51 protein-coding genes (1 of these 51 running past the window's edge) are annotated in these 56,846 nt (G+C 62.7%); 28 read left to right on the top strand and 23 right to left on the bottom strand.

Annotated elements, in window-relative coordinates; translation table 11 throughout:
* Nucleotides 1-787: the 3' portion of a sugar phosphate isomerase/epimerase gene (locus tag M2400_RS08065; protein WP_259195759.1), read on the top strand. 137 nt of this gene lie to the left of the window's left edge; the window shows 787 of its 924 coding nt (coding positions 138-924); its start codon lies beyond the left edge, outside the window; the stop codon is at nucleotides 785-787.
* 20 nt (nucleotides 788-807) lie between these two features.
* Nucleotides 808-1,977 (top strand): Gfo/Idh/MocA family protein, encoded by a 1,170-nt coding sequence (locus M2400_RS08060; protein WP_259195761.1) that lies wholly within the window; start codon nucleotides 808-810, stop codon nucleotides 1,975-1,977.
* 67 nt (nucleotides 1,978-2,044) lie between these two features.
* Here the strand turns inward: M2400_RS08060 and M2400_RS08055 are convergent, their stop codons facing one another.
* Both M2400_RS08055 and M2400_RS08050 read right to left on the bottom strand, forming a co-directional pair.
* Nucleotides 2,045-2,914, bottom strand: a complete 870-nt coding sequence (locus M2400_RS08055) for an NmrA/HSCARG family protein (RefSeq protein WP_259195762.1) — start codon at nucleotides 2,912-2,914, stop codon at nucleotides 2,045-2,047.
* A gap of 34 nt (nucleotides 2,915-2,948) precedes the next feature.
* The gene (locus M2400_RS08050) at nucleotides 2,949-3,884 is read right to left on the bottom strand and encodes an NADP-dependent oxidoreductase (protein WP_259195763.1); all 936 of its coding nucleotides are present in this window, start codon (nucleotides 3,882-3,884) and stop codon (nucleotides 2,949-2,951) included.
* Between the two features lie 102 nt (nucleotides 3,885-3,986).
* On the opposite strand from M2400_RS08050, the gene M2400_RS08045 reads away from it, so the two are divergent.
* The 14 genes from M2400_RS08045 (at nucleotide 3,987) to M2400_RS07980 (ending at nucleotide 19,590) form a co-directional block, all read left to right on the top strand.
* Nucleotides 3,987-4,862, top strand: coding sequence for a LysR family transcriptional regulator (locus tag M2400_RS08045; RefSeq protein WP_177045317.1), 876 nt, complete (start codon nucleotides 3,987-3,989; stop codon nucleotides 4,860-4,862).
* Nucleotides 4,863-5,141: 279 nt separating this feature from the next.
* Complete coding sequence (locus M2400_RS08040) at nucleotides 5,142-5,933, top strand: hypothetical protein (RefSeq protein ID WP_177077587.1); 792 nt, start codon at nucleotides 5,142-5,144, stop codon at nucleotides 5,931-5,933.
* 40 nt (nucleotides 5,934-5,973) lie between these two features.
* Entirely contained in the window at nucleotides 5,974-6,879 is a 906-nt protein-coding gene (locus M2400_RS08035; RefSeq protein ID WP_177045321.1) for a transporter, read from the top strand.
* A 32-nt stretch (nucleotides 6,880-6,911) separates the two neighbouring features.
* A complete protein-coding gene (locus M2400_RS08030) occupies nucleotides 6,912-7,661 on the top strand; it encodes a DUF2092 domain-containing protein (protein ID WP_177114978.1) in 750 nt (249 codons plus the stop codon).
* Nucleotides 7,658-8,209 carry a hypothetical protein gene (locus M2400_RS08025; protein WP_259195764.1) on the top strand — a complete coding sequence of 184 codons (552 nt, stop codon included), beginning with the start codon at nucleotides 7,658-7,660 and terminating at the stop codon, nucleotides 8,207-8,209. The genes M2400_RS08030 and M2400_RS08025 overlap by 4 nt, the downstream gene beginning before the upstream one ends.
* 24 nt (nucleotides 8,210-8,233) lie before the next feature.
* Nucleotides 8,234-9,208: a MoxR family ATPase gene (locus M2400_RS08020; protein ID WP_259195765.1), complete on the top strand. Its 975-nt coding sequence runs from the start codon at nucleotides 8,234-8,236 to the stop codon at nucleotides 9,206-9,208.
* Entirely contained in the window at nucleotides 9,205-10,128 is a 924-nt protein-coding gene (locus tag M2400_RS08015) for a DUF58 domain-containing protein (protein WP_259195766.1), read from the top strand. Before M2400_RS08020 ends, M2400_RS08015 begins: the two co-directional genes overlap by 4 nt.
* Nucleotides 10,125-10,592, top strand: coding sequence for a DUF4381 domain-containing protein (locus M2400_RS08010; RefSeq protein ID WP_259195767.1), 468 nt, complete (start codon nucleotides 10,125-10,127; stop codon nucleotides 10,590-10,592). The genes M2400_RS08015 and M2400_RS08010 overlap by 4 nt, the downstream gene beginning before the upstream one ends.
* Nucleotides 10,579-11,586, top strand: a complete 1,008-nt coding sequence (locus M2400_RS08005) for a VWA domain-containing protein (protein ID WP_259195769.1) — start codon at nucleotides 10,579-10,581, stop codon at nucleotides 11,584-11,586. The genes M2400_RS08010 and M2400_RS08005 overlap by 14 nt, the downstream gene beginning before the upstream one ends.
* The gene (locus M2400_RS08000) at nucleotides 11,567-13,066 is read left to right on the top strand and encodes a VWA domain-containing protein (protein WP_259195771.1); all 1,500 of its coding nucleotides are present in this window, start codon (nucleotides 11,567-11,569) and stop codon (nucleotides 13,064-13,066) included. Before M2400_RS08005 ends, M2400_RS08000 begins: the two co-directional genes overlap by 20 nt.
* On the top strand, nucleotides 13,063-14,112 hold the full coding sequence (locus tag M2400_RS07995) for a BatD family protein (RefSeq protein ID WP_259195772.1): 1,050 nt from the start codon (nucleotides 13,063-13,065) through the stop codon (nucleotides 14,110-14,112). The genes M2400_RS08000 and M2400_RS07995 overlap by 4 nt, the downstream gene beginning before the upstream one ends.
* Nucleotides 14,109-15,110, top strand: a complete 1,002-nt coding sequence (locus M2400_RS07990) for an HAD family phosphatase (protein WP_259195774.1) — start codon at nucleotides 14,109-14,111, stop codon at nucleotides 15,108-15,110. Before M2400_RS07995 ends, M2400_RS07990 begins: the two co-directional genes overlap by 4 nt.
* A 76-nt stretch (nucleotides 15,111-15,186) precedes the next feature.
* Nucleotides 15,187-16,773 carry an arylsulfatase gene (locus M2400_RS07985; protein ID WP_177045340.1) on the top strand — a complete coding sequence of 529 codons (1,587 nt, stop codon included), beginning with the start codon at nucleotides 15,187-15,189 and terminating at the stop codon, nucleotides 16,771-16,773.
* 324 nt (nucleotides 16,774-17,097) lie between these two features.
* On the top strand, nucleotides 17,098-19,590 hold the full coding sequence (locus tag M2400_RS07980; protein ID WP_259195776.1) for a fused MFS/spermidine synthase: 2,493 nt from the start codon (nucleotides 17,098-17,100) through the stop codon (nucleotides 19,588-19,590).
* A 32-nt stretch (nucleotides 19,591-19,622) separates the two neighbouring features.
* Here the strand turns inward: M2400_RS07980 and M2400_RS07975 are convergent, their stop codons facing one another.
* Nucleotides 19,623-20,291: a DUF3313 domain-containing protein gene (locus M2400_RS07975; RefSeq protein ID WP_177045345.1), complete on the bottom strand. Its 669-nt coding sequence runs from the start codon at nucleotides 20,289-20,291 to the stop codon at nucleotides 19,623-19,625.
* A gap of 196 nt (nucleotides 20,292-20,487) precedes the next feature.
* On the opposite strand from M2400_RS07975, the gene M2400_RS07970 reads away from it, so the two are divergent.
* On the top strand, nucleotides 20,488-22,740 hold the full coding sequence (locus tag M2400_RS07970; RefSeq protein WP_259195777.1) for a tetratricopeptide repeat protein: 2,253 nt from the start codon (nucleotides 20,488-20,490) through the stop codon (nucleotides 22,738-22,740).
* A 23-nt stretch (nucleotides 22,741-22,763) separates the two neighbouring features.
* Here M2400_RS07970 and M2400_RS07965 read toward each other — a convergent pair whose 3' ends face one another.
* The 4 genes from M2400_RS07965 to M2400_RS07950 all read right to left on the bottom strand — a co-directional run bounded on the left by M2400_RS07965 (nucleotide 22,764) and on the right by M2400_RS07950 (nucleotide 26,787).
* Nucleotides 22,764-23,597 carry an oxidoreductase gene (locus tag M2400_RS07965; RefSeq protein WP_177077567.1) on the bottom strand — a complete coding sequence of 278 codons (834 nt, stop codon included), beginning with the start codon at nucleotides 23,595-23,597 and terminating at the stop codon, nucleotides 22,764-22,766.
* A 118-nt stretch (nucleotides 23,598-23,715) separates the two neighbouring features.
* The gene (locus M2400_RS07960; RefSeq protein ID WP_259195798.1) at nucleotides 23,716-25,578 is read right to left on the bottom strand and encodes an FUSC family protein; all 1,863 of its coding nucleotides are present in this window, start codon (nucleotides 25,576-25,578) and stop codon (nucleotides 23,716-23,718) included.
* Nucleotides 25,578-26,486, bottom strand: a complete 909-nt coding sequence (locus M2400_RS07955) for an HlyD family secretion protein (RefSeq protein ID WP_177133410.1) — start codon at nucleotides 26,484-26,486, stop codon at nucleotides 25,578-25,580. Before M2400_RS07955 ends, M2400_RS07960 begins: the two co-directional genes overlap by 1 nt.
* 10 nt (nucleotides 26,487-26,496) lie before the next feature.
* Nucleotides 26,497-26,787, bottom strand: coding sequence for a DUF1656 domain-containing protein (locus M2400_RS07950; RefSeq protein WP_259195778.1), 291 nt, complete (start codon nucleotides 26,785-26,787; stop codon nucleotides 26,497-26,499).
* 25 nt (nucleotides 26,788-26,812) lie between these two features.
* Here M2400_RS07950 and M2400_RS07945 point away from each other — a divergent pair, with 25 nt between their 5' ends.
* Nucleotides 26,813-27,607: a helix-turn-helix domain-containing protein gene (locus tag M2400_RS07945; protein ID WP_259195779.1), complete on the top strand. Its 795-nt coding sequence runs from the start codon at nucleotides 26,813-26,815 to the stop codon at nucleotides 27,605-27,607.
* Between the two features lie 23 nt (nucleotides 27,608-27,630).
* Here M2400_RS07945 and M2400_RS07940 read toward each other — a convergent pair whose 3' ends face one another.
* The 8 genes from M2400_RS07940 to M2400_RS07905 form a co-directional block, all read right to left on the bottom strand.
* Complete coding sequence (locus M2400_RS07940) at nucleotides 27,631-28,878, bottom strand: OprD family porin (protein ID WP_259195780.1); 1,248 nt, start codon at nucleotides 28,876-28,878, stop codon at nucleotides 27,631-27,633.
* 39 nt (nucleotides 28,879-28,917) lie between these two features.
* A complete protein-coding gene (locus M2400_RS07935) occupies nucleotides 28,918-30,252 on the bottom strand; it encodes an MFS transporter (RefSeq protein WP_259195782.1) in 1,335 nt (444 codons plus the stop codon).
* A gap of 55 nt (nucleotides 30,253-30,307) precedes the next feature.
* Nucleotides 30,308-31,069, bottom strand: coding sequence for a 1,6-dihydroxycyclohexa-2,4-diene-1-carboxylate dehydrogenase (locus M2400_RS07930; RefSeq protein WP_177045363.1), 762 nt, complete (start codon nucleotides 31,067-31,069; stop codon nucleotides 30,308-30,310).
* Between the two features lie 10 nt (nucleotides 31,070-31,079).
* Nucleotides 31,080-32,102 (bottom strand): benzoate 1,2-dioxygenase electron transfer component BenC, encoded by a 1,023-nt coding sequence (benC, locus tag M2400_RS07925; protein ID WP_259195783.1) that lies wholly within the window; start codon nucleotides 32,100-32,102, stop codon nucleotides 31,080-31,082.
* Between the two features lie 10 nt (nucleotides 32,103-32,112).
* On the bottom strand, nucleotides 32,113-32,601 hold the full coding sequence (gene benB / locus M2400_RS07920; protein WP_008433833.1) for a benzoate 1,2-dioxygenase small subunit: 489 nt from the start codon (nucleotides 32,599-32,601) through the stop codon (nucleotides 32,113-32,115).
* Nucleotides 32,598-33,974 carry a Rieske 2Fe-2S domain-containing protein gene (locus M2400_RS07915; protein ID WP_259195784.1) on the bottom strand — a complete coding sequence of 459 codons (1,377 nt, stop codon included), beginning with the start codon at nucleotides 33,972-33,974 and terminating at the stop codon, nucleotides 32,598-32,600. The genes benB and M2400_RS07915 overlap by 4 nt, the downstream gene beginning before the upstream one ends.
* 85 nt (nucleotides 33,975-34,059) lie before the next feature.
* Nucleotides 34,060-35,019, bottom strand: coding sequence for an AraC family transcriptional regulator (locus M2400_RS07910; RefSeq protein WP_259195785.1), 960 nt, complete (start codon nucleotides 35,017-35,019; stop codon nucleotides 34,060-34,062).
* Between the two features lie 120 nt (nucleotides 35,020-35,139).
* Nucleotides 35,140-36,540: a DHA2 family efflux MFS transporter permease subunit gene (locus tag M2400_RS07905; protein ID WP_259195786.1), complete on the bottom strand. Its 1,401-nt coding sequence runs from the start codon at nucleotides 36,538-36,540 to the stop codon at nucleotides 35,140-35,142.
* A 264-nt stretch (nucleotides 36,541-36,804) separates the two neighbouring features.
* Here M2400_RS07905 and M2400_RS07900 point away from each other — a divergent pair, with 264 nt between their 5' ends.
* The 4 genes from M2400_RS07900 to M2400_RS07880 are packed head-to-tail and all read left to right on the top strand — an operon-like array spanning nucleotide 36,805 to nucleotide 40,724.
* The gene (locus M2400_RS07900) at nucleotides 36,805-37,650 is read left to right on the top strand and encodes an ABC transporter substrate-binding protein (RefSeq protein ID WP_259195787.1); all 846 of its coding nucleotides are present in this window, start codon (nucleotides 36,805-36,807) and stop codon (nucleotides 37,648-37,650) included.
* A gap of 16 nt (nucleotides 37,651-37,666) precedes the next feature.
* Nucleotides 37,667-39,175 carry an amino acid ABC transporter permease/ATP-binding protein gene (locus M2400_RS33385; protein ID WP_177045382.1) on the top strand — a complete coding sequence of 503 codons (1,509 nt, stop codon included), beginning with the start codon at nucleotides 37,667-37,669 and terminating at the stop codon, nucleotides 39,173-39,175.
* Nucleotides 39,176-39,192: 17 nt separating this feature from the next.
* On the top strand, nucleotides 39,193-39,858 hold the full coding sequence (locus M2400_RS07885) for a GntR family transcriptional regulator (RefSeq protein WP_177045384.1): 666 nt from the start codon (nucleotides 39,193-39,195) through the stop codon (nucleotides 39,856-39,858).
* A gap of 14 nt (nucleotides 39,859-39,872) precedes the next feature.
* Entirely contained in the window at nucleotides 39,873-40,724 is an 852-nt protein-coding gene (locus tag M2400_RS07880; protein ID WP_003210853.1) for a DUF1989 domain-containing protein, read from the top strand.
* 30 nt (nucleotides 40,725-40,754) lie between these two features.
* Here M2400_RS07880 and M2400_RS07875 read toward each other — a convergent pair whose 3' ends face one another.
* The 8 genes from M2400_RS07875 to M2400_RS07840 form a co-directional block, all read right to left on the bottom strand.
* The gene (locus tag M2400_RS07875; protein WP_177045388.1) at nucleotides 40,755-41,726 is read right to left on the bottom strand and encodes an ABC transporter permease; all 972 of its coding nucleotides are present in this window, start codon (nucleotides 41,724-41,726) and stop codon (nucleotides 40,755-40,757) included.
* Entirely contained in the window at nucleotides 41,723-42,715 is a 993-nt protein-coding gene (locus tag M2400_RS07870) for an ABC transporter permease (RefSeq protein ID WP_259195788.1), read from the bottom strand. Before M2400_RS07870 ends, M2400_RS07875 begins: the two co-directional genes overlap by 4 nt.
* Nucleotides 42,702-44,237 (bottom strand): sugar ABC transporter ATP-binding protein, encoded by a 1,536-nt coding sequence (locus M2400_RS07865; protein WP_259195790.1) that lies wholly within the window; start codon nucleotides 44,235-44,237, stop codon nucleotides 42,702-42,704. Before M2400_RS07865 ends, M2400_RS07870 begins: the two co-directional genes overlap by 14 nt.
* Nucleotides 44,237-45,223, bottom strand: coding sequence for a sugar ABC transporter substrate-binding protein (locus M2400_RS07860; RefSeq protein WP_169388312.1), 987 nt, complete (start codon nucleotides 45,221-45,223; stop codon nucleotides 44,237-44,239). The genes M2400_RS07865 and M2400_RS07860 overlap by 1 nt, the downstream gene beginning before the upstream one ends.
* 179 nt (nucleotides 45,224-45,402) lie before the next feature.
* Nucleotides 45,403-45,813, bottom strand: coding sequence for a VOC family protein (locus M2400_RS07855; RefSeq protein WP_177045396.1), 411 nt, complete (start codon nucleotides 45,811-45,813; stop codon nucleotides 45,403-45,405).
* Nucleotides 45,814-45,829: 16 nt separating this feature from the next.
* Nucleotides 45,830-46,360 (bottom strand): ester cyclase, encoded by a 531-nt coding sequence (locus M2400_RS07850; RefSeq protein WP_259195791.1) that lies wholly within the window; start codon nucleotides 46,358-46,360, stop codon nucleotides 45,830-45,832.
* A gap of 34 nt (nucleotides 46,361-46,394) precedes the next feature.
* Complete coding sequence (locus M2400_RS07845) at nucleotides 46,395-47,411, bottom strand: polysaccharide deacetylase family protein (protein ID WP_259195792.1); 1,017 nt, start codon at nucleotides 47,409-47,411, stop codon at nucleotides 46,395-46,397.
* A 30-nt stretch (nucleotides 47,412-47,441) separates the two neighbouring features.
* A complete protein-coding gene (locus M2400_RS07840) occupies nucleotides 47,442-48,626 on the bottom strand; it encodes an MFS transporter (protein WP_177045402.1) in 1,185 nt (394 codons plus the stop codon).
* A 101-nt stretch (nucleotides 48,627-48,727) separates the two neighbouring features.
* Here M2400_RS07840 and M2400_RS07835 point away from each other — a divergent pair, with 101 nt between their 5' ends.
* The 6 genes from M2400_RS07835 to M2400_RS07810 all read left to right on the top strand — a co-directional run bounded on the left by M2400_RS07835 (nucleotide 48,728) and on the right by M2400_RS07810 (nucleotide 56,623).
* On the top strand, nucleotides 48,728-49,651 hold the full coding sequence (locus M2400_RS07835; protein WP_177045404.1) for a LysR family transcriptional regulator: 924 nt from the start codon (nucleotides 48,728-48,730) through the stop codon (nucleotides 49,649-49,651).
* Between the two features lie 32 nt (nucleotides 49,652-49,683).
* Complete coding sequence (locus M2400_RS07830; protein WP_177045405.1) at nucleotides 49,684-50,070, top strand: cupin domain-containing protein; 387 nt, start codon at nucleotides 49,684-49,686, stop codon at nucleotides 50,068-50,070.
* 68 nt (nucleotides 50,071-50,138) lie between these two features.
* Nucleotides 50,139-50,549, top strand: a complete 411-nt coding sequence (locus M2400_RS07825; RefSeq protein ID WP_259195793.1) for a DUF3757 domain-containing protein — start codon at nucleotides 50,139-50,141, stop codon at nucleotides 50,547-50,549.
* Nucleotides 50,550-50,774: 225 nt separating this feature from the next.
* A complete protein-coding gene (gene mexE / locus M2400_RS07820) occupies nucleotides 50,775-52,016 on the top strand; it encodes a multidrug efflux RND transporter periplasmic adaptor subunit MexE (RefSeq protein ID WP_177045409.1) in 1,242 nt (413 codons plus the stop codon).
* A 15-nt stretch (nucleotides 52,017-52,031) separates the two neighbouring features.
* Nucleotides 52,032-55,211, top strand: coding sequence for an efflux RND transporter permease subunit (locus M2400_RS07815; protein ID WP_177045411.1), 3,180 nt, complete (start codon nucleotides 52,032-52,034; stop codon nucleotides 55,209-55,211).
* Nucleotides 55,208-56,623, top strand: coding sequence for an efflux transporter outer membrane subunit (locus M2400_RS07810; protein ID WP_177077526.1), 1,416 nt, complete (start codon nucleotides 55,208-55,210; stop codon nucleotides 56,621-56,623). The genes M2400_RS07815 and M2400_RS07810 overlap by 4 nt, the downstream gene beginning before the upstream one ends.
* The last annotated feature ends 223 nt before the right edge of the window (nucleotides 56,624-56,846 follow it).

Below are 56,846 nucleotides of genomic sequence, written 5' to 3'. Positions count from 1 at the left end.
TTACTTGCCGCTTGACGCAACGGTGGTGGCAACAGCCCTTGGCGAAAACCGCCTGCATGTGGTGGCCGGGACGATTTTCGATGATCTGGTAAACCCCGCGAACCTGCCGTCGCTGCTCAGGCAAACCCGCGATATCTGCGAATTGCTCAAACAACTGCCGCCCATCGACAAGGAGCCCGGCCAGCGCTTTGCCGGCCCTTACCTGGTGATCATCGATTGGGGCCATGAGGACCGTGACTACGCTGCCGGCCATTCAGAGCTGGCTGAACGCCTGGATGATGGCGCATGGCAAACCATGGTGGAGCACATCCGGGCCATCTGTCAGATCGCCTGGCATGACTACGGCATTCGCCCGGTCATTCACCCGCACGCCGGCGGTTACATCGAGTTTGCCGACGAATTGGCGCGGCTGGTCGAGGACATTCCCGACGACGTCGCCGGGCTCTGCCTGGATACCGGGCACCTCTACTACGCGGGCATGGACCCGGCGGCGGCCTTGCGCGCTTACGCCGTCCGGCTGGATTACATCCATTTCAAAGACATTGACCAAGGCGTTTTTGACGACGTGATGAAGCAGCGCATCAAGTTCTTCGACGCCTGTGCCAGGGGCGTTATGTGCCCCATCGGTCGCGGCGTTATCGATTACCCGGACCTCTATCGCCTTATCCAAACCCTGGGCTACGAGGGCTACATCACGGTCGAGCAGGAACGCGACCCTCGAAACGCCAATGGCAGCCTGGAAGATGTCCGATCCAGCCGCACCTACCTGGCAACCGTCGGTTTCTGACCCCACACGAGGCACACCCCATGATCAACGGCAGCAAACGAATCCCCCAACCCATCCGCTGGGCCATGGTCGGCGGCGGCAGCCAGAGCCAGATCGGCTACATCCACCGCTGCGCCGCACTGCGTGACAACACCTTCGCACTGGTGGCGGGCGCATTCGATATCGATGCGGCGCGTGGCCGCGAATTCGGCGAGCAACTGGGGGTCGAGCCCGAACGCTGTTACGCCGATTACCTGAGCCTGTTCGAACAGGAAGCCCGACGGCCAGACGGCATTCAAGCGGTGTCGATCGCCACCCCCAATGGCACGCACTACGCCATCACCAAGGCAGCGCTGGAAGCCGGGCTGCACGTGGTGTGTGAAAAACCCCTGTGTTTTACCGTCGAGCAGGCCGAAACCCTGCGCGAACTGTCGCATAAGCAAAACCGCATCGTCGGCGTGACCTACGGGTATGCCGGCCATCAACTGATCGAGCAAGCCCGGCAAATGATCGCCGCCGGTGAACTGGGCGACGTGCGCATGGTGCACATGCAGTTCGCCCACGGTTTCCATAGCGCGCCGGTAGAGGCCCAGAGCCAGGCGACGCAATGGCGTGTCGATCCGCGTCAGGCGGGCCCGAGCTACGTGCTGGGTGACGTCGGGACGCACCCGCTGTACCTGTCGGAAGTGATGCTGCCTGACCTGAAAATCAAACGCCTGATGTGCAGTCGGCAAAGTTTCGTCGCCAGCCGCGCGCCCCTGGAAGACAACGCCTACACCTTGATGGAATACGAAGGCGGCGCGATGGGCATGGTCTGGTCGAGCGCGGTGAATGCCGGCTCCATGCACGGCCAGAAAATCCGCGTCATCGGCTCTCGCGCCAGTCTCGAATGGTGGGATGAACGCCCTAACCAATTGAGCTTCGAGGTCCAAGGGCAGCCCGCACAAATACTCGAGCGCGGCATGGGTTACCTGCACCCCGATGCACTGATCGACGATCGCATTGGCGGCGGGCATCCGGAAGGTCTGTTCGAAGCCTGGGCCAATCTCTATTACCGCTTTGCCCTGGCCATGGATGCGACTGACCGCGCCGATACCCAGGCCATCAGCGCGGTGCGTTACCCGGGCATCGACGCTGGCGTCGAAGGCGTGCGGTGGGTCGAGCGCTGCGTGCTGTCGGCCGACAACGACTCCGCCTGGGTCGTCTACTAAGGCGGTATGGACCGAGTACGGGGCGGACATGTTCACCAAAACATGATTCGCCCCCCGCCCCGACCGTTTATGCCTGGGCAATCGCCTCGCGAACGAAGTCTTCATAGGTGCGCAATGGGTGCCCAATGATGGCCTCCAATCGCTCCACTGTTCCGTCAGCGGCTTGCATGCCGAACACCTGGATACCCGCCATCATCAGGCGCATGTCATACGCCAGCCAGGCCGGACCGTACGAAGCCAACTGCCCCTCGAAAGCGGCTACATCATCACCGCCATAGGCAACCTCACGCCCCAGGGCTGCGCTCCAGGTCTTTGCCACGTAGGCGCCAGTCAGTGCTTTCGGCCCGACCAACTCCAGCGTTACACGATCGAGAGCAGAAGATGCGTTGTCGCGTCTCAGCAGTTCTGCCACGGCGACATCGGCAATATCGCGCGCATCGATCATCGAGACGCCGGCCGAGCCGATTGGCATCGGGTACACCGAGTAGTTCTGGATCGTCTGCCGGACCATGAGGTCGTTTTGCATAAAGTAAGCGGGACGCAGAATAGTCGCGGGAATGTCGAGGCTTTCGATCATGCGCTCAACGGTATGCTTGCCGGTAAAGTGCGGAACATTGGTGAACTTGTCGGCATGAATCACCGACAGGTAGACAATGCGTTCGATGCCAGCTTCCTGGGCGAGGTTCAGCGTGATCAGGGCTTGCGTCACCTCATCGGGCGTCACGGCGTTGAGCAGGAACAGCGTGCGCACCGACGACAGCGCGACGCGCATCGACGCGACATCGGTGAGGTCTGCAACCACCTCAGTGACGCCGGCCGGAAATTCGCGTTTACCGGGTTGGCGCACCAGGGCTTTGACCTCGGCCCCCGCGTTGGCAAGCCCCTGAGTGATGAGTGAACCAATGGTGCCCGTGGCGCCGATAACAAGAATGCTCATGTTTGAATCTCCTGCGATGGATAGTTAGGGTGAGTCAGCGAGAGAAGTCGGCCACGACCTTGCCGGTTCCTGAGGCGCTGCGATTGCGTTCGATGGCTTGCGGGATGTCACTGAAACCGACGACCTCGCCAATCCGGGACTGCAGCGTGCCGCTGGCGATTTCCTGGGCCAGCGTCTCCAGCAATGCCGGATCTGGCTTGTTCATGAACCAGAGGCCTCGGCGATTCGCCGGTGTGCGCGCCAGAATGTCGGGGGATGAGGTGCCAACAATCACGCCGTTTTCCGCCAACACTTGCCACGAGCGATCCAGTACCTCTCCCCCGACGTAGTCGAGCACCAGGTCGATGCCCTGGATGACGTCCTCGAAACGCTGGGATCGATAGTCAATGACGTGGTCCGCGCCCAGGTGGTGCACATACTCCAGGTCAGCCGTACCGGCCGTTGCGAAGACTTCAGCGGCGGCGCGCTTGGCGTATTGCACGGCATAGGCACCCAGTGCGCCCGCCGCGCCGTGGATGAGAATTCGCTGGCCGGGGTGAATCGGCCCGACGTGATGAAGACTCTTCCAGGCGGCGACGGCGGCGACGGGAATCGCCGCAGCCTGGACGTCGTCCAGGGTTTCAGGCGTCAAGGAAAGACTCGCTTCGCTGACGGTCACGAATTCGGCGTACGCGCCCAGCCCACCCATCGCGCCCATGACTCGGTCGCCAACACGAAAGCGCGTGACACCGGCACCGACCACCTCGACGACGCCCGCCATTTCGGCGCCGAGGACGATGGGCAGTGGCAGCGTAAAGGCACTTCGCACCAGGCCTTCACGGACCTTCCAATCGATGCCGTTCACGCCGGCGGCTCGAACGCGAACCAGCACCTGGCCTTGTGCTGGTTCAGGCTTTTCGATCTCGGCCACTTGGGCGGCGTCAGCGCCGCCGTAGGCTCGGATCAATACAGCGCGTTGCAGTGTGTTCATTGCAATTTCTCGTCTTGCGTTGCGATGACGAGAAGATAGGCTGTTGCACAGATAAAGCCGAGACACCAAAATGCAGACACTTCGTTTCAAAAATGGAACACCATGAACCTGAACGCGCTGATCGATTTCATGCTCGTCGCAACGAATGAGGGGCTGGGGAAGGCAAGCCGTGCGAGCGGTATCTCGAAAGCCACCTTGTCGCGACGAATCGCCGACCTGGAAGAGCAACTGGGCGTGAGGCTGATCGAGCGCAGCGCTCGCGGCTTGAAGCTCACCGAAGCCGGCGAAAGCCTGATGGCCCGCACAGAAGGCCCGTTGGGCGAGGTGGCCGAAGCGATGAAGGCTGCCCGTGAGGGCTTATCGATACCTCGCGGACGCCTGCGTGTGGCCTCCCCGGTGCTGTTCTCCCAGCTTGCGATGGGCCGTATCGGCGTCGAATTCTGTAGCGCCTACCCAGAGGTCGAAATCGAAGTCGTGGCAGAGGATCGCCTGGTCGACCTGGTCGAGGAACACTATGACGTCGCGATTCGGGTCAACCCGAGCCCGGACAGCCGTTTGGTCGGCCGCTGCTTCGCCAAGGACCGGCTGGTGGTTGTGGCGGCGCCTGAAGTGCCCAAGCCTATGCCCGGCGCAATCAGGCCCGTGCCCTGCGTCGTAATGTCGAGTTTTCAGCCCACCCACTGGAGTCTCGATGGTGGGCAGTTGATCCTGGATCCGATCCCCAAGCTGCGGTTCTCTTCGTTACTGATGGTTCGCGATGCGGCTATCGCGGGCGGTGGCGCAGCGTTGATCCCCCAGTCCATCGCCTGGAACCAGCTTGCCCGTGGCGAGTTGGTGCAGTGGGGCACGGTCTCGGGTGAAGAGCCGGCACTCTGGGTATTGCATACATCCAGGCGCCTTGCTGCGCCGAAAGTTCGCGCTTTCGTCGACTTCATGTGTGCGAAATATCCGGACATGTCGTTGGTTCTGAAGGGTTAGAGGGCCGGAACTCGGTAGATGGGCTCCATATTTGCGAAACTCTTGGAATGTCCGCTTTTGGCCAAGCGCTGTAAGTACGTCTGCTCGATCTCGCTGTAATCCTCAAAGAGCCCGTGATAACTCCCGAACAAACCAACTAATTCTTTCGGTTAACTAGCGAGTCTGGATTTTGCTGCTAGCTTAAAACGACATGTCCTACAAACAAGTTCGAATAGGGGCAGCCCCTTAGCCTTCATCAATGCGCTATCGGGTTTATTTCCAGGGAATTGGGGAGCCGCCATGCTCAGGTCACCGTCTGTCCCGGCAATTTTGCTGGCGGCTTCAGTGTTGCCCGCGTCCTGGGCGTGGGCCGATAACGCCGACACGGCCAACAAGAGCAATAACCCGCTGAACCTCGCGCCGGGTGCGAATCTGCAGGATTACTACAGCCCCAGGCTCTTCGACACCAATGCCCACACCAATGACCTGTTACTGCGTGGCACATTGCCTATAGCGCCGTCGGATGTCCTGGGCGTACCCCAACTGTTGCGCGCGACCCTGCCCGTCAGCACCCGGCCCGATCCCCACAGCGGCTACAGCACCGGGATTGGCGACCTGAACCTGTTCGATATCTTCCTGCTCAAGACTGAAGGCGTGCAACTGGGCATCGGCCCGCAAATCACCGCGCCCACCGCCGAGCACGACGAACTGGGCACCGGCAAATGGCAGGCCGGCCTGGCCGCCGTCGCCATCGATGCTTCCCCAAGAGGACTGCTCGGTGCGCTGGTGCAGTACCAAAGTTCGTTCGCCGGCGACCGCGGCCGGCCCCATGTCGAAAGCGCCACGTTCCAGCCGTTCATCATGCATAACCTGCCCAAGGGCTGGTACCTGCGCTCCACCGGCACCTGGACCTTCGACCTGAAAAACGACACTCACTACATTCCCATCGGTTTCGGTGCCGGCAAGGCCTGGAAAGCCGGCGGCAATATCTTCAACGCGTTTTTAGAACCGCAATGGACCGTCGCCCGCAAGGGTGATGACTTGCCCCAATTCACGCTGTTCGCCGGGATCAACGTGACGTTTGGAAAATAAGGACTGTTTAAGCGTGCTGGTATTTAGAAGGAGTAGAGCCATGGCTTCACGTAGTCAACTGAGTGCGTTAACGGCCGCCACGCTGGCACTGTTGCCAGGGATAGGGTTTGCCGACAATGCCAGGGATTGGCAGAACACCCCGACGGACCTGAACATGGTGTTCGGCTACTACAACCGGATCGACACCAACACCCCGATCGACACCACGCTGCCGATCACCGGCCTGTCGTTGAATGCCGACCTTTACCTGTTCCGTTTCGCCCGTTCGTTCGGCATCGACGGGCGCAGCAGCGCCATCCAGTTTGTCCAGCCCTATGCCGACGTGTCCGCGTCCTTCGACAATGCGCAGTACTTCAGCGGTACCAAGCGCAACGGCGGCATGGGCGACACGCAGATCGTGTTCGCCCATAACATCTTCGGCGGCCCGGCGCTGACGGCCCAGGAGTTCGCCAGCTGGAAACCCGAGACGTTCCTCACCGGCGCGCTGTGGATGACCATGCCCACCGGTGACTACGATAAAGACCGTGTCATCAACATCGGTTCCAACCGTTGGGTGTTCAAACCGGAGCTGGGCTTCGGCACGCCCATCGGCCCGACCTGGCTTGAAATCAACACCTACGTCTCGCTGTTCGGCGACAACAAGGACTACCACGGCGACAGCAAGCTGGAACAAAAACCGCTGTACGCCATCGAGGGTCACTACAGCTACACCATCAACCGCGCGCTCTGGGTCTCGCTGGACGCCACCTACAACCGGGGCGGCGAAAGCCGGATCGACGGCGACTGGCAAGACAACAAACAGGAAAACGGCCTGCTGGGCGCCAGCCTGGGGTTCATGCTGTCACCGCAATTTGGCGGCCTGATTGCCTATAACGATACGGTTTCGGAGCGCACCGGGTCGCCGGATGTGAACACCTGGACGTTCCGCCTGCAGTACGTCTGGTGAGAGCCACTTTCATGGAATGAACGGAGTGCGCCATGTCCCGTATGCATCTCGCGCGTTTATTGCTGACAGGCCTGCTGGTGAACGCCCACACCGTCTGGGCCGACGAACTGGAACCCAAGGCCCTCACCGCCCTGGAGCAGATGGGCGGCTACCTGCGCAGCCTGCAGCAGTTTCGCATCGACGCCCACAGCCACACCGACCAGGTGCTGGATAACGGCCAGACCATCGAATTCAGTCACCAGACCCGCCTCGCGGCGATGCAGCCGGACAAGCTGCAAGTCTCTGTGGAAAGCGACGGTGAACGCCGCAGCCTGTTCTACAACGGCAAACGCTTCACCCTGTACGACAGCCGTAGCGGCTACTTCGCCAACCAGGCCGCGCCGGCGAACATCGGCGGTCTGCTCGACCAGTTGAGCGAACGTTATGGCATCGAGTTGCCCCTGGCCGACCTGTTCCGCTGGAACCCCGGCACCGCCAAGGAAGTGGGCATCAGCAACGCCGTGTTGATCGGCAGCGAAACCATCGACGGCCAGACCTGCACCCATTACGCCTACCGCCAGCCGGACATCGACTGGCAATTGTGGATCCGCCAGGGCGCGCAACCCTTGCCGTGCCGGCTGGTGATCAGTCGCCGCGACACCGCCGAACATCCCCGGCACAGCGTCAATTACCTGTGGCAACTCAACAGCCCACCCGCGCCCAAGGATTTTGAGTTCACTCCCCCGGCCGGCGCCCGCGCGGTGCCCTTGCAGCAGTTGGAGCCCCACGGAGAGCAGCCATGAAAAGCACTTCGGCGCTACTGACCGCGAGTTTGCTGCTGATGCTGTTCGACCCGCTGGCTGCCCAGGCCTGGCAAGTGCGTGGAGGTGGTGGTGCACGCACGTTCGTGGTGCCCCATGGCGGCGGTGGCGGTTACCGCCCGCCGATGCCTGCGCCGCACCCGATGCCCGCACCCCGGCCGATGCCGCCAATTCCTGCGCCGCACCCGCAGCCCCATCCTCAACCAGGGCCGCATCCCGAGCCTGGCCCGCATCCATATCCAGGGCCACAACCCGGGCCGCATCCGATGCCACCGCCACCGCCACCGCCGCCACCTCCTCCTCCGCCACCCCACGGAGATGACTGGTACCACCCATGGGCCGCCGCTGCCGTCGTCGGCGCAACCACGGCGACCATCCTCGCCATCGGCACCCGGGTCACCACGGTGCCGGTGGATTGCGTCTCGGTGGTCGCCAATGGCGTGGCCTACCAGCACTGCGGGCCCACCTGGTACCAGCCGCAATACGTCGGCAGTTCCGTGCAGTACATCGTGGTCGCCGCGCCCTGGTGACCCACCGTTTCAAGGAAGACTGTGATGACAGCGCTCAATGATTTAACCGCCCTGCAAGCCAGCATCGCCGAGAGCGTGCTGGGCCAGGACCAGGTGATCCGCCAGATCCTGATCGGCCTGCTGGCCAACGGTCACCTGCTGCTGGAAAGCCTCCCGGGGCTGGCCAAGACCCGCACGGTCAAGGCCCTGGCCCGGCACCTGGATGCGAAGATGAGCCGTATCCAGTTCACCCCCGACCTGCTGCCCTCGGACATCACCGGCGCCGAGGTGCTGCACCAGGTGGACGGCCAGAACCAGATCCGCTTCCAGCCAGGCCCGCTGTTCGGCAACCTGATCCTCGCCGATGAAATCAACCGCGCCCCGGCCAAGGTCCAGGCGGCTTTGCTCGAAGCCATGGAAGAACGCCAGATCACCGTGGCCGGCGCCAGCCACCCGCTGCCCGACTTGTTTATCGTGGTCGCGACTCAAAACCCCATCGAACAGGAAGGCACCTACCCGCTGCCGGAAGCGCAGATGGATCGTTTCCTGATGAAGGTCCTGCTGGACTACCCCACCGCCGAAAACGAAAGCCAGGTGCTGCGCCTGTTGCGCGAAGAAGAGCAGCACGCCGCGAGCGCGACGACCCAAGGCTTCACCCTGGCGCCCGAGGTGATCTTCGCCGCCCGCCAGGAAGTCAGCGCGATCCAGGTGTCCCCCGCCATCGACCGCTACCTGATCGACCTGATCAACGCCACCCGCCATCCCGCCGACTACGACGCCGACCTGGCGCGCTGGATCAGCCTTGGTGCCAGTCCCCGTGGCGGCATCGGCCTGGACCGCGCCGCCCGCGCCGATGCCTGGTTGCAAGGCCAGGCCTTCGTCACCCCGCAAAACGTGCAGGCCGTGGCGCACCCGGTGCTGCGTCACCGCCTGCAATTGAGCTACGACGCCGTAGCCGATGGCGTCACGGCTGACCAGGTGCTGGACCGCCTGCTGGGCAACGTGGCGATCCCGGCATGAACGCCGACGGCCTGGTCTACGTGTCCCTGGGGCAGTTGATGGCTCTGCAGTTCCAGGCCCGTGGCCTGAGCTTTGTGGCGCGCCAGCCCCAGGGCAGCATCCTCGCCGGCAACCACGCCTCGCGGCTGCGCGGGCGCGGCTTGAACTTCGATGAGCTGCGGCGCTACCAACCCGGCGATGACCTGCGCCACCTGGACTGGCGTGCCTCGCTGCGTACCGGCAAGCCGGTGGTCCGTACCTTTATCGAGGAGCGCGATCGCCCGGCGCTGATCGTGGTCGACCAGCGCATGTCGATGTTTTTCGGGTCGGTGCGCAGCTTCAAATCCGCCGTCGCCGCCGAGTTGGCGGCATTGGCGGCATGGATGGTGTTCAACGCAGGCGACCGGGTCGGCGGCCTGGTATTCAACGATGAGCGTATCGACAGCGTGGCGCCGCTGCGCAGCCGCAAGCGCGTCGAAACCCTGTGCAGCCGGATCGTCCAGCAGAACACCGCGCTGAGCGCCGGCAATCCGGACCATGAGGCCGACGGCCAGCTCGACAAGGTGCTGCAACAATGCCTGGCACTGGCCGGGCATGATCATTTGATCTGCATCGTCAGTGACTTTGCCGGTGCTGGCGAGCGCACCCTGCAATTGATGCGGCAACTGTCGGCCCACAACGATGTGATCGCCCTGCAAGTCTACGACCCACTGGCGATGAACGTGCCCGACACCGGGCACCTGATGGTCACCCAGGGTCAATTGCAGGTCGAGCTGGCGGTACAGAAACGCCAGGTGCGCCAGCCCCTGGGGGACTTTCTCGGCGGCCGCCTCAAGGACGTCGCCAGCCTGTTGCGCCGCAGCCAGGTACCGCTGCTGATGATCAGCACCGCGCGGCCTGCGGTTGACCAACTGCGCGACGAATTGGGCAGGCGCCGTTGAACGCCAACATCCCCAGCATTGAACAGCTCAAGGAGTTGGGCCTGCCCGCGCCGGTCAGTTACTGGCCGCAGACATGGGGCTGGTGGGTGCTGCTTGGGGTACTCGCCATTGTGCTGCTGGCGCTGGGTATCCGGGCCTGGCTGCACTGGCGGCGCAATGCCTATCGCCGCGAAGCCTTGGCGCGCCTTGATGCGATCGAAGACCTGCGGGAGTTGCCGGCACTGCTCAAACGCGTGGCCCTGTCGATGCCCCTTGCGCCTGAAGAACACCAACGCGTGCCAACCTTGAGCGGCACCGCCTGGCAGGCCTTCCTGCTGCGCCATGCCCGCACGCCGCTGCCGGAGGATTTCAGCCGTCAACTGGCGAGCCTGGCGTATGGATCGGCCGAGATTTCCAGCGCACAACGCGACCAGCTGTTGGCCCAGTGCAAAGCCTGGGTGGAGCATCATCATGTGGCAGCTTGATTACCCCTGGCTGTTACTTGGGCTGCCGCTGCCGTGGCTGGCCTACCGATACCTGCCGGAATACCGCGAAGCCCGCAGCGCCGTGCGCGTGCCGTTTTTTGCCAGCCTCAGCCGGGCGGTGGGACAGACGCCGGCGGCCAGCGGCATCCGCACCAACCGTCTGCAACTGCTGCTGAATCTGCTGATATGGGCGCTGCTGGTAGTGGCCATTGCCCGCCCGGTGTGGATCGAAAAACCCATCGAACGCCAACAGCCGGTGCGCGACCTGATGCTGGCCATCGACATCTCGCAGTCCATGGAAACCCAGGACTTTACCGACGCCAACGGCCAGAAGATCAACCGCCTGGCGGCGGTAAAACAGGTGGTGCACGGGTTTATCCAGCGCCGCCAGGACGACCGTATCGGCCTGATCCTGTTTGGCAGTGGCGCCTATCCCCAGGCGCCGTTGACCCTGGACCACGCCAGCCTGTCGCTGCTGCTGGATGACAGCGGCATCGGCATGGCCGGGCCCAATACGGCGATTGGCGATGCCATCGGCCTGAGCCTGAAACTGCTGGACCAGGCCCACGAGCAGGAAAAGGTGCTGATCCTGCTCACCGACGGCAACGACACCAGCAGCGCGATCCCGCCCGACCACGCGGCATCGATGGCGGCGGCCAAGGGCGTGGTGGTTCATACCATCGGCATTGGCGACCCTGGCGCCTCGGGTGAGGCCAAGGTCAACCTCAGCGCCCTGCAACAGATTGCCGAGGCCACCGGCGGGCGGTATTTCCGGGCCGAAAACCGCGACACCCTGGACCAGGTCTACGCCACCCTCGACCAGATCACCCCGCACCAGGTGAAGACCCTGAGCCACCAACCCAAGCGCGACCTGTTCTGGATGCCCCTGGCGGCGGCGATCAGTGTGTTGGCGCTGTATCACCTGGTCGCCGCGTTGTGGCCGCACCTGAGACGGCAACGGCGGGAGGTCCGCGATGGAACTCAACCTCAGTGACTTCCACTTCCTGCGTCCGGCCTGGCTGTTGCTGGCGGTGCCTGGCTTGTTGCTGCCGTTGCTGTGGCGGCGCAGCAAGGACCTGCAACGCCGGCTGCGGGGCAATATCGCGCCGCACCTGTTGCCGCATTTACTGCTGACGCCTAAGGATTCCCATCGCCTGAGGCCAGTGCATCTGGTCAGCGCCTTGCTGGTCCTCGGCGCGCTGGCCAGCGCCGGGCCTACCTGGGAACAGGACCGTCCCGACTTCCTGGAGAACCGTGCGCCGCTGATCATCGCCCTCGACCTGTCGCCGTCGATGGACACCGCCGACGTGCCGCCTACCCGCCTGCAAGCCGCCAAACACAAGTTGCAGGACCTGGTGCAGCGTCGCCAGGGTGCGCGCACCGCGTTGATCGTGTACGCCGGCAGCGCGCACCTGGTGTTGCCGCCGACGGACGACCCGGCGCTGCTGGACAGTTTTATCCAGGCCCTGGCCACCGACCTGATCAGCAAACCCGGGCGCGATGTGGCCGGGGTGATCGACCAGGCCAAACGCCTGCTGGCAGCTGAAAAAGCCCCCGGCAGCCTGTTGCTGATCACCGACGGCGCCGATCCTGCCCAACTGCCGCAGCTCAAGCAGCACCTGGCGGACAGCCCGTTGCAGGTGCTGGTACTGGCGGTCGGCGTCAACTTCGATGCCGGCGCCTTGAAGCAACTGGCGTCCGCCACCGACGCGCCACTGGGCAGCCTGACCCTCAACGATGACGACCTGGACTGGGTGGAGCTGCACGCCCAGCAGCATTTCCAGAATGCCGACGAGCAACAGCGCAACCTGCAATGGAAAGACGCCGGTTACTGGCTGTGCTGGCCGCTGTTGCTGTTGGCGTTGTTCAGCGTGCGCCGGGGCTGGAGCCTGAACTGGATGGCGGTGCTGGTGCTGGGGGTGTTCCTGCAACCTGCACCGGCCGAAGCCAATGCCCTGACCGATGCATTTTTCACCCGCGATCAACAGGGCCGCTGGGCCTTCGAGCACCACCACTACCCCGCCGCCGCCGGGCTGTTTGTAGACCCGTACTGGAAAGGCATCGCCGCTTACAACGCCGCCGACTATGGCCTGGCCCTGACGACGTTTTCCCAACTCGACACGGCCCAGGCCGCGTTTTACCGGGGCAATATTCACGTACGCCGCTTCAAGTTCGACGACGCCATCACCGCCTATCAACAAGCCTTGCAGCTACAGCCACAATTCCCCGAAGCCAGCACCAACCTGGCCCTGGCCCTGGCGCTGAAGAAGGACACCGAAAACGCCGCGGACAACGCTCCCGAGGTCAAGCCGGATGCGGTCAAGTTCGACAAGGCCGCCGGCAAGGGCAAGAGCAAGGCGATCGAAACGGAGCAGGCGAGCAACGATGCGTTGTGGCTGCAGAACCTGACGACCTCCCCGGCAAACTTCCTGCGGCGCAAGTTCAGCCTGCAGGACCAGGGAGCGCAGCCATGAACCGTCTCTGCTGGCTGTTACTGCTGGTGACGGGCCCGTTATGGGCGGTCGAGCCGCAACTGAGGGTGCAGGCACAGTTGGTGCCCGGCAATGACGTGGTGGTGGGCGAGCAGGTGCAACTGCAGGTCGATGTGTTGACCGACAGCTGGTTTACCGCCGCCGCCAACCTGCCGCCCTTGCAACTCCCCGGTGCACGGGTGCAGGCACCGGACGGTGAGGCTGAACACCTGAACCAGGTGATCGAGGGCAAGACCTTCTACGGCATGCGCTACCGTTACCGCATCACGCCTGCGGTGGCCCGGACCTTTGAGATTCCGGCGCTGACGGTGCAGGCCCAGCCCGGTCAAGCCACTGCGCCGTTGAGTGCGCAGACGGCACCGCTGTCATTCCAGGCCACCCAGCCGCCGGGGTTCGATCCCGGAGAAACCGTATTGGTGGCCGATGGTTTGCGCCTGACCCAAACCCTCACCCCCACACCGCTCAAGGTCGGCGACACCCTCACCCGCACCGTCACCCTGCAAGCCGACAACACCCCTGGCCTGTCCTTGCCACCGCCTGGCCAGGCCGAGGTGAAAGGCCTGCGCCGCTACCCGCAATCGCCCATCATCAGCAACCTGGATGATGGACGCGGCCACATCAGCGGCGGCCAACGCATCGACCGCCAGGTGTACCGCGTCGAGCAAGCCGGCCATTACCAACTGCCCGCCATCAGCGTGAAATGGTGGGACAGCCGCAACCATCGCCTGCAAGTCACACGAGTGCCCGAGGTCAGCGTCGAGGCACACGCGGCGAGCGCCTACACCCCGGCATTTTCCATTGCCGAAGACCTCAAGCAACTCGGGCAACACAGCCGCTGGCAGTTGTCGCGGCACGGGTTGGCGTGGGGCACTGCCGTGGTGGTGTCGGTGCTGGCGGCGTACCTCGTGCATGGCATCTGGCCACGTATTCCGCCGCTGTGGCGACGTGGCTGCGGGGCGTTGCGCTGGCTGTTTCGTCGGCTACGCTTGCTACCACTGAACCCTCGTCGCGAAAAGGATTTCCCATGACGTCTCTCCGTTCTGTCCTGCCCCTTCTCCTGCTGTTCAGCCTGCCGGCCCTGGCCGCCGACCCACTGCCGTCGTGGAACGAAGGCCCGAGCAAACAACACATCATCGAATTCGTCCAGGCCGTGACGGCCGAAGGCTCCAGGGACTACGTAAAACCCGCCGAGCGCATCGCCGTATTCGATAACGACGGCACCCTGTGGACCGAGCAGCCGGCCTACTTCGAGGTGCTGTTTGCCTTCGACGAAATCAAACGCCTGGCGCCGCGGCACCCGGAGTGGAAAACCACCCAACCGTTCAAGGCGGTCATCGAAAACGACCATCAGGCCCTGGCCCAAAGCGGGATGGACGGCCTGCTGAAAATCATCGGCGCAACCCACACCGGCCTCACCACCGACGCCTTTATCGACAACGCCAAGACCTGGCTCACCCAGGCCCGCCACCCGAAAACCGGCAAGCCCTACACCGAGATGATCTACCAGCCGATGCTGGAGATGCTCGACTACCTGCGCAGCCAGCAATTCAAGACCTACATCGTTTCCGGCGGGGACACCGCCTTCATGCGCGCCTTTGCCGAGGTGGTCTACGGCGTGCCGCCGGAACAGGTGATCGGCTCCAACTTCGTCACCGCTTTCCAGATCAAGGACGGTGCGCCGCAGGTCCTGCGCACCGCCAAGCTGGCCCACAACGACGACGGCCCGGGCAAGCCGGAAAGCATCGACTCGATCATTGGCCGCCGGCCGATCCTGGCCTTCGGCAACTCCGACGGTGACCTGCAGATGCTGCAGTGGACGGCTGCAGGCGCTGGCAAACGCTTCATGGGCCTGGTGCACCACACCGACGCCAGGCGCGAGTGGGCCTATGACCGCAACTCTCAAGTCGGGCGCCTGGACAAGGCGCTCGATGAGGCCAAGACAAAAGGCTGGACCGTGGTGGACATGGCGACCGAATGGAACCGTATCTACCCCTTCGAGCCGGCTGTGCAAAAGCAGGTGCAATAAGAAAAGACGTCGCGATGGACTGTACTAAACGTTGGTCGCAGGCACTGCGACTCAAGCCGAGAAAGGAGCAAGTCATATGACTCGCATACGCAAGTGGCTGCCGAAACTCGCCCTGGTGGCGGTATCGGTGATGGGGGTCTCGGCATCTGCCTGGGCCGCCGACAAGCCGAATATCCTGGTGATATTCGGCGATGACATTGGGCAAACCAACATCAGCGCCTATTCCATGGGCGTGGTGGGTTACAAGACCCCGAACATCGACCGTATCGCCAAGGAAGGCATGATGTTCACCGACTACTACGCGGAGAACAGCTGCACCGCCGGGCGTTCGTCCTTTATCACAGGCCAGACGCCGTTGCGCACGGGCTTGTCCAAGGTCGGCGCGCCCGGTGCCTCCGTCGGCTTGCAAAAGCGCGACATCACCATTGCCCAGGCACTCAAGTCCCTGGGGTACTCCACTGGGCAGTTCGGCAAGAATCACCTGGGCGACAAGGACGAGTACTTGCCCACCAACCACGGCTTCGATGAGTTCTTCGGCAACCTCTACCATCTCAATGCCGAAGAAGAGCCCGAACGGCCTTACTGGCCCAAGGACGATGCCGAATTCGTCAAGGCCAACTCCCCCCGTGGTGTGATCCACAGCTTCGCCGACGGCAAGATCGAAGACACCGGCGCCTTGACCACCAAGCGCATGGAAACCATCGACGACGAAACCACCGCCGCCGCCCAGGCGTTCATCAAGAAACAGGCGGAAGCCAACAAACCGTTCTTTGTCTGGATGAACACCACCCGCATGCACCTGTTCACCCACGTGCGCGAGTCGATGAAGGGCCAGAGCGGCATGCCCGGCAACGAGTACGCTGACGGCATGCTGGAGCATGACGGCGACGTCGGCAAACTCCTGCAAACCCTCGACGACCTGAAAATCGCCGACAACACCATCGTGGTCTACACCACCGACAACGGGCCGAACCAGTTCTCGTGGCCGGACGCGGCGACCACGCCGTTCCGTAACGAAAAAAACTCCAACTGGGAGGGTGCCTATCGCGTACCGGCGATGATTCGTTGGCCAGGCAAGATCAAACAGGGGGAGGTGTCCAACGAAATGTTCTCGGGCATGGACTGGTTCCCTACCCTGCTGGCTGCCGCGGGCGATACCGAGGTGAAGGACAAGTTGCTCAAAGGCTGGGCACCCACCGCGGGCGGTGCCAACTTCAAGGTGCACCTGGATGGCTTTAACCAGTTGCCCTACTTGACCGGCCAGCAGCCCAAGGGCGCACGTAACGAGTTCTACTACTTCAACGATGACGGCGTGCTGGTGTCGATGCGCTTCGACAACTGGAAAGCGGTGTTCTGCGAGCAGCGTGCGCCGGGCGGCTTCAAGGTCTGGAGTGAGCCGTTCGTGTGCCTGAGGGTACCGAAGATCCTCAACTTGCGGATGGACCCGTATGAGCGCGCCGATGTGGTGTCTGACCAGTACTACGACTGGACCACGAAAAATATCTACCTGGTGGCCGTGGCGGTCACCAAATCGGCGAAGTTCCTCGAGACGTTCATCGAGTACCCGCCGAGCCAGAAACCGGCCAGCTTCAGCGTCGACCAGATCCGCGCAGCGGTGGATGCGAAGATTGCTGAAAAAATGAAGGCTAACCCGGCGCAATAGCCGTTGAGCGCCGTTCTCGCGAGCGGCGCGTAACCTGTGGTGAGGGAGCTTGCTGTGGTGAGGGGGCTTGCTGTGGCGAGGGAGCTTGCTGTGGCGAGGGAGCTTGCTCCCGCTGGGCTGCGCAGCAGCCCCAATCCAGACAACACGGTGTTTTCAGGTAAATCGTGGTGTTTGGTTTTGGGGGCGCTTCGCACCCCAGCGGGAGCAAGCTCCCTCGCCACAGCAGCTCCCTCACCACAGCAGCTCCCTCACCACAGCAAGCTCCCTCACCACAGCAAGCTCCCTCACCGCACTTTGATCTGTATTTGCATAAGGCTATTTGCAATGTCGTCACGCACCGCCAGCAAACCCGCTGCATTGGCTCACACCTCCACCACCCTGGTCCCCGCCCTGCTGCTGTTCATCTCCGGCATGGCCGCGCTGGTGTACCAGGTGTTGTGGATCAAGCAACTGTCGTTGGTGGTGGGCGTTGAGGTGTACGCCATCACCACCGGCATCAGCGCGTTTTTTGCCGGGCTGGCGTTGGGTGGCTGGCTGTTCGGGCGCTGGGCGGATCGCCTGTCGCGACCGTTGCTGCTGTATGCAATCCTCGAAATTCTCGTCGCCGTGCTCGGCGTGGGCGCCACTGTCGCCCTGAGCATGGCCGCCAGCCCGTTTGCCTGGCTGGAGCAACACATCGGCCTGCTGGCGTGGTTCCTGCCGTTTGTGCTGGTGGGCATTCCGGCGCTGTTGATGGGCGGCACCTTGCCGGTGCTGGTGCGCTCGCTGGACATCGACCCCAAGGCCCTGGGCCAGGCCGGTGGCCGCCTGTATGCGGCCAACACGGCCGGCGCCATTGCCGGCACCTTGCTCAGTGCCTTCGTGCTGATCGCCACGTTCGGCGTACGCGGCAGTGCACTGGTGGCCGCGATGCTCAACCTGCTGGCCGCCGTCAGTGCGCTGCTGTATGTACGGCGTCACACGCCCGCGCCGATCACTCACTCTCGCAGCACCCAACCGGCGCAACTGGCCCTGGTGCTGTATGCCATCGCCGGTGGCGTGGCCCTGGGCTACGAGGTGGTGTGGTCGCAATCCATCGTGCAGTTCATGAGCACACGCACCTATGCGTTTGCCGTGGTACTCGCCACGTACCTGGCCGGGCTGTTTATCGGCAGCCAATTCATGGCGCGACGGGTAGAACGCATCCGTGACCCATGGGGCGTATTCGGCCTGCTGATCGCCGGCGCCGGGCTGGTAGCCTTGCTGGAAATCGCCCTGCTGGGCCGCTGGCTGGTGCTCCTGCAAACCCAGGCCGAAGCCTTGGTGCTGAGCCTGGGCGGCGCCGAACTGCCGGGCATGAGCGCACGCTTTGCAGTGGCCGCACTGTGCATCGTGTTTGTGCCCACCCTGCTGCTCGGCGCCGCCTTTCCCCTGGCTCTGCGCTTGAGCGTGGGCAGCGAGCAGGTGGGTCGGGATGTCGGCGCCGTGGTGGCGTTCAACACCCTGGGCGGGATTGTCGGGGTGATGCTGTGTGGTTTTGTGCTGATTCCCTGGCTCGGGCTGGTGCGTACCCTGGGTTTGCTGGCCGTGATTGCCGGCGCCATCGGCTACATGGCCGTGCGCCGTGGCCACGGGGTGAAGAAAGGCCGGCGCCAGGCGGTGGTCGCTCTCGGCCTGCTGTCACTGGCAGTGGCGCTGCTGACCCCGGTGGACCGCCTGGCCAAGCTGCTGCCCGGAGCACGCAATGCGAGCCTGGCGTTCTACCAGGAAGGTCGCGGCGCCACGGTTGCCGTGGTTACCCAGGGCCAGGGCGCGCGGAGTTTCCAGCGTCTGTACATCCAGGGCGTGTCCAACACCGGCGACGCCATGCCGTCCTTGCGCTATATGCGGGTCCAGGCGCTGTTGCCGCTGTTGATCCATAACGGCGAGCCCCGATCGGCTCTGGTGATCGGCTTCGGCACCGGAATTACTGCCGGGGCATTGCTGCGCTATCCGGGACTTGAGCACCGGGTGGTCGCCGAGTTGCTGCCATCGGTGATCCAGGCGGCGCCGTTGTTCAAGGGCAACTTCAACGCCGCCAGCGACCCGGGTGTGGACGTACGCCTGCGGGACGGTCGCCAGGAACTGCTGCGCAACCCACAAGCCTACGACCTGATCACCCTCGAACCACCGCCACCGTCGGCGGCCGGGGTGGTCAACCTGTACTCCCGCGACTTCTACCAATTGGCCACCCGGCGCCTGGAGAAAAACGGCCTGCTGGCCCAGTGGCTGCCGCTGCCGACGCAAAACCTCGAGGACTCACAGTCCCTGGTGCGCAGTTTCCTCGACGTGTTCCCGTACGCCACGTTGTGGACCAGCGAGTTCCACGAAATGCTGCTGGTGGGCTCCATGGAACCCATCGACCTGGACGCCACGCGGATTCGCCAGCGCTTTGAGCAACCTACCGTGAGCAGCGCCCTCGGCGATGTGGGCATTGATTCGGCGGCCACCCTCCTCGCCACCTGGGTCACCGATCGCCAGGGCCTGGAGCGCTTTGCGGGCAATGCGTTGCCGGTCACCGATGACCGGCCGCGTATCGAATACGCACCCTGGGTACGCAGTAAAGAGATCGCGCGGGTGTTGCCGGCACTGCTGGATTTGCGGGTGCCTGCGCCCTTGCTGAATGCAGACCCGGGGTTCACACGGACGCTGGCCAGCGAACAACAGCGCCTGATGCAGTTTTATCGCGCCAGCCTGCATGCCTACGACGGCGACCGCGCCGCCTGGGGTCGGGATATCCAGGCGGTGTTGCAGCAAGACAGTGCCAACCCTTATTACCGCTGGTTTATCGGCCAGTAGTCGCCCGGGGCGCGAGCCCCGGGCACAGCACTTCAGCGTTTGAGCTTCAGGTACGACTGGTGCAGGTCCGAGGCCCAACCATCGATCACGCTTTTGACGTCATCGGCCTTCATCACCTGGGAGTCGTTCGACAACGGCTTGCCGGTGCCTTTGCGCACGACCTGGGCGATGACCTTGCCGCTGCCGCCATCCAGGAACTGGGCTTCGGTGCCCAGGGTGGTTTCCTGGTCGCGAATCCCGGTACCGGTGCTCACCGCGGCCGCCACCAGGGCGACGGGAATGTACTCATACGGCTTGAGGCTTTCGGTCTTGCTGCTGACCGCCGTGATGGCGGCCCGCACCACGATCACCCCCGGGCCAGGCCCGTTGGCCAGCGGCAGGGACTTTTCCAGTTCGCGCTTGAGGGCCTGGTTGTAGTAGCTGTTGATGCCCTGCAAGGTGCTGTCGGGAATTTTCGTGGTGGCTTGCGGCTTGGGGTAGAACTGCGTGGGTTCGATGTAAACGGCGGTATAGCGGCTCAGGTTCAGGTCGGGGTCAACCCAGCGCATCACTTCTGCACCCGACGGCGACTTGGCCTCCTTGAGGTGGCTGTAGTCGGAGAGAAACCCGGAGTATTCGTCCGGCTGCGTCACCTTGCTGGAACATCCCACCACCCCGATTGAGGCAATGCATACGGTGCCGATCATTAGTCCTAGCTTCATCGTCGAACTCCCTGGCTGTCATCGAAGGAACACTGAGCTTGTAGGTATAGCCAACTCTGGAAAAATAGCCCGCCTCACCTTGCAGGTTGCGAGCTATTTCACAGCACACATTTGACAGGCATGCGCCCAACGTCAAAGCTGCACAAAGCTTAAGCGCGCCACTAGAGCGTCAATGCATCGGACATCGGAAGTCGCAATGCCCAAGCCTGACAATAAAGCCGTACCTCCCCGTGATTCATCCAGCCGTTACCTGTACCCCGTCGTGATCGCCTTGTTGCTGTTGGCCATGGCCGGGATCTGGTTTTTTCTCCAGGCCAGCACACCCAGGCTGCCCGTGGCGGCGCCGGCGCCTGTGACCCAGCCAGTGGCGGTCGTGCCCCCGGCAACCATGGTCGATGAGCAGCAATGCCAGGGCTGCCACCAGGCCCAGGTCAAGGACTGGCAAGGCTCGCACCACCAGTTGGCGATGCAGGCTGCCACGCCGGAGACGGTGCCGGCCGACTTCAACGATGTGTCGTTCAGCAGCGAAGGCGAGACCACCCGTTTCTCCCGTCGGGGCGACGATTTTTGGGTCAATACGCCCGGTGCCGACGGCAAGGCCGCGGACTTCAAGGTGGCCTATACCTTCGGCATCGCACCGTTGCAGCAATACCTGATCGAGGTCGGCGACGGGCGCTTGCAGGCCCTCGGCGTGGCCTGGGATACGCAAAAGAACCGCTGGTTTCACCTCTACCCGGGCCAGGGCGTGAACTTCAAGAACCCGCTGCACTGGAGCAAACCCAGCCAGAACGCCAACTTCATGTGCGTGGAGTGCCACACCACCGGCTACAAGCGCAATTTCGAGGCTGCCAAAAACAGCTTCGACAGCCAGTGGAACAGCCTGGGGGTCGGCTGCCAGGCGTGCCATGGTCCGGCGTCGAACCATGTGGCATGGGCTGCGAAAAAAAGTGACCTGCTGCACGCAGGCTTTGCCGTGGACCTGAAGGACAAAGACGCCACCGTCGAGCTCGAAACCTGCGCCCGTTGCCACGCCCGCCGTGCTCCCCTGGGAGACGGCTATACCGTCGGCAACCGCCTGATGGACGACTACCTGCCCAGTGTCCTGACCCGCGAGCTGTACGCGCTGGACGGCAAGATCAAGGATGAAGTGTTCGAACACGGCTCCTTCGCCCAAAGCAAAATGGCCGACAAGGGCGTGCGCTGCAGCGACTGCCATAACCCCCACAGCGCCGAACTCAAGGCCCCGGGCAATGGCGTGTGCCTGCAATGCCACAACACCGCAGGCAAAACCCCGGTGCCGACGGTGGACGGTCGCGGGTTGCAGGCCAAGAACTACGACTCCCCCGAACACACCCGCCACGCAGCCGGCGAGCCGGGTTCGTTCTGCGTCGATTGCCATATGCCGGGCAAGTTCTACATGGGCAATGACTGGCGGCACGACCACAGTTTCAGCATCCCGCGGCCCGGGGATAAGGTCAGCGAACAGTTCAAGCTATGGAGTGCCAGCGAACCCGAGCATGCACCGCGTTACGCCGAGAGCATGGCGTTGATCCGTGGCGGCCAGCCGGGTGCAGCGCAGGCGCTGTATGACCAGTTGGCACGCAACAACCTGCCGGCGATCCAGCGCGCAACCCTACTCGCTGAACTGCCCAACTACCCGAGTGAGCAGGCGTTGAAGCTGGCGACCAGGGAGCTGGGCAACCCGGCGCCGCAGGTACGTGAGAGTGCAGTGCGCGCGATCAGTGCGTTCCTGCCGCCACCTGAGCGGGTGGCGTTGTATGGACCGTTACTGCGGGACCCGGTGCTGGCGGTGCGGATCATCGCCGCCCGGGACCTGTTGAGCGCGTCCGGGCAAGGCCTTGGGCCGGCCTGGGACAAGGCGATCGTGGAATACGAAAATGTGCAGCTGAGCCTGCTGGAGCGGGCCGAAGCCAACCTCAACCTGGCCATGCTGTATCAGGCCAGCGGCCGGGGCGACAAGGTTGAAGCACAACTGCGCACCGCGTTGCTGCGAGACCCGGACTTCTTCCCGGCGCTGGTGACCCTCGCGCAATGGCTGGAAGCCAATGGTCGGTCACAGGAGGCGCGCACGCTGATAGCGGACAACCTCAAGCAGCATCCGGAGGCGGCACTGTTGCAGCACACTCAAGGGCTGATGCTGATTCGGGCCGGGGATACGGCCAACGCCATGCCGCACCTGCGCGAAGCAGCACGGCTGGAGCCGGCGAATCCACAGTATAACTACGTGCTGGCGGTTGCGCTGCATGACAGCGGGCACGTGGATCAGGCCTGTGAGCAACTGGAAAAGCTGCTGGCGTTGCAGCCGTATAACCGCAATGCACGGCTGTCGCTGATCCAGTACTACCTGGAGAACGGAAAAGAGCCCAAGGCGCAGGTGGTGATGCAGTCGTGGAAGAAGCTCAACCCTGGAGATCCGGCGTTGAAGTGAACCGGGCTCCTTCATGCCCCCGCTCAACCATCCGTAGAACGCGTCAACGCCTCCCACTGATCGATATCCCGCAGCGATTGCGCGAGCTTTTCCCGCACATACCCCAGCGCATCACTGCCCAGCAGCAGGTGCGCCGGTGGGTTGTCGCTGGCAATCAGCGTCAACATCGCCTGCGCGGCTTTTTGCGGGTCACCCAATTGGTGGCCGCTTTTCGCTTCCCGCGCCTGGCGCACCGGATCGAAGCTGGCGTCGTAATCGGCAATGCTGCGGGGCGTGCGCTGCATCGAGCGGCCGGCCCAGTCGGTGCGAAACGAGCCCGGCGCCACGGCCGTGACGAAAATGTTGAATGGCTTGAGTTCCTTGCTCAGGGTGTCGGAGATGCCCTCCAGCGCGAACTTGCTGGCGCAGTAGTAGGCGATGCCCGGCATGGTAATGGTGCCGCCCATGGACGTGATGTTGATGATGTGCCCGCTGCGGCGCTGGCGGAAGTACGGCACGAAGGCCTTGGTCACGGCAACCGCGCCGAATACGTTGACGTCGAACTGACGACGCATTTCTTCCAGCGGCGACTCTTCGAAAATGCCTTCGTGCCCATAACCGGCGTTGTTCACCAGCACGTCCACCGGGCCGAAGCGGGTCTCCACCTCGGCGACGACGCTGTCGATCCGCTCAAAGTCGGTGACATCCAGGATTACCCCATGGGCACGTTCCGCAGACAACGCTTCAAACCCTTGCAAGGCCTCCTGGTTGCGTACGGTGCCAATGACGTGGTGGCCGGCAGCCAATGCCTCTGCTGCCAGCGCCTTGCCAAAGCCGCTGCTGATGCCGGTGATGAACAGGGTTTTTTGCGTACTCATAGGAAATGGCCCTCGGTGGATGTGTACCCATGGTAGCCAGGTAATCAGTGTCGTCCTATGCCGGTAAATCTATGAGGCTTGCCTATTCCTATGATCCTTGCGAGCCACCGCCCGCGGCTCAGTGCGTGTTTGCTGAAACCTGTGTGTACTGGTCGAGCAGCCCGGCCAAATCCTGGTAGCAAGCCGCCAGCTCGTGGGCGCCCAACCGGGTCAATGACCTGGCGGTCCGCCGCGCCTGGGCCGCCCTGACGGATGAATGGGCGGCGTACCGGGAAATGCGCCGAGCGCCGGTTTGTGCGCATCTGGCGATCAATGAGTCAGGCTCCAGGTCGCGGGTCTTGCGGTGCAGTAACCTCAACTGTCGACCCAACTGAAGCGACACGGCACCCGCCTCATCGGTGCCCGACACCGCCTGCAGGGCAACGAGGCGTTGCTGTTGGGTGGCCTGCCACTTCAGCAGGTCCAGACGATGCCCATGACGCAGCAACCGGCGCGTGTCGTTATGCAGCGCCTTGCGCAGGACGTGGGCGTGGCTGGCGGTTTTTCCCGGCAGCAGTTGGAAGGCCAACAGGCAGATGGCAAGCGTCACCATCCAGGCAAGGGCTTGATTGGCGAAGTCGGTGAAGTCGTATTGGGCGGTCCCGGCGGTGCCGACGAGGGTGTTGAAAGTAATCAGGTAGGCGATGCCTTGCAGGGCATGGCGCGCCCGGGTGGTGGCATGAATCCCGACCGCCCAGAACGCAGTCAGCACCACCGTGAGCAACCCGAAACCGCTGATGTGTGGCAACAGCAGGAACTTGCACCCCGCCGCCGCCAGTATTCCGTAGAAGGTTCCCCTGGCAAGGCTCGTGATGCCTTGTTCGGGCGCCGGGCTGGTAGCCAGCAAGGTGCAGTACGGGCCCAGTACGGCCAACAAGGTTGGCCCCTGATCCCAGCCGGTGAGGTACCACACCGCGGCGGTGCCCAGGGTGGCCAGCAACGCTCGCACACCATTACGCAAAGCAGCGCCGTAGTGTCGGTGGAAGCCCACGGCGCGGGCCGGTGTTTGGGGTGCGCGCTCAAGGCAGGCGAAACTCGACAAGGCACTGGCCAGGTTGTCCAGTTGCTCATTCAATCGCGGCTCGCTTGCACGGCTTTCAAGCCTGCATTGCAGCGCCCGGACACGATCGGCCGCAACGGAAAACCCGGGCATGGTTTCAGCCAGCTGTTGCAACTGCGCACCGATACGAGGGTGGGAAGGCCACGCACACTCGTCCAGCACCACGGCATGCAGGTACGCAAGCCCTGCCTGGAGGGTCGCGAGCCTTGCGCGGATCAGCACCGACTCCCCCCGGCCGATGCCGAGAAGGTCGTCCACCTTGCTGATATCAACGGCCAGCGGGCCTTGCGCAATCGCCGGCGCGCCGTCAGTGCGCATGGCCAGCAGCCGCAAGGTGCGGGATGAAACGTCGCGAAGTGCCGCATTCAGTGAGCGCTCCACCGTCTTGCGGCTGAACAGCGTGGCCACCAGGCTCAGGCTCACCACGCCAAGTACAACGGCCGTGCCCCGCCCGACGATATGCTCGAAACCTTGCTGCGGCTCGACAATGGCGGGGCCCAGGGCAAGGCAAACGGTGTAGCCGGCCACCACCGCCGCCGTGGCCTGGTAGTGCCGAAGCACGGTCATGGCTCCGACACAGAGGCCGAGCCACACGCCGATTCCGAGGATGAACAGCAGCATTTTCTGGGCGAACAGGCTGGTCAGCATCAAGGCGGCCGCCAACCCCACCAGGGTACCCAGCGCCCGGTTGAAGCCCTTGCCCACCACCGCGCCCTGTAGCGGATGGATCAGCAACAACACGGTTGACGCGGCCGAGAACGGCGAATCCAGGTGTAGCTGAAACCCCAGCCACAGGGCCAATGAGGCCGCCATCAGGCTGCGCAGTACGTAGCCCGATATCGCAGGTTCCCATGCCCCCAGCATGCGTAGCGCACGTCCCATCACATGAACGCCTGCAGCCATTGCACCAGCCTCCAGCGCGGCGCGGCACCCGCCTCGCTGACCTCAATGCTGGCGGTCATCCCTGCCGCCAGCTCCACGCCCGCCGGCACCTTGTCCAGCTCGATGCGCACGGGCACCCGCTGAGCCAGGCGTATCCAGCTGAACGTCGGCGCCACTTGAGGCAAACCACTGTTGCTGCGCAACTCGTTGCCGTCGGCGATGCCTCGGCCAATGCTTGCCACATGCCCCTCAAGCAGCGGTGCATAGCCCATGAGCTTGATAGCGGCCGAAGCGCCGACGTTGACGCCAGACAACTTGGTCTCCTCGAAGTAGCCGGTGACCCAGAAGCTATGGCTGTCGACCACAAAGATATTGGTCTCGCCGGCCGTGGCGTAGTCACCCGGCTGAAGCCGCAGCTGAGTCACATAGCCGTCCACCGGCGAACGAATCGTCGTGCGGTCCAGGTCAAGCCGCGCATGGGCCAACTGGCTCTGGGCCGCATCCAGGCGCGCCCTGGCCACTGCCAGGTCGCGGGCCGCGTTGTCGGTTTCTTCCCGGGCAATGGCATCGCCGAGCTGGTTGCGGCGCTTGAGCTGTGCGCTGCGCTGCTCGAACACACTGCGTGCCTCGGCAAGCTCGGCCGCGCGCTGTTGCTGGGCCAGCAGGTAGCTGCTGCGGTCGATCTGATACAGCAAGGCGCCCTTGGCCACCCACTGGTTGTCGCCCACCAGCAGGTGTTCCACCTGGCCGGAGACCTCGGGGGCAATACGGATGACCTGCGCGCTGACCCGCCCGTCCCGCGTCCAGGGCGCCAGTTCATAGGCGCGCCACAACTGCGTACAGAACAGCAATGCCGTCAGCCCGAGCACCAGGGTCACGAGGGCCTTGAGGATGTGTTTGATCGTCATCGCGGCGCCTTCAAAACGTCAGGACCAGGGTCGAGAGCACGATCAGTGACACAAAGAAACGCGCCAGGCTGGGGTGCCAGGTCCAGTCCAGCCAGCGCCGCAGGATCCGCTCCAGCAGCGCGTAAACCAGGGCTGCAACCCCCACGTAGAGCAAGAAAGGCGGGAGGTAGAGGTGGGCAATCGTTATTTCGCTGAGCATCGGTTGAATCTCGCCGTCGGCAATCACCTTGATGGCCTTGGTGACGATGGTAGGGGCTGCAAGGCCTTGCCGATATTGAGTATGCTGCCAGGATATAATCAAATTCAGACAATCGAGGCGATGCGCAATGGGCGAGATGAAGCTGCAGGGAATTGATCAATTCGAACTGGACAGTTTCGATCAGCCCGCCGTCGCGTTGATGCTCGGCAGCCAGCGCAACGACACCGAATTCCCGGTGCACAGCCACCGCAAGGGCCAACTGGTGGTGGCGTATCACGGCGGTATCGTGTGCACCGTGGAGGATGGCGTATGGATGGTGCCGTCGGGCTTCGGCGTGTGGATTCCCGGCGGTGTGGCCCACAGCAACCGTGTGACCGCCAACGGCAGCATCGGCTTTCTGTTTGTGGAACCCGGCGCTGCCGCCTTACCGGAGAAATGCTGCACCCTGGTGCTTTCGCCGCTGGTCCTGGAGTTGATCCTGCACCTGAGCGCCCAAGCCCAAGACTACCCGCCCGCCTCTGCCAATGCCCGGGTGGCGAGCGTGCTCCTCGAACAACTGGAACTGGCCCCCTCGGAGCAGTTGTACCTGCCGCTGCCGGCCACCGCGCAGTTGCGCTTCATCGCCCGCGGCCTGGCCCAGGATCCGGCCAATCGTTGCACCATGGCCCAGTGGGCGCATCAGGTCGCCATGAGCGAGCGGTCCCTGGCGCGCTTGGTCAAGCACGAAACAGGCCTGACATTTGGCCAATGGCGCAAGCAATGGCAAATCATCGTGGCCTTGCAGAGCCTGGCCGAGGGCGAGTCGGTGCAACGAACCGCCGAAGCGCTGGGGTACGAGTCGGTCAGTTCGTTCATCAGCATGTTTCGCAAGACACTGGGCTCGTCGCCGGCGCGTTATATCCGCGGTACTGCAACGCGTTAGCCGAGCCCGTGCCAGGGCGCCGTTTAGAGCAGCTTCCAGGTGTAACTGAGGATCAGCCGGTTCTCGTCGATATCACTGCGGTAGTTCGAGCGGGCCATCACGTTACGCACCCGAACCCCCACACCGCTCAACGCGCCGCTTTGCACCACATAGCCGATATCCAGGTCACGCTCGCGGTCACGGCCTTCGTAACCGGCGCCAGTGGTCACGTTGTTGCCGGTGATATAGCGCACGGTGGTGGTCAACCCCGGAATGCCCAGCGCGGCGAAGTCATAGTCGTATCGCGCTTGCCAGGAACGTTCGTCGGTGTAGGCGAACTCGTAGGTGGGCACCTCGTTGCCCAGCGGCGAGATGTTCGCAAACACCCGCGGGAAGGCACTGTCGCCGTACATGGCCTGGTAACCGACATAGAACGTGTGCCCGCCACGCCTGGCCGACAGCAGCGAAAAAAACGCCTGGTTGTCGATCTTGCCGAGCAACTTATCGCCGTCTTCCCGCGCAGTGTAGTAACCCAGGTTGGCGCCGAGCACCCAGTCGCCCATGGGCTGGCTGTGCTTGAGCCCGATAAAGTCCTGGCGGTAGATGTCTTTGAGTTGGCCGTGCCAGTAGCTGGCTGTGGTGCGGTTGGTGTTGAAGGCGTAGTCGCCACCGACGTAGTTGAACGCGTCACTCTCGGCTCCGCGCTGCGGCACATGGCCGAGCATGGCGATCATCTTTTCGTCGCCGGCCTCGTTGCGCAGGCTGGTGGTGGTCAAATGCCCGGCCTGCAGCGTGAGCCCCGCGATTTCACCGGAACTTACGCTCACGCCCTGGTAACTCGGCGGCAGCAGGCGAATATCACTGAACGCCAGCACCGGCAGGTTGGGTTGCAGCTCGCCGACTTTCAGTTCGGTTTTGGAGAACTTCGCCTTGAAGGTCAGCCCCAAACGGCTGTAGTCATCCGGCGCGCTGCCATCGCCCTTGACCGGGAGCAAACCGGTATTGGCCCGGTCCGGGCTGCTGTCGAGCTTGAGGCCCAGGGTGCCCAGTGCATCCAGGCCAAAGCCCACGGGCCCCGGGGTGTAGCCGGATTTGTAGGTCAGGATAAAACCCTGGCCCCACTCCTCTGCCTTGGATTGTTTGTTGGCGCCGACGATGTCGGAGAAGTCGCGGCTGAAGTAGTAGTTGCGGGCCTGCAAGCTGGCCGTGGAGCCTTCGATAAAACCGCCCTCAGCCGCCGTCGCCGCAAGGGGCATCCCTAGCAGGGATAGCCAGATACGTTGTGTTTTCATGTCGTTGCTCTTAGTTATTGTTATCGACAGATCTGGAAGTTACTGCGCCGGTGCGACTACCCCCGCAGGCCGGTCTCGATGCTCATTCAACGCATACGCGGTCATCGCCAGCACCGCGACAGCCCCGGGAATCGCAAAGGCCATGAAGTTCAGGTGCAGGGGCAGTTCAATCCCCATCAGCGCGCCGCCCAACAGCGGGCCGACGATGGCGCCGGTGCGGCCAATGCCGGACGCCCAGCCCAGGCCCGTGGCGCGAATGGACAAGCCATAGAGTTGCGCAGCCCCGGCGTACAGCAGGATTTGCGTGCCGATGGTGGTGGCGCCCGCAAAAAAGATCAGCAGGTACAGGACCGGCATCGGGCTCTTGATGCCCAGCAGGCTGATGGACACCAGCGCGGCGATGAAGAAGCCGATCACTACCTTCACCAGGTTCAGCCGGTCACACAGCCAGCCACCGACCAGCGCCCCGGCGATGCCACCAAAGTTCAGGGCCAGCAGGAACGACAGGCTCGATCCCAGGCTGTAACCGGCACCGGCCATCAGTTTGGGCAGCCATGAACTCAGGGCGTAGACCATCAACAGGCAGCAGAAAAACGCGACCCAGATCGCCGCCGTGCGTAACGCCAGGCCATGGCGAAACAGCTCCAGCACCGAGGCGCCCTTGCCTTTGCCGGCGCTGATATGCAGCTCATCTTCCGGGTCGATCCGGGTGTGCGGCGACAGACGCTTGAGCAGCGCACGCGCCTGTTCCTTGCGGCCCTGGCGAATCAGGAAGCCGATGGATTCGGGCAGCCAATACACAATCAGCGGCATCAGCAGCAGCGGGATAGCCGCGGCGAAGAACATCGATGGCCAGCCAAAACGCGGCAGCATGAAAATCCCCACACCGGCCGAAAGCATGCCGCCCAGCGAGTAACCGCCGAACATCACCGCCATCAGGATGCTGCGCATTTTCTTCGGTGCGTATTCAGTAATCAGTGCGGCCGCGTTGGGCATCAGGCCGCCACAGCCAAGCCCGGCAATAAACCGGCAGATCCCGAATTCAGTCGGGTTGCTGGCAAAGCCGTTAACCACGGTGGCGACGCTGAACAATGCAAAGCAGATGGCAATGCCTTTACGGCGGCCGAACTTGTCGGCCAGGCTGCCGAAAATCAGCGCGCCAAACATCATCCCAAACAGTGCGTAACTGCCCAGGGCTCCGGCCTGCAAGGGCGTCAGGCCCCATTCCTGCATGATCGACGGCAACACCACGCCGTAGATGAACAAGTCATAGCCGTCAAAGATCAACAGCACGGCACACAGGCTGACCACCAGCCAGTGAAAACGGTTGAAACGGGCGTTATCGATAATCGAATTGACGTCGTGGGTACGCATGGCAGTGCTCTCATTATTGTTGTTGTGAGTCAGTGTCTGCAGGTACAGCGGTGGATCAGCCGAGGTCGCCACCTCCTACCGGCAAGGTCACGCCGGTGATGTAGGAGGCCTCGTCGCAGGCCAGGAACAGAATCGCGCCGGCCTGCTCGTCAATGCTGCCGTAGCGTTTCATCGGGCTGCTGTCGAGGGTCTGGTCGACGATCTGTTGGTACCAGACGCGCTCCTGGTCGCTCTGGGGCTGGTTGTTGCGCGGGATCCGCCGTGGTGGTGCCTCGGTGCCGCCGGGCGCGGTGGCGTTGACCCGGATGCCGCTGCCGGCGGTCTCCAGGGCCAGGCACGCGGTCAGGGCGTTGACACCGCCCTTGGCCGCGCCATAGGGCACGCGATTCACCCCGCGGGTGGCCACGGACGAGACATTCACGATGGCGCCACTGCCCTGCTCCAGCATGTAGGGCAACACGCAATGGCAGCACCACAGCGTCGGGAACAGCGAGCGGCGTACCTCGGCTTCGATTTCATTCTCGGCGTAGTGCTCGAACGGCTTGGCCCAGATGGTCCCGCCCACGTTGTTCACCAGAATATCGATACGCCCGAAGCGCGCCTTCGCGGCGGCCATGACGCGGGCGCATTCGGCATGCTGCTCCAGGTCGGCGGTGAGGATCAGCGCCCGTTCATGCTGCAACTCATGCACGAGCTCCGAGCGATCCACCGCCACCAGCCAGGCGCCCTCTTCCAGCAAACGCTCGGCCACGCGGCGGCCAATGCCCTGGGCGGCGCCGGTCACCAGCGCCACCTTGGTGTTAAAACGTGAATTCATAGCGGTGTCCTCAGGCTGCATCGCCGGTGACGATGGCGTTGGGGGTGAACTTCTCGTAGTGGAAGCTGGCCGGCGTTACGCCATGGGCCTTGAAGTGCTGGCGTACCGCGTCGACCATCGGTGGCGGCCCGCACAGGTACACATCCACGTCGCCTTCGTTCAGCAGGTCTGCGGCCATGTGCTGGGTGACGTAGCCCTGCCGGGGATGCGCGGTCTGCGGGTCGGCCACGCAGGTGACAAAACTGAAGGTGGGCAGGTGTTTGGCGAAGGCTTCAAGCACCTCGACCATCACCAGGTCCTGGTCCCGGGTCACGCCGTAGATCAGCGTCACCGGCCGGGTTTCCCCGCGTTCGACGAGCACTTCAAGCATCGACAGGAACGGCGCCAACCCGGTACCGCCCGCCAGCAACAACAAGGGCCGGGCCACTTCACGCAGGTAAAAGCTGCCCAGTGGCCCGGTCATCGGTACCGCGTCCCCCGGCTGGGCACGCTCCAGCCAGCCACTCATCAACCCGCCGGGCACGTGCTTGATCAGGAAACTGGCGCGCGTGTCGCCGGGCTTGCTGCTGAAGGAATACGAGCGGGTCTGCCCACTGTCGGGCACACCGATATTCACGTATTGCCCCGGCAGGAATACCGGCGCCTGGTCCAGGTCGAAGCTGACTTCCAACGCCGCATCGGCATGCCGGGTAATGCTCGCCACCGTGGCGGCAAACTGCGCGGTGCCGGTCTTGCACGCACCCGACGGCACCGGCACGGCAATCACGCAGTCCGATTGCGGCACCATCTGGCAGGTCAATACCTGGCGCTCAACGGCTTCCTCTTCGCTCAGGGCGTCTTCGATGTAGTCGTCGCCCAAGTCATAGGCGCCGGTTTCACAGCGGCATTTGCAGGTGCCGCACACACCGTCGGAGCAGTCCATGGGCAGGTTGATACGTTGGCGAAAGGCCGCGTCGAGGACCTTTTCACCTACCTTGCAGTCGATGAAACGGGTCACCCCGTCCTCGAAGTTCAGGGCGATGGAGTACGTCATGGGCGTGTCCTCAGATGTGGTAGATATCGATGACCTGGTGGATGTAGTCGTTTTTCAGCACCACCTTCTTGCGCGTGATCAGCGGCTGTTCGGCGCGAATGTCCAGGCGGTAGAACGAGGTGCCGAAATACGTATCCGTGGTCTTGTAACGATGGCTGAGGGTTTGCCAGTTGAAACGCAGCTCCACGTGTTGACCGTCGTCGGCCAGCACTTCGAGGTTGGTGATCAGGTGCGCGGTGCGCGGTTCCGGGGTGCTGGCGCTGGAGCGTTCGGTCTTGATCCGGAACACGCGGTCTTCCAGGCCGTCGCGGCTGGGGTAATAGATCAGCGAGATTTCACTTTGGGGGTCTTCGGTCAGGGTGTCGTGGTCGTCCCACGCGGGCATCCAGTACTCGACCTTGGGTGAGTAACATTCAAGCCATTCGTCCCACTGGCGGTCATCCAGCAGGCGGGCTTCGCGGTACAGAAAGTCCAGCAGGCGGTCGCGGGAAGCACTCATGCCAGCACCTCCTTGTCTGTGGCGATCAAGCGTTGCTGCTCCTGCTGGATCGCACGTTGCAGGCTTTGCGCCCAATGGGCGTGCTGGCGCACGAACAGGCCTTCGTCTTCGGTTTTCACCCCGCTGAGCTGCGGGTGCATGCCCATGGCCCGGGCGTTTTCGTCGGCGCCCTCGACCCACTGTTTCGCGCCACGGCTGAGGTCATTCCACAAGGTGGTCGCGCCCTGGTAGCCGGTCTGGCAGGCGCGGAATTCTTCCAGGTCATCCGGCGTGCCCATGCCGCTGACGTTGAAAAAATCTTCGTACTGGCGAATGCGCGTGGTGCGCTCCTCGGCGCTTTCGCCCTTGGGTGCCATGCAGTAGATCGTGACTTCGGTCTTGTCCACGGCAATCGGCCGTACCACGCGAATCTGCGTGGAGAACTGGTCCATCAGGTACACATTCGGGTAGAGGCACAGGTTGCGGGTTTGATCGACGATAAAGTCGGCGCGTTCCTGGCCCAGGCGCTCGGCCAGGGCCTCACGGTGCGCATGCACCGGGCGCACCTGCGGGTTGAGCAGGCGCGTCCACAGCAGGATATGACCGTGCTCGAAGGCGTAGACACCGCCGAGGCTTTTCGACCAGCCATTGGCGTCCACGGTGCGGGTGCCTTCGGCTTCGTAGTTGCGCCGGCCCATGGTCGCCGAGTAGTTCCAGTGCACGGAGCTGACGTGATAACCGTCGGCGCCGTTTTCGATCTGCAGCTTCCAGTTACCGTCATACACATAGGATGAACTGCCTCGCAGTACCTCCAGGCCCAGCGGTGCCTGGTCGACCATCTGGTCGATGATCACCCGGGTTTCACCCAAATAATCACTCAGTTCCGGCACCGACTCGCTGAGGCTGCCGAACAGGAAGCCGCGATAGTTTTCGAAGCGGCCCAGGCGCTTGAGGTCGTGGGAGCCGTCACAGTCAAAGCTGTCGGGATAGGCGCCGGTCTTGGCGTCTTTCACTTTGAGCAGCTTGCCGGCGTTGTTGAAGGTCCAGCCGTGGAACGGGCAGGTAAACGAGCCTTTGTTGCCTTGTTTGCGGCGGCAGAGCATGGCGCCACGGTGGGCGCAGGCGTTGACCAGGCCGTGGAGCGTGCCGTGTTTGTCGCGGGTGATGACCACGGGTTGGCGGCCGATCCAGGTGGTGAAGTAGTCGTTGATCTCTGGCACCTGGCTTTCGTGCGCCAGGTAGACCCAGCCCCCTTCGAAAATATGCTTCATCTCCAGGTCGAACAGGTCGGGGTCGGTGAAGATGTCGCGGCGGCAACGGAACACCCCGGTGGCGGGATCTTCCTGGACGGAGTCGCGCAATTGTCGGGCGAGTCGGTCAAATGTGCTGATCATGGGGTAGGCCCTCGGTTGTTCTTGTATCAGGCACCTCCACCTTATGTACTTGCCCTACCCGTCAATATCCGCTGGCTGCAAATCGTTATCCGCCTGGCGCAAGCCGGCGCTTCCAGGTGTAGGACGGCAGCTCGCCAAAGCGTTTGCGGTAGGCCTCGGAGAACCGCCCCAGGTGCACAAACCCGTGGTCCAGCGCCACTTCGGTGACGCTGCGCGCAGCGCCCCGCTGCAACACGGCGTGCACCCGCTCCAGTTTGCGTTGGCGGATATAGTCACGGGGCGAAACGCCGACCTGGCGTTCAAACAAGGTATACAGCGAGCGCTCGCTGACCTTGGCCGCGGCCATCAGTTGCTCAGTGCTGATGTCGTCGGTCAAATGCTCCTCGATAAACTCGCGCAGCGCTTCAAAGCCGCCGCGCTGATCGGGCCGGGGGATCACGCGCAGCACGTTGCTGCCCAGCAGCGCCAGCAGCTTGTTTGCCACGACGCGCTCATACAGGCCCTGCAGTTCGGGCTCGGCGGCGTTTTCCGCCTCGTGGCAGATCAGCCCGAGCAACGGCAGGAACCCGCCCATTTCAGTCAGCACATGCCGCGCCGCCGCGAAACGGATGCCATCCTGGGGCAGCGTCCAGTGCTGCTCAAGGCAGGCGTTTTCCAGCAGGCGCACCGGCAATTTGATGATGAATTTTTCGCAGTCTGCGGAATAGGTCAGGTCCACCGGGTCATCCGGGTTGATCAGCAGGATCTCCCCCGGCCCGAACACCAGTTCCTCGCCCCGAGCGTTCGAGCGGCAATGGCCCTGGAGCAGTACCTGCAGGTGGTAAATGGTTTCCAGCGCTACCGACGTCACCCGCACCGGCGCGCCGTAGCTGATACGGCACAGGTCCAGGCTGGAAAAGGTCCGGTGGCTGATGCTCGCCTGCGGGCGCCCTTTGGGAGGCAGGCGGATGCGGTGGCTGCCCACATGCTGGTTCACATAGTCCGACACCACATAGGCATCGGCACGCTCAAATATCTGGCTGCGCTCACTCAATAGCACGGTCATGGTTGCGCCTCTTTTATTATTATGGGCCCCGATTTTCTGCTTCAACGCAGAGTGCTGCCGGGGGCACAGGCCGTCCAATATTCAATAGGTGTTGCTTCATACCCCGAAGGTATCGTGGGCTCACTTGCGTTGCAGCACCGATTCTCCCGCCTGGGCCGGAAGCCGCAGGTTATCCAGCAATGCCGCGCCGGCAATCACCGCCACCCACAGGAACGTCAGCTGAAAATCGGCGGTCGCGGCCTGCCCGGTGTTGCCGTGTAAATTCATGGCAAAACGTAACAACAGCGCACCAATCGCCACGCCCATGGCCATGCTCAGCTGGAAAAACATGCTGAACAAGGTAGACGCATCGCTCATCTGCGCCTTGGGTATGTCGGCAAACCCCAGGGTGTTGAACAAGGTGAACTGCATGGAGCGTGACAGGCCGCCCACGAACAGAATGAACAGGATCAGCGTCCAGCTCATGCGCTGGTCCAGCAACGCGCACGCGGCAATCGCCAGTACGCCGAGAATGCCGTTGATCATCAGCACCGGACGAAAACCCCAGCGCTGCATCACCGCTGTGGTGAAGGGTTTCATCGCCAGGTTGCCGGCAAATACCGCCAGCACCAGCAACCCCGCATCGAAGGCAGAGAGCCCGAACGCCAGTTGAAACATCAACGGCAGCAGGAACGGCAAGGTGCTGATGGCCACCCGGAAAATCGACCCGCCGCACAGGCACACACTGAACGTGCGCACGCTCACCACCTCCAGCGCCAGCAACGGCTGTGCATGCCGGCGCATATGGCGCCAGGCAAAGGCGCCAAGCATCATGCCGGCGGCACTGAGCAACAGGCCCTGCAACAGGCTGCCACGGCTTTGCCCGAGCAACTCGACGCCGTACAACAGCGCCGCACTGGCGACGCCTACCAGCAGGAAACCGCTGAAATCGAAGGTGCGTGACGTCACTTCGTCACGCTTGGGGATCAGTACCAGCGTAGCGATCAATGCCAGCAAACCCAGCGGCAGGTTGAGGTAGAAAATCCACGGCCAGGATGCGTGAGTGACGATAAACCCGCCCACCGGCGGCCCGAGTATCGGCGCCACAAGGCCGGGCCAGGTGATAAATGAAATCGCCCGCACCAGGTCTTTTTTCTCGGTAGCCCGCAGCACTGCCAGGCGCCCTACCGGCACCATCATCGCCCCGCTGATGCCCTGCAACACGCGCGCGGCGACGAAGGTCTGCAGGCTGTCACTCAAGCCGCACAGCAACGAAGACAGGCTGAACAGCACGATCGCCCAACCGAATACCAGCCGCGAGCCAAAGCGGTCCGCCAGCCAACCGCTGATGGGAATGAACACCGCGACGGCGAGCATGTAGGCGCTCATCCCGATGTTCACGTCCACCGCGCCCACGCCGAAGGTCTTGGCGATGTCCGGCAGCGCGGTGGCGATCACCGTGGCATCGAGGTTCTCCATGAAGAAGGTGACGGCCACCAACAAGGCGATCAAGGTCGAGCGGCGTTGGGACATCGACGGCATTGCGGTTCACTCACGGTTTTGAATCGGCACTTTATCAATAAGTCGCTTCTTTATGCCCCGCAATATTCCTGCCCCACCACGTAGCGCCCGGTAACGAATCGCCCCGATTTGGTGTGCGCGTGTACAAAAAAAGGCCCTCTCACGCTTAAAAAACCGTCAAAAACCGCGCAAAACCATTAGTTGGCACGATAACGGCTTACTGGTTAATACAGGATTGTTGAACAATCCAAATCACCCCTGTATCCAGTAACCGAGGCGACGAACATGCAAAAAGGTCTGACGGGCAACACCACCATGCGCACCCTGGGGCTGGCGATCACCCTGGCGTGTGTGGCACCGCTACTGTCGGCGGCCGAGATCAAGGGCACCCTCAAGCCGGGCGAGCTGTCGATCGGCTCGGACCTCACCTACCCGCCCTACACCTACCTTGAACAAAAAACTCCGGCCGGGTTCGATCCGGAGTTCATGCAGTTGATGGGCACGCAACTGGGACTGAAGCCGCGCTTTCTCGACACGCGTTTCGCCAACCTGATCCTCGGCGTCAACGCCCAGCGCTTCGACGTGGTGGCCTCGGCGTTGTATGTCACCCCCGAGCGTGCCAAGCAGGTGGACTTCCTCAGCTACCTGAAGACCGGCTCGTCGCTGATGGTACTCAGCGCCGGCGACTTCAAACCCCAGCGCCCGGAAGACCTGTGTGGCAAGCGCGTCGGCTCGATCAAGGGTGCGTCGTGGGTGCCAAAGCTGAACAAAGTCTCGGCTGAATACTGCCTCCCTGCGGGCAAGCCGGCGATCGAGTCCCGCGAGTTCCCGACCTCCCCGGAAGCCGCCCAGGCCCTGCTCGCCCAGGCGGTCGATGTGCAGATGGAAGACGCAGCGGTGGCCAAGATCACCGTCGAAAAGCTGCAAGGCAAAACCGTGATCAGCTCCAGCGAGCTGATCTACCCGGTGGTGGTCGGCCTGGCCGTGCGCAAGGAAAACCCGGCACTGCTCCAGGAACTGACCGGCGCCCTCAGCCAGATCAAGCAGGACGGCAGCTACGGCAAGCTGCTGGCGCGCTACAACCTGGCCGAGCCGAACGCCGCCGAGATCAGTGCGGCGCTGGGTAACTGAAACGCGGAGCACATGTATGCAATTCGATTGGCACTACACCCTGGGCCTGTTGTGGAACGGCGACTTCTGGCGAGCGGTCGGCACCGTGGTCGAGCTGAGCCTGGAAACCTGGCTGCTGGGGATTGTCCTGGGATTCTTCCTGGCCCTGGCCCGACAGTCGGAACGCCGTTGGCTGCGGGACTCCGCCGGCGTCTACATCTGGTTCTTCCGCAGCCTGCCGCTGCTGGTCCTGCTGATCTTCGTCTACAACCTGCCGCAGGTATTTCCGTCCACCAGCGTGGTGCTGTCCAATCCTTACTCGGCGGGTTTGATCGCCCTGGTGCTGAGTGAGGCGGCCTACATCGCCGAGATCCACCGCGGCGGCCTGCTGGCGGTGGTCAAGGGCCAGCGGGAAGCCGGCAAGGCGCTGGGCGTGGGTTATCGTGGCGTGCAGCGGTTGATCGTGGTGCCCCAGGCACTGCGGGTGGCGCTGCCCACACTGGCCAACGAGTACATCACTATCGTCAAGCTGACCTCGTTGGTGTCGGTGATTTCGCTCTCGGAAATCCTGCTGGTGGGGCAACAGCTCTACACCCAGAACTTCCTGGTGATGGAGACCATGCTGGCGGTGGCGTTCTATTACGTGTTCATCGTGACGGTGTTCAGCTGGCTGTTGCGCGTGCTGGAAAACCACCTGGACGTGACCCGCCGCAAACCCAAGGCCATCGCCCCCGCCGAACTTGACGGGGTAGCGACGCGGCGTGCGGCCGGCCAGGCCGAGCCCGGCGAGTTTGCCTTGCAGGCCCGCGCCGTGCGCAAGGCCTATGGCGAGCTGGAGGTGCTCAAGGGCGTGGAACTGAATGTGCGCTGGGGCGAGGTGGTGTCGATCATCGGCCCGTCGGGCTCAGGCAAGACCACGCTGATTCGCACCATGAACGGCCTCGAAAGCCTGGACCGCGGCGAGATCACCCTGCAAGGCCAGCCGTTCCTGCGCGGTACCCGGGAGCCACAAGGCGCGCTGGGACACAAGGTGCATATGCGCGGTATCGTCCACGTCGGCATGGTGTTCCAGGGGTTCAACCTGTTCCCCCACAAGACCGCCCTTGAGAACGTGATGCTCGCGCCCGTCTACCATGCCCATGGTGGCAGCGAAGAATTGCGCCTGTTGAGCCTGGCCCTGTTGCGCAAGGTCGGCATGCTGGAGCACGCCGGCAAATACCCGCACCAGTTGTCCGGCGGCCAACAGCAGCGCGTGGCAATTGCCCGGGCGCTGGCAATGCGGCCCTCGGTGATGCTGTTTGATGAGCCCACCTCGGCCCTCGACCCGGAACTGGTGGGCGACGTGCTGGCGGTGATCGAGGAACTGGCCCGCGAAGGCATGACCATGGTCATCGTCACCCATGAAATGAACTTCGCGTTCAAGCTTTCCGATCGCGTGGTGTTCATGGAAGGTGGCGAGATTATCCAGGACGCCGCGCCCCGTGAAATGCTCGAGCAACGCAGCGAACGCATGACCAAGTTCCTCAAAGACGTCCAACTGGCGTGAGCCCAAGGAGCCCCAACGTGAGCCAAGCCAAGGAACCCAGCCTGTCGCTGGCCGACCAGGTTGCCATCGAACTGCGCGAAGACATCATCGGCGGCCGCCTGCTGCCCGGCATGCCGCTGGTGGAGAGCGAGCTGGTCAACGCCTACAACGCTTCGCGCAATACCGTGCGCGAAGCCTTGCACCACCTGGGCCGCGAAGGCCTGACCAGTTACGTGCGCAATAAAGGCGTGATCGTGCGCCGCCTGGGGGTGGATGAAGTGCGCGACATCTTCAAGGTGCGGCGCACCCTGGAGTTGCAGGCGATTGCCGCCAGCAAGCCGCTGCGCGAATACCAGTCCGACCTGATGCTCGAGTCCATCGAGGCCGCGCAACTGGCCCAGGACCGCGAGAACTGGCAGGCCTTCGGTACCCACAGCCTGCGCTTTCACCAACACATCGTCGGGCTGATGCGCAGCCCGTTGCTGGATGAGTTCTTCACCCATATTGCGGCCCAGATGCGCCTGGTGTTTTCCAACGCCCCCAGCGAGGAAACCTTCCAGAAGCCCTGGCTGGAACGCGACCGGCAGATTCACGACTTGCTGGTTGACGGCCACAAGCAAGCCGCCGGCGAAGCCTTGGCCAGCTACCTCAACGACTCCGAATCGCTGCTGCTGGACATCCTCAGCAGCCTCCCAAAACCCTGAAGCGAGATCCCACCATGTACAAGGACTACCCGGCAGCCTACCAAGTCAGCAAAGGCGCAGCCTTGCAGGTCGACAAAGCCTTCTATGACCGCGTGCGCGAGTCCCGGGACGGGCGCACCCTGATCGAGCAATTCGAAGTGCCGATCCGCACCGGCCGTGCCTGGAAAGTACCGGCAGGCCACGTGTTCCGCGTGACCACCCCGGTTGGCCCGCAGGTCGGTGACTTCAACGTGTGGAGCGCCAACGACCCCCGTGAACGCATGTGGGCAGCGCGCACCCGCCAGCTGCAAGGTGCTCATGTCACGACCTACGACCGCCTGTGGTCGAACCTGCCGTTTTTGCGGCCGATGGTCACCATCACCGACGACAGCCTGGCCGACTACGGCATCGACGAGCACGGCGGGCGTTTGCACGACTTGCTGGGCACGCGCTGCGACCCTTACGTGAACAAGATGCTGACCGGCGAAGACTTCCACCATCACTGCCACTCCAACCTGACCCGCGCGGTGCTGCCCCACGGCCTGACCGAGTTCGATGTGCACGACGTGCTGAACATCTTCCAGTGCACCGGCCTGAACCACGACGACATGTACTTCATGAAAGCCTGCCCGGCCAAGCAGGGCGACTACCTGGAGTTCTTCGCCGAAATCGACCTGCTGTGCGCCCTCTCCACCTGCCCCGGCGGCGACCTGTCGCTGCCGATGTGGGGCCCGGATGCCGAAGACCCGCTGAAGGTGTGCCGGCCGTTGGGGGTTGAGATCTACCGCCTGGACGACGCGCTGCTTGAAGGCTGGAAGCAGCCCGAGCGCGCCGCCTATAACGGCAACCATGGCCTGTTGATTCCCAAGGCTGACTGGGAAAAGTAACGGCCCGACTGACACCTGGGGCCCTGTGCCTCAGGTGTTCTGCGCAATCCTGCGACTGATAAAGCTGAAGGCCAGTACCGCAAAAATCAGCACGCCGGTTGCCACCTGCTGCCAGTAGAAATTCCAGCCGATCAGCAGCAAGCCATTGGCGATGACATTGATAAACAGCACCCCCAGCAACGTGCCCGGAATATTTGCCCGGCCCTGGCGATTCAGGGTGGTGCCGATAAACACCGCGCCAATCGCATTCAACAGGAACGCATTGCCCGACAGCGGCACGTAAGCACTCACCGTCGAACTGAGCAGAATCCCCGCCACTGCGCACGCCAGCGCTGCTGCCAGTACCGTGGTGGTGACGATGCGCCGTACAGACAACCCCGAATAATACGCCAGCAACGGCTGGGTGCCCTGGGCCAGCAACTCCCGCCCCAGGCGCCCACGGGCCAGCAACAGGCCGTAGACCACGGCCAGTACCAGCACGATCAACAGTGGCAACGGCACGCCCAGCGGGCTGAAGCTCGCCAGTTCCGGTTTGAATCCCTGGGCGATATAGATCGGTTGGCCGCCGTCCGAGAGCAACTGCTGGGCACTGGTGCCGATAAACAAGGTGCCCAGGGTCGCCAGGAACGGGCTGATCCTGAGCCCTGCGATCAAGCCGGCATTGAACAACCCGACCAGCAGCCCGGCGGCCAACGCGCCAGCAATCGCCACGCCCAATCCGTGCCCGGCGTTAAGCAGCACCACAAAGCTGAAACTGGCGAAATCCACCGCGGTGCCCACCGACAAATCGATGCCACCGGCCGCCACCGCGTAGGTCATGCCGATGGCGACAATCGCCAACAGCACGAAGTTGTTCAGCGCAAGGCTTTTCAGGTTGCCGCCACTGAGGAACCCGGGCGCCTGCCAGGCAAACACCAGCACGATGGCCACGAATACCAGCGGCAACGTCAGGGGCAACAGCGAACGCCAACCCGCTACGCCCATGGTTGCGATTCGGCTCATGATGACTCTCCCCGATTCAAAGCACTGGAGGCCGCGACCACCAGCAGAATCAACACGCCCTGCACACCGTTGACCCAGAAGCTCGACAGGTTGAGCAGTTGAAACCCGTTGATCAAAAAGCCGATCAGCAAAGTCGCCAGCAAGGTGCCGGGGATGCTGGCCACCAGCCGCCGGGAAAACACCACGCCGAGAAAGGCGATCGCCACCACCGACAGCAACATGTCACCGGAGCCGGTGGTGCTGCCGCTGAAAAACGCCGCCGAACACAAGGCCGCCACTGCCGCGCACAGCCCCGACAGCAAATAGCTGGAAAACACATAGGCCGGCACGCGAATCCCGGCGGCTTCAGCGGCGTGCGGGTACTCGCCGACGGCATGCAGGCGTAACCCGTAGGCGGTGTGTTGAATCAGCAGCGTCAGTACGAAGGCCGTCACCAGCAACACCCAGGCGAGTGCCGGCACGGCCAGCCAGGTGCCGCCGCTGAGCAGGTCGAGCAACGGTGAGTCCGTAGAGACCACGGTGTTTTCGGTGAGCACCAGCTCCAGCCCGGCCAGCACATTCATGCTTGCCAGGGTCGCGAGCAAGGGTGGCAAGCGCAGCACCACCACGGCCAGGCCATTGAGCAGTCCGACCGCCAGTCCACAGCCCAAGGTCAGCAGCAGGCTGGCCCAAAGGTCGAGGCCGGCGTTGTTGAGGCGACTGAACACCGCCGCGCACAACCCCAGGTTAGCCGCCAGCGACAGGTCGAGGCCGCCGGCCACCACGTTGGAGCCGCCGCCGATAATCACGCAGGTCAGGCCGAAGGCAAGCACCCCGAGGATCGCCGACTGGCTGAACACATTGGCGATATTGCCCACCGACAGGAAATTCGGCGCAGAGACGGCAAACCCCAGCAAAATCGCGAGGAACACGCCCACCGAGCCGCGTCGCAACACCAGCACCCACAGTCGCTGGGACAAGCCCGGGGTCGCCGTTTCAAGCAGGGACATGGGCCACCTCCTGTTTCACCGGCACGGCTACCGAGGGTTGCACCGCGCCCGTGGCACACGCTAACAACTGATCACTGTCTGCCTCACCGGCCTGGAATTCGCCGGCAATCTCGCCTCGGTGCAGCACCAGGATGCGGTCGCAAATGCCCAGCAGCTCCGGCAGGTCCGACGACAACACCAGCACCGCGGCACCCTCTTCCACCAGGCGCCCGATCAAACGATAAATCTCGACCTTGGCGCCGACATCCACCCCGACACACGGCTCATCCAGCAGGTACACCGCCGAGCGCCGGCTCAGCCATTTGCCCAGGGCAACCTTCTGCTGGTTGCCGCCGCTCAACTGGCTGACCGCCGCCTGCGGGCCCGGCGCCTTGATTACCAATTCACTGATCAGCCGCAGACTTTCGGCCTGCTCATGGCGTTTGCTCAGCAAACCCCAGCGGCTGAAGCGCCCAAGCCCGGCCAGGGTCAGGTTTTCCAGCACCGAGAGCAGCGGCGAAATCCCCTGGCTGCGACGTTCTTCCGGCACCAGGGCAATCCCTTGGGCGATCGCGTCACCCGGTGAACGCAGGCGCAACAGACGACCTTCCAGATGCACGCTGCCGCTGTCGGCACGCACCACGCCAAACAGGGTCTTGAGCAAATCCTTGGCCCCCGACCCCACCAACCCGGTCAGGCCGACGATTTCCCCCCGGCGCAGTTCCAGGTCAATCTGCCGGTAACGCCGGGCCAGGCTCAGCCCGCGCACTTGCAGCAACGGTTCGCCAAGTTCGACCTGCGCCTTGGGATACATCTCCTGGACTTCGCGATTGACCATCAACCGCGCAATCTGCGCGCTGGAGGTATGCCGCGGCTCCACCACCGCTACATCGCGGCCATTGCGCAACACCGTCACCTCATCGCACAGGCTGTCGATTTCCTGCAGGTAATGGGAGATGTAGAGGATCGACAAACCCTGGTCCCGCAAGCGCTTGACGATGCGCAGCAACTGGTCGACTTCGCGCTTGACCAGCGCCACGCTGGGCTCGTCGAACACCAGGATCTTCGGCTGGCGAATCAACGCCCGGGTGATTTGCAGCACCTGGCGCTCGGCGCTGTTCAGCTCGCCCACCAACGCACCGGCCGGCAGTTGCAGGTCAAAATACTCCGCCAGCAAACGCTCGGCTTCGCGCTGTTGGCGACGCCGGTCGACAAACGGACCACGGCGCAACTCATGCCCGAAGAACAGCGCCTCGCCTACGGTGAAACTCGCCGGCAATAACCGCTCCTGATGGATGAACTGCACACCCAGGGCGTCCACCTGGCGCGGCGACAGTGAAGCGTACGACTGGCCGTCAATGCTCAGTTGCCCCGAGTCCGCCTTGTGGATCCCCGCCAACACCTTGATCAAGGTCGACTTGCCGGCACCGTTCTCGCCCACCAGGCCGTGAATGGTGCCGCGCTCGACTTTCAGGCTCGCATCATCCAGCGCCAGGGTGGCACCGAAGCGTTTGCGCAGATGCTGCAAGTGCAACGCCGCCATCAATCACCCCGCAGTTGCTGGACCTGCGCCAGGTTGGCAGCGGTGGTCAGCAGCGTCGGTACATGGGTTTCCTTGGGCAGGTCGCGCTGCCCGGCCAGGTACCGCGCCACGTTCTGCACGGCGGTCTTGCCGATCAGCGCGGGTTGCTGGGCCACCACCGCGCCTACCGGCGAATTCGCCTGGCCCAGCAGTTCCAGCACTTCAGGCGTGCCATCCACGCCGTAGGTCTTGATCTCGGTGCGCTTGGCATCGATCAGCGCCTTGCTCGCGCCCAGTTGTGGAATGTCCCACGCCGCCCAGATCGCCGAGACGCTGCCGGCCGGGTACTTGTTGAGCAACGCAGACACTTGGGAATAGGCATCCTGCACGGTGTTGGGGATTACATCCCGCAGCTCCGGCTGGATGATCTCCAGCTGCGGATGATCCTTGAGCGCCAGCTTCAACTGGTCGTAGCGAATCGCGCACACCGGCACGCCGTAGAAGCCGTTGAACACCAGGATCTTGCCCTTGCCGCCGGCGTCCTTGATCAGTTGATCGGCCAAGGCCTTGCCGGTGGCGACGTTGTCGGAGGTGGTGTTGTTGAGGCTGTACTGCGAAGGCGCGTCGATGGTGAACAGCGGAATGCCGGCCTTGCTGATGCGCTTGAGCCACGGGTCGATCACGCTGAGGGTGCCGAGCGTCTGGATCACCGCATCGGGTTTCTGGGTGACCACGGTTTGCAGCTGGGTCACCAGGTTCTTGTCATTGCGCCCGGCGTCCAGGGTAATGGGCGTGCCGCCGAGACGCTTGATCTCGTCGACCTGGGCCTGGAACGCCTTGATATCGAAGTAGTGACTGGTACCAGTCATGCTCACGGCAATGCGCTTGCCGGCCAGGGACGGTACCGCGTCATCGCCCTCGGCGGCCTGGGAAATGGCGGCATGGCCCAGCAACAGCGCTGCGCCAAGCCAGATAAAACGGGAACGCGAGAAAAAGGTGCAAGGCATACAGGGCTCCGCTGAGCGACGGGTGAAAGGGTTCACCTGTGTGCATTGCAGAGCCCATGCCATAAATAAATATCAATAGAATCAATCAGATGAAAACAGTCGTCGGCAGTGCGCTGTCCCGCGTAAACCACAACTGCCCGATTGCTGTTGCCCAGCCAACAGTTGGCCGGGCAGTCACCTCAGGCCGCCGGGTAAGCAAAGATCAGCTCGACCCTGATACCGTTCGGGTCCTCGACAAACAATTGGTGCTCGAACAGCTCCGGCACCACCCGCTCGGTGAACGGCACCCCACGCTTGCGCAGGCGTTGTTGATGCCTTGGCAGATCGTCACAGCGCAATGCGATGTGATCGAGCGCACCTGAGCCGTGCCCCGGGCTGCGTCCGCCAAGGTACGCTTCAAGCGCCGCATCGTTGCGTTGAACGTTGGCGATGTGCAACAGCGGCCGCCCTGCTGAATAAAGCCAGCTCCCCGGAAAAGGGAACGCCGGGCGCCAACCCTCCTCCAGTCCGAGGGCGTCACGATAGAAACTCACCGTCGCGTCGACATGCTCCGTGCGGAGCGTGAAGTGATCCAGGTAGTGAACGGTCATGTGCAGAGCCCTCCCGTCAGAGCGCACCCAACTGCTTCATCAGCGTCAGGTTGTCTTCGATGTGCCAGTTGGCGACGATCTTGCCGTTGCCGATCTGATAAATGTCGGTGGCAATAAAGTCCACGACCTGGCCGGTGCCCTTGATCTGGCCGAAGGAACCGGTGAAGTGCCCGCGAAAATGCAAATGCGCCACGACGCGATCGCCGGCAATGATCATTTGCTCCACTTCGCAGCTCAGGTCCGGCACCGCGCCGCGAAACGCGCGGGAGGCCAGCAGCGGTCCCTCCGGCCCTTGCTTGCGCCCGGCGGGCGGTGTTTTGTCGATGAAGTTGAGCGCCAGCGCTTCACGGGCCAGGCTCTCGTCACCGGTATTCCAGAACGTGTCGTAACGCCGGGCGACAGTTTCCATGATCTTCAGTTGCGTGGCGGTCAGGCTCTTGTCCACCACCAGGACACCGGGCGCCACCAGCTCGGTGGTGGCAAACGCCAAGCCCGAGAGGGTCAGGGCCAGGAATCCGGCGGCGATAAAGGGAATGGAGCGTTGCATAGAGGCACATCCTATAAAGGCGAAGAGAACGAACTCAGATGGTTTCGCTTTCCCTGAGGCTGAGGGGGCTTTTCAAAGTGTATTGAGCGATGGCGTCCTTGCGCATGAACGCCACGCCGGGATGGCTGTTGGCGTACCGCAGAAACTCGTCCCAGACCCTGACCATTTGCGGCGTACCGCTGATGCGGTCGTGGGCACTGATCGCCATCATGCGGCGTCGGCTACCGGCTTCCTGGTAGAGCTGGTCGAACTCCAGCTTGACCTGTTCAAGGAATTTCGAGGGCGAGTAATTGCGCCCCTCAATCAACACGATGTCGTTGTTGCGCAGGGTGTACGGGACCACGACAAAGTCCTTGCCATTGACCTGCTCGATAAACGGCTCGTCACGACTCACATCATCAATGTGATAGACGTAGCCCAGCTCCTGCAACAACGACAAGGTATTGGGCCCGCGCCGCAGCCAGTTGCAGTTGTAGCCGGTGACCGGCTGACCGGTGACGTCCTGCAGCATGCTCGCGGCCTGGCGCAGAAAGGTGCGCTCTTCATCGCGGCTCATGGCAAATTGCGAGCTCCAGTGCGGGCCATGCCCCGAGGCTTCGTGCCCACGGGCGACGATCTCCCGGGCCAGCGCGGGGTTGCGCTTTACGGCGTCGCCGATCATGTGGCAGGTGACTTTCACCCCATGCCGGTCCCAGAGGTCAAGCATCCGCGGAATACCTTCACGGTAGCCGTAGGCAAACCAGGTGTTGGTGGCCACATCCTGCGGAACACTGTCGGGAAAATCCACGTGGGGGAACGGACTGTCAGTGCCCTTGAGCGGTTGGCCGCCTGCCTCGAATTGCATGGAAATGGACACCACCAGCCGGGTGTCCCCAGGCCAGAAACGCCCGGTTGCCTTGCCGGCAGTCGCCGCGGGGGCAGCGTTGCCCTGCCCTGTCACGGCGGCGTTGGCAGTGGCCGGGCCGAGCAGCGATCCTGCGGCCAGAACGGCTGCACCTGCGCCGGCCTGGGCGAGGAAAGTACGACGTTGCGGGTTATCGGTTTTTTCCATGTTGGTTCACCTCATACTGAATTCAGGGGATCAAGCAATTGCGGCAGTCCGGGTGGCTTTGCCCGCGCCTTCCTGGGAAACGATGAACAGCACACCGAGCAACGGAATCGCTGCGGCAGCGAACGGAATGGCCGCCGCGCCCCAGTGGCTGTCCACCACGATGCCCCCGAGGATGCCGCCCAGGGCGTTGGCCAGGTTGAAGGCCGAGATATTCGCCGTGGCAGCCAGCTCCGGGGCCTTGCCGCCGTGCTTCATCACGCGCATTTGCATGGATGGCACGTTGGCGAACGAGGCGATACCAAAGAGGAACGCGGTCACCAGGAACGGCCACTTGTAGGGCGCCACGAGGCCTGCGGCGATCAGCGTCACGATCATCGCCGCCGGCCAGAACATCAGCGAAAAGCGCAAGTTGGCGTCGGCGGTACGCGCCCCGAGGCTGTTGCCAACTACCAGGCCAATGCCGACCACGACCAGCACCGCGGTCAACATCGTCGAATCAAACCCGGCCACCTGTTCGGCAATCGGCGCGATGTAGCCATAAAAGGCCATGAACCCGGCCCAGCCGAGCACGGTGAACATCAGGCTGGCCAGCAGGTTGCGGTTACGAAACACCGACAACTGGTTGATCACCGAAACCGCCTGCTCGGTGCCCTGGCGCTTGATCGACACGACGATTGCCAGCAACGCGAGCACGCCCAACGCGGCGACTACCAGGAAGGCCGTGCTCCAGCCATATTGATTGCCAATCCACGAGCCGGCGGGTACGCCCAATACGTTGGCCAACGTCAGCCCGGCAAACATCTGGCCGACGGCGCGGCCTTCCATGCCGCTGGCCACCAAGCGCGTTGCGACCACGGCACCGATCCCGTAGAACGGCCCCTGGGTCAGCCCGGCAATCGCCCGACTCACCAGCAACACGCTGTAGTCGCTGCTGAGGGCGGTCATCACGTTGGCGCCGACGAACACCGCCATCAACAGCCACAGCACCGTGCGTTTTTCGTAGCGTGAGAGCCAGATCGTCAGCACCGGGCCGCCGACCACGATGGCCAGCGCATAGGCGGTAATCAGGTTGCCCGCCTGCCCTTCAGTGATGTTGAGGCTATGGGAGACTTGGGTCAGCAAGCCGGCAATCACGAATTCGGCGGTGCCGATGGCGAAGGCCGCCAGGGTCAGCACCCAGACCTGGATGGGCATTTTTGCAGGGTTGGACGACATGTCAGTCACTCCGCTGGTTAACGATGGGTGCAAAACTAGTCCTTTGGGTTTAATTTGATAATTGAGCTGAAATCAAAAACCACCTTCGGAAATACCGAACAATGCTGCTGAAGAACCTCGAGTTGTTTTTGCTGATCGTGGAAAAAGGCGGGCTGTCGGCGGCGGGTAGAGAGCTGGGACTGTCACCCGCCTCCGTCTCGGAAAGGCTCGCGCAGCTGGAGGGTTTCTATGGCGCCAGCCTGCTCAACCGCACCACCCGGGCGATCAACCTGACGGACGAAGGCCGCTTGCTGGTGGACGGTGCACGGCGCCTGCTGGCGGAGGCCGAGGAGTTGCACAGCAGCATTCGCCATGGCACCCACACCCTGTCGGGGCCGATTCGGCTCAGCGCCCCGGAAGACCTCGGGCGTCAATACATTGAACCGATCCTCGCCGCGTTCATGCTGGAGCATCCCGAGATCAGCATTGACCTGAACCTTAGTGACGGCTACGCCGACCCGGTGAGCCAGGGCATTGATTTCGCGGTGCGCTACGGCGCGCTGGCGGATAGCACCCTGCATGCCAGGCCGATTGGCGAAAACCGTCGCGTGCTGTGTGCATCACCCCACTACCTGGCGCTCAATGGCACGCCCCGACACCCCGAGGACCTGGCGCGTCATGAGTGCCTGGTGATGCGCTTCGGCATCAATATTTCGCGGGAATGGACCTTCAAGCGGCACGGGCACACCCATCGGGTGCTGGTCCAGGGCCGGCGGGTGGCGAACGACGGCGCGCTGGTGCGCCAGTGGTGCCTGGCCGGTCATGGCATTTGCCTGAAATCGGTGTGGGACGTGCGCGCCGATCTTGAGGCCGGACGCTTGGTCGAGCTGCTGACTGACTATGATCTGGGCAGTACCGCGTTGAACATCGTCTACCCGCCAACCCGGGTTCAGCCGCGCCGCGTCAGGGTGCTGATCGAGCGAATGGTGAATGAGCTGGCACTGCACGATCATTCAATATCCGGCAAGCCATTGGGCCTAACGTAAGGCTCCGATGACTTGAAACCCTGGAACCTCCAATGTCCGCCACCCCCGCTTCGACGAATTACACACCGATCAACTTCGCCAGCAAATACGCCCTGTTCAGCGAGCAATGGGCGCCCAAGGTCGTCGCGCAAATGAATGACTACCAGTTCAAGGTGGTGAAGATCGAGGGTGATTTCATCTGGCACGACCATGCCGACACCGATGAAACCTTTATCGTGCTGGAAGGCACGCTGCGCATCGACTTTCGCGATGGTGCCGTGACGATTGGCCAAGGGGAAATGTACGTGGTGCCCAAAGGCGTCGAGCACAAGCCGCACGCATTGGGCGAGGTGAAGTTGCTGTTGATCGAACCCTGCGGTGTGTTGAATACCGGCACCGAAGGTGGGGAGCGCACGGCGATCAACGACGTGTGGATTTAACACCGTCCGGCGTTACCTGTTTGGGCTAATCTTCACATCACTGTTTCTCCAGGCCAGGAGCACGCGTGATGAACAGGCAGCTCAAGAAAACCTCAGCCCTCGTGATTACCCTGATGGCGTTTGTGGGCAACGCCTACGCCGGCGCTGGCGCCTGCCCGCCCACCAATGCCCTTAAAGATGCTTTCAAAAAGACGCCGTCCGGCGAAGTGGTTGCCTACACCGCGTCCGGCCCAGGCGGTCAGCAATGGACCGGGCAAAACCCGATGACAGAGCAGACGGATCTGCACCAGGTCCAGTTCGAAAAGGCGGTGATCCAAAGCAGCCAGGGTCAGTCGTCTGTGGCATGCCACTACCTCGATCAGAACCATGAACCAGTGAGCATGACCCTGAAAAACCAGGCCAACGCCAAGCCTGTTGGCAGCGCCTGGACAGGAAACGAATGCAAGGCCACCAACCCGGCGCTGTGCACATTCGAATAGCAACCACCCTCGACAGTTTACGGGGCGCGCTGTTCCTTGCATCCTGCGCAATAGTCCTTTGTCATCAACAGCATTGATAGCTCCCTAACGAAACCCCCATGCTAGAGGGCTCGCTTTACGCTTATATCATTCCGAATGATAGTTACCTTTGTTTCATTCGATTCGTGAGATAGCACCCTGCCGAGCATGATCCGCCCATCTTAAATACATTGGCGGATGCACCTCATGGAACAGTCACTCAAACATTTGCGCTATCCACTGGCCATTTTGGCCGTGATGGTGATGAGCGCGTGCGGCAAGACACCAGAACAAGCGGCCGCCATGCCACCAAGCCACGTCAGCGTGGCCAAGGTGCTGGAACAACCGGTCAACGAGTGGGACGAGTTCACCGGCCGCCTCGAAGCACCGGAAACCGTGCAGATCCGTCCACGCGTGTCGGGCCAGATCGATCAGGTAGCTTTCACCGAAGGCGCGCTGGTCAAGAAAGGCGACCTGCTGTTCCAGATTGACCCACGCCCATTCCAGGCTGAAGTGCGCCGCCTCGAAGCACAGCTCGCGCAAACCAAGGCCGCCGCCACCCGCAGCGATAACGAAGCCCAGCGCGGCGAACGCCTGCGCCAGAGCAATGCGATCTCCGCCGAACTGGCCGATTCGCGCACCACCGCCGCCCAGGAAGCCCACGCCACGGTGGCCGGGATCCAGGCGCAGTTGGACCTGGCCAAGCTGAACCTGAGCTTCACCCGTGTGACCTCACCTATCAGCGGCCGTGTCAGCCGTGCCGAGATCACCGCCGGCAACCTGGTGACCGCCGATGTCACCGCGCTGACCAGCGTGGTGTCCACCGACAAGGTCTACGCCTACTTCGACGCCGATGAGCGTGTGTACCTCAAGTACACCGAACTCGCGCGCCAGGGCCGCCGTGGCGCTACCACCCCGGTGTACCTGGGCCTGTCCAATGAAACCGGCAACCCGCACCTGGGCCAGATGAACTTCGTCGACAACCAGGTCAACCCGGCCACCGGCACCATTCGTGGTCGCGCCGTGTTTGATAACAGCAAGGGCGAATACACCCCTGGCCTGTATGCCCGCCTGAAGCTGGTAGGCAGCGGCACCTACTCGGCCGTGCTGATCACCGATGAAGCCGTGGGCACTGACCTTGGCAAGAAATTCGTACTGGTGATGGACGGCGACAAGCCGGCTTATCGCGCCGTGGAACTGGGGCCGAAGATCGAAGGCTTGCGCATCGTGCGCAGCGGCCTGACCAAGGACGACACGATCATCGTCAAGGGCTTGCAGCGCGTTCGCCCGGGGTCGCCGGTTGCTCCGGAAACCATCCCGATGGCCAGCAAGGAAACCCTCGCCGCCCTGGCACAACAACGACAAGCGCTTGAAGCCAGCAACCTGGAGCAAGTGGCGCCGGATAAAGCCGCGCCCAAGCTGGCCAGCGTCGCGACTCCACGCGGTTAAGGGATACAACTCAAGATGAATTTTTCCAAGTTCTTCATTTCGCGGCCGATCTTCGCAGCGGTGCTTTCGCTGTTGATCCTGATCGCCGGCGCGATCTCGCTGTTCCAACTGCCGATCAGCGAATACCCGGAAGTGGTGCCGCCGACTGTGGTGGTACGCGCCAACTTCCCGGGGGCCAACCCCAAAGTCATCGGTGAAACCGTGGCCGCTCCCCTGGAGCAAGCCATCACCGGCGTCGAGAACATGCTGTACATGTCCTCGCAGTCGACCGCCGACGGCAAGCTGACCCTGACCATCACCTTCGCCCTGGGCACCGACCTGGACAACGCGCAGGTGCAGGTGCAGAACCGGGTGACCCGGACTCAGCCAAAACTGCCTGAAGAAGTGACGCGCATCGGTATTACCGTGGACAAGGCCTCCCCTGACCTGACCATGGTGGTGCACATCACCTCCCCGGACCAACGCTACAACATGCTCTACCTGTCCAACTACGCCATCCTCAATATCAAGGATGAGCTGGCACGGCTGGGCGGCGTGGGTGATGTGCAGCTGTTCGGCATGGGCGATTACTCCCTGCGTGTGTGGCTGGACCCGAACAAGACCGCCTCGCGCAACCTGACCGCTACCGATGTGGTAACGGCCATTCGCGAACAGAACCGCCAGGTGGCGGCCGGTGCATTGGGTGCGCAGCCTGCGCCCACCGACACCAGTTTCCAATTGTCGGTGAATACCCAGGGCCGTCTGGTCACTGAGGAAGAGTTCGAAAACATCGTCATCCGTGCCGGCGACAACGGCGAAATCACGCGCCTTAAAGATATCGCGCGGGTTGAGTTGGGCTCCAGCCAGTACGCCCTGCGCTCGTTGATCGATAACCAGCCGGCCGTGGCGATCCCGATCTTCCAGCGCCCTGGTTCCAACGCGATCGACATCTCCAATGAAGTGCGGGCCGAAATGGCGGAGCTGAAAAAGAGCTTCCCGGAAGGCATGGACTACCGCATCGCCTACGACCCGACCGTGTTCGTGCGCGGTTCCATCGAGGCCGTGGTTCACACCTTGTTCGAAGCACTGATTCTGGTGGTGCTGGTGGTGATCCTGTTCCTGCAGACCTGGCGCGCCTCGATCATTCCATTGGTGGCGGTGCCGGTATCGTTGATCGGTACGTTTGCGGTGATGCACCTGTTCGGCTTCTCACTCAACGCGCTGTCGCTGTTCGGATTGGTATTGGCTATCGGCATCGTGGTGGACGACGCCATCGTGGTGGTGGAGAACGTCGAGCGGAACATTGAATTGGGACTCGAACCGTTCCCGGCCACCGAAAAGGCCATGAGCGAAGTGACCGGCCCGATCATCGCGACCGCGTTGGTACTGTGTGCCGTGTTCATCCCCGCTGCCTTTATCAGTGGCTTGACCGGACAGTTCTATAAGCAGTTCGCCCTGACCATTGCGATTTCCACGGTGATTTCGGCGTTCAACTCGCTGACCCTGTCGCCTGCACTGGCAGCGGTATTGCTTAAAGGTCACAACGCACCGAAAGACGGCTTCTCGCGGTTCCTCGACAAGATGCTGGGTGGCTGGTTGTTCAAACCGTTCAACCGCTTCTTCGATAAAGCCAGCCATGGTTATGTAGGCACCGTGCGCCGGGTGATTCGCGGCAGTGGCATCGCGCTGTTCCTGTACGCCGGCCTGATGGTTCTGACCTGGCTGGGCTTTGCCCACACGCCAACCGGTTTCGTACCGGCCCAGGACAAGCAATACCTGGTGGCCTTCGCGCAATTGCCGGACGCCGCGAGCCTGGACCGCACCGAAGACGTGATCAAGCGCATGTCCGACATCGCCATGAAACAGCCTGGCGTGGAAAGCGCGATTGCCTTCCCTGGCTTGTCGATCAACGGTTTTACCAACAGCCCGAACAACGGCATCGTGTTCGTGACCCTGAAACCGTTCGATGAGCGTAAAGACCCGAGCCTGTCTGCCGGTGCGATTGCCGGTGCACTGAACGGCAAGTACAGCAGCATCCAGGAAGCCTACATGGCGATCTTCCCACCGCCGCCGGTACAGGGCCTGGGCACGATTGGCGGGTTCCGCCTGCAGGTCGAAGACCGTGGCAACCTGGGTTACGACGAGCTGTACAAAGAAGTGCAGAACATCATCACCAAGAGCCGTGGCGTACCGGAGTTGTTCGGCCTGTTCACCAGCTACACGGTCAACGTGCCCCAGGTCGATGCTGCCATCGACCGCGAAAAGGCCAAGACCCACGGCGTGGCGATCAGCGACATCTTCGACACCCTGCAGATCTACCTGGGTTCGTTGTATGCCAACGACTTCAACCGCTTCGGTCGTACCTATCAGGTCAACGTGCAGGCTGAACAACAGTTCCGCCAGGATGAAGACCAGATCGGCCAGCTGAAAGTACGCAACAACAAAGGCGAGATGATCCCGTTGGCGACCTTTATCAAGGTCAGCGACACCTCGGGCCCGGACCGCGTGATGCACTACAACGGTTTCATCACTGCTGAAATCAACGGTAACGCCGCACCGGGCTACAGCTCCGGCCAGGCTCAGGTGGCGATTGAAAAACTGTTGAAAGACGAGCTGCCCAACGGCATGACCTACGAGTGGACCGACCTGACTTATCAGCAAATCCTCTCGGGCAACACCGCGCTGTTCGTGTTCCCGCTCTGCGTACTGCTGGCGTTCCTGGTACTGGCCGCCCAATACGAAAGCTGGAGCCTGCCACTGGCGGTGATCCTGATCGTACCGATGACCCTGCTGTCGGCCATCACCGGGGTGATCATCTCCGGCGGCGACAACAACATCTTTACCCAGATTGGCCTGATCGTACTGGTGGGCCTGGCCTGTAAGAACGCGATTCTGATCGTCGAGTTTGCCAAGGACAAACAGCAGGAAGGTCTCGACCCTCTGGCTGCGGTACTGGAAGCCTGCCGTCTGCGTCTGCGGCCGATCCTGATGACCTCGTTCGCCTTCATCATGGGTGTAGTGCCTCTGGTGCTCTCCAGCGGTGCCGGTGCCGAGATGCGTCATGCCATGGGTGTGGCGGTGTTCTCCGGGATGATCGGCGTGACCTTCTTCGGTCTGCTGCTGACGCCAGTGTTCTATGTACTGATCCGCCGGTTTGTCGAACGCGGTGAAGCGCGCAAAGCGGCCAAGGCCTTGAAGCTGGAGACACAGCAATGAGCGTGAAAGTATTTTTGCCGAGCTTGCTGGTACTGGCGCTGAGCGCCTGTGCCGTGGGCCCGGACTATAAAACCCAGCCACTGGAGGCGGCCAACGTAACGGCCGCCGCCGACGCCAAGCAGTACGACCATGCGAAGTTCGAAGGCATCTGGTGGCAGCAATTCGAGGACCCGACCCTTGACCAGTTGGTGACTCAATCCTTGCAAGGCAACCGTGACCTGCGGGTGGCATTTGCCCGCCTGCGGGCCGCCCGGGCGATTCGTGACGACGCCGCCAACGACGTGATGCCGGTGATCACCAGCCGCGTCAGCAGCGACGTGGGCAAAGGCCAGATTCCGGGCCAGACCACCAACCGCGTCAACAGCGAGCGTTATGACCTGGGCCTGGACATGGCCTGGGAAGTGGATTTGTTCGGGCGCATCCGCCGCAACCTGGAGGCCAGCGATGCTGACCAACAGGTTGCCGAAGCCGACCTGTATCAACTGCAAGTCACCATGATTGCCGAGCTGGTGGACGCTTACGGCCAACTGCGAGGCGCGCAACTGCGCGAGAAGATCGCGGTAGCCAACCTGAAGAACCAGGAAGATTCCCGTGGTATCACCGTCAGCCTGCGGGATGCCGGTGTGGGCGATCAGCTCGATGTGGTGCGTGCCGATGCGCGTCTGGCGGCTGTAGAAGCCAGTGTGCCGCAGCTGCAGGCTGAGGAAGTGCGCGAGCGTAATCGCATCGCCACCCTTCTCGGCCAGCGCCCGGACAAGTTGACCGTGGACCTGAGCCCGAAAGACTTGCCGGCGATTGCCAAGGCGTTGCCGATTGGCGATCCGGGGCAACTGTTGCAGCGTCGTCCGGACATTCTCAGTGCTGAGCGTAAGTTGGCAGCGGCCACTGCGCGGATTGGGGTGGCCAAGGCTGATCTGTTTCCACGGGTGAGCCTCAGTGGGTTCCTTGGCTTTACTGCCGGGCGCGGTTCGCAGATTGGTTCGGCGGCGGCCAATGCCTGGTCGCTGGGCCCGAGCATTACCTGGGCGGCGTTTGACCTGGGCAGCGTGCGGGCGCGGTTGCGGGGTGCGGATGCCGAAGCTGATGGCGCCTTGGCGACTTACGAGCAGCAGGTGCTGTTGGCGTTGGAAGAATCGGAGAATGCCTTCAGTGATTACGGCAAACGCCAGCAGCGGTTGGTGTCGCTGATTCGTCAGAGTGAGTCGAGCCGTGCGGCTGCAGACCTCGCAGAGATTCGCTACCGCGAAGGTACGGTGGACTTCCTGGTGTTGCTGGACGCGCAACGTGAGCGTCTGGCGGCCGAGGATTCGCAGGCTCAGGCTGAGGTGGATCTGTACCGCGGTATCGTGGCGATCTACAAGGCGTTGGGTGGTGGTTGGCAGCCGAGTACTACCATCGCCAGTGCCAAGTGATCTGATTTAAAGAGCTCCTTTGGTTGGTCGCATCCAGCCAATTTTTTGCCCCGTGCCGTTATTCGGTCGCGGGGCTTTTTTTTGGGGCTGGGGGTTTGTGTGTATATCCGTTATTTGGGTTATGGCGGCTATTGGTTCCGCTCTTACAGCGGCTCACTTTTGAAAAGCGCAAAAGTAAGCAAAACGCTCTTGCCCCACCACTCGGCACCTCGCTCAGGCTCGG

The sequence above is a fragment of the Pseudomonas sp. BIGb0558 genome (assembly GCF_024807515.1).
GTDB classification, from domain to species: domain Bacteria; phylum Pseudomonadota; class Gammaproteobacteria; order Pseudomonadales; family Pseudomonadaceae; genus Aquipseudomonas; species Aquipseudomonas yamanorum_A.
The sequence above is the reverse complement of the archived record's forward strand: the minus strand, read 5'-3'. Positions and strand labels throughout refer to the sequence as shown.

What these genes read in the sequence shown, in the direction of transcription:
- M2400_RS07940 (WP_259195780.1), bottom strand. Translation starts at nt 28,878, where the DNA reads ATGAAAACACAACGTATCTGGCTATCCCTGCTAGGGATGCCCCTTGCG.
- M2400_RS07870 (WP_259195788.1), bottom strand. Translation starts at nt 42,715, where the DNA reads ATGTCCCTGCTTGAAACGGCGACCCCGGGCTTGTCCCAGCGACTGTGG.
- M2400_RS07930 (WP_177045363.1), bottom strand. Translation starts at nt 31,069, where the DNA reads ATGAATTCACGTTTTAACACCAAGGTGGCGCTGGTGACCGGCGCCGCC.
- M2400_RS08025 (WP_259195764.1), top strand. Translation starts at nt 7,658, where the DNA reads ATGAAAAGCACTTCGGCGCTACTGACCGCGAGTTTGCTGCTGATGCTG.
- M2400_RS08035 (WP_177045321.1), top strand. Translation starts at nt 5,974, where the DNA reads ATGGCTTCACGTAGTCAACTGAGTGCGTTAACGGCCGCCACGCTGGCA.
- M2400_RS07825 (WP_259195793.1), top strand. Translation starts at nt 50,139, where the DNA reads ATGAACAGGCAGCTCAAGAAAACCTCAGCCCTCGTGATTACCCTGATG.
- M2400_RS07995 (WP_259195772.1), top strand. Translation starts at nt 13,063, where the DNA reads ATGAACCGTCTCTGCTGGCTGTTACTGCTGGTGACGGGCCCGTTATGG.
- benB (WP_008433833.1), bottom strand. Translation starts at nt 32,601, where the DNA reads ATGAGTGCTTCCCGCGACCGCCTGCTGGACTTTCTGTACCGCGAAGCC.
- M2400_RS07960 (WP_259195798.1), bottom strand. Translation starts at nt 25,578, where the DNA reads ATGGGACGTGCGCTACGCATGCTGGGGGCATGGGAACCTGCGATATCG.
- M2400_RS07945 (WP_259195779.1), top strand. Translation starts at nt 26,813, where the DNA reads ATGGGCGAGATGAAGCTGCAGGGAATTGATCAATTCGAACTGGACAGT.
- M2400_RS07835 (WP_177045404.1), top strand. Translation starts at nt 48,728, where the DNA reads ATGCTGCTGAAGAACCTCGAGTTGTTTTTGCTGATCGTGGAAAAAGGC.
- M2400_RS08000 (WP_259195771.1), top strand. Translation starts at nt 11,567, where the DNA reads ATGGAACTCAACCTCAGTGACTTCCACTTCCTGCGTCCGGCCTGGCTG.
- M2400_RS07875 (WP_177045388.1), bottom strand. Translation starts at nt 41,726, where the DNA reads ATGAGCCGAATCGCAACCATGGGCGTAGCGGGTTGGCGTTCGCTGTTG.
- M2400_RS07845 (WP_259195792.1), bottom strand. Translation starts at nt 47,411, where the DNA reads ATGGAAAAAACCGATAACCCGCAACGTCGTACTTTCCTCGCCCAGGCC.
- M2400_RS07860 (WP_169388312.1), bottom strand. Translation starts at nt 45,223, where the DNA reads ATGCCTTGCACCTTTTTCTCGCGTTCCCGTTTTATCTGGCTTGGCGCA.
- M2400_RS07985 (WP_177045340.1), top strand. Translation starts at nt 15,187, where the DNA reads ATGACTCGCATACGCAAGTGGCTGCCGAAACTCGCCCTGGTGGCGGTA.
- M2400_RS08020 (WP_259195765.1), top strand. Translation starts at nt 8,234, where the DNA reads ATGACAGCGCTCAATGATTTAACCGCCCTGCAAGCCAGCATCGCCGAG.
- M2400_RS07815 (WP_177045411.1), top strand. Translation starts at nt 52,032, where the DNA reads ATGAATTTTTCCAAGTTCTTCATTTCGCGGCCGATCTTCGCAGCGGTG.
- M2400_RS07850 (WP_259195791.1), bottom strand. Translation starts at nt 46,360, where the DNA reads ATGCAACGCTCCATTCCCTTTATCGCCGCCGGATTCCTGGCCCTGACC.
- M2400_RS08055 (WP_259195762.1), bottom strand. Translation starts at nt 2,914, where the DNA reads ATGAGCATTCTTGTTATCGGCGCCACGGGCACCATTGGTTCACTCATC.
- M2400_RS07935 (WP_259195782.1), bottom strand. Translation starts at nt 30,252, where the DNA reads ATGCGTACCCACGACGTCAATTCGATTATCGATAACGCCCGTTTCAAC.
- M2400_RS07810 (WP_177077526.1), top strand. Translation starts at nt 55,208, where the DNA reads ATGAGCGTGAAAGTATTTTTGCCGAGCTTGCTGGTACTGGCGCTGAGC.
- M2400_RS07900 (WP_259195787.1), top strand. Translation starts at nt 36,805, where the DNA reads ATGCAAAAAGGTCTGACGGGCAACACCACCATGCGCACCCTGGGGCTG.
- M2400_RS08005 (WP_259195769.1), top strand. Translation starts at nt 10,579, where the DNA reads ATGTGGCAGCTTGATTACCCCTGGCTGTTACTTGGGCTGCCGCTGCCG.
- M2400_RS07915 (WP_259195784.1), bottom strand. Translation starts at nt 33,974, where the DNA reads ATGATCAGCACATTTGACCGACTCGCCCGACAATTGCGCGACTCCGTC.
- mexE (WP_177045409.1), top strand. Translation starts at nt 50,775, where the DNA reads ATGGAACAGTCACTCAAACATTTGCGCTATCCACTGGCCATTTTGGCC.
- M2400_RS07840 (WP_177045402.1), bottom strand. Translation starts at nt 48,626, where the DNA reads ATGTCGTCCAACCCTGCAAAAATGCCCATCCAGGTCTGGGTGCTGACC.
- M2400_RS07965 (WP_177077567.1), bottom strand. Translation starts at nt 23,597, where the DNA reads ATGAGTACGCAAAAAACCCTGTTCATCACCGGCATCAGCAGCGGCTTT.
- M2400_RS07955 (WP_177133410.1), bottom strand. Translation starts at nt 26,486, where the DNA reads ATGACGATCAAACACATCCTCAAGGCCCTCGTGACCCTGGTGCTCGGG.
- benC (WP_259195783.1), bottom strand. Translation starts at nt 32,102, where the DNA reads ATGACGTACTCCATCGCCCTGAACTTCGAGGACGGGGTGACCCGTTTC.
- M2400_RS07830 (WP_177045405.1), top strand. Translation starts at nt 49,684, where the DNA reads ATGTCCGCCACCCCCGCTTCGACGAATTACACACCGATCAACTTCGCC.
- M2400_RS07905 (WP_259195786.1), bottom strand. Translation starts at nt 36,540, where the DNA reads ATGCCGTCGATGTCCCAACGCCGCTCGACCTTGATCGCCTTGTTGGTG.
- M2400_RS07855 (WP_177045396.1), bottom strand. Translation starts at nt 45,813, where the DNA reads ATGACCGTTCACTACCTGGATCACTTCACGCTCCGCACGGAGCATGTC.
- M2400_RS08045 (WP_177045317.1), top strand. Translation starts at nt 3,987, where the DNA reads ATGAACCTGAACGCGCTGATCGATTTCATGCTCGTCGCAACGAATGAG.
- M2400_RS08030 (WP_177114978.1), top strand. Translation starts at nt 6,912, where the DNA reads ATGTCCCGTATGCATCTCGCGCGTTTATTGCTGACAGGCCTGCTGGTG.
- M2400_RS07880 (WP_003210853.1), top strand. Translation starts at nt 39,873, where the DNA reads ATGTACAAGGACTACCCGGCAGCCTACCAAGTCAGCAAAGGCGCAGCC.
- M2400_RS07970 (WP_259195777.1), top strand. Translation starts at nt 20,488, where the DNA reads ATGCCCAAGCCTGACAATAAAGCCGTACCTCCCCGTGATTCATCCAGC.
- M2400_RS07910 (WP_259195785.1), bottom strand. Translation starts at nt 35,019, where the DNA reads ATGACCGTGCTATTGAGTGAGCGCAGCCAGATATTTGAGCGTGCCGAT.
- M2400_RS07990 (WP_259195774.1), top strand. Translation starts at nt 14,109, where the DNA reads ATGACGTCTCTCCGTTCTGTCCTGCCCCTTCTCCTGCTGTTCAGCCTG.
- M2400_RS07865 (WP_259195790.1), bottom strand. Translation starts at nt 44,237, where the DNA reads ATGGCGGCGTTGCACTTGCAGCATCTGCGCAAACGCTTCGGTGCCACC.
- M2400_RS08050 (WP_259195763.1), bottom strand. Translation starts at nt 3,884, where the DNA reads ATGAACACACTGCAACGCGCTGTATTGATCCGAGCCTACGGCGGCGCT.
- M2400_RS08040 (WP_177077587.1), top strand. Translation starts at nt 5,142, where the DNA reads ATGCTCAGGTCACCGTCTGTCCCGGCAATTTTGCTGGCGGCTTCAGTG.
- M2400_RS08015 (WP_259195766.1), top strand. Translation starts at nt 9,205, where the DNA reads ATGAACGCCGACGGCCTGGTCTACGTGTCCCTGGGGCAGTTGATGGCT.
- M2400_RS07975 (WP_177045345.1), bottom strand. Translation starts at nt 20,291, where the DNA reads ATGAAGCTAGGACTAATGATCGGCACCGTATGCATTGCCTCAATCGGG.
- M2400_RS33385 (WP_177045382.1), top strand. Translation starts at nt 37,667, where the DNA reads ATGCAATTCGATTGGCACTACACCCTGGGCCTGTTGTGGAACGGCGAC.
- M2400_RS07980 (WP_259195776.1), top strand. Translation starts at nt 17,098, where the DNA reads ATGTCGTCACGCACCGCCAGCAAACCCGCTGCATTGGCTCACACCTCC.
- M2400_RS08060 (WP_259195761.1), top strand. Translation starts at nt 808, where the DNA reads ATGATCAACGGCAGCAAACGAATCCCCCAACCCATCCGCTGGGCCATG.